We start from the raw sequence: 55744 nt of genomic DNA, 5'->3' as shown, positions 1-55744 counted from the left end.
CGGCCCGACGAACACCCGGGCTTGAGCGAGCTGGGCCTCTGACCGCGCGGGCAATGACCATGAACCAGAACCCCGTCATCGAGACCGACGTCGCCATCATCGGCGCCGGCACCGCCGGCATGTCGGCCTACCGCGCCGCCCTGGCACACACGCCGCGTGTGCTGGTGATCGAGAGTGGCGTCTACGGCACCACCTGTGCGCGTGTCGGCTGCATGCCCAGCAAGCTGCTGATCGCAGCGGCAGAAGCGGCCCATGCGGTGGCCGGCGCCGCGCGCTTCGGCGTCATGGCCGGGCCTGCGGCGATCGATGGCCGCGCCGTGATGGCGCGCGTGCGCAGCGAACGCGACCGATTCGTCGGCTTCGTCGTCGACGCCGTGCAGCACTGGCCTGCCGAGCACCGCTTGACGGGGCACGCCCGTTTCGTCGACGACCACACCCTTCAGGTGGGTGCGGCGCAGGTGCGCGCGCAGCGCATCGTCATCGCCACCGGTTCCCGGCCCAACGTCCCCGCAGCCTGGCGCGCCGCGCTGGGTGACCGGCTGATCGTCAACGACGATGTCTTTGAGTGGACCGACCTGCCGCGTTCGGTCGCGGTGGTCGGGGCGGGTGTCATCGGCCTGGAGCTGGCGCAGGCGATGCACCGGCTGGGCGTGCGGGTGCGCCTGTACGGCCGCACCGCGCGTGTCGGCCCGGCGACCGACCCGGCACTGCAGGCGCTGACGCGCCAGGTGTTCGCCGCGGAGCTGCCGTTGAGCACCGACCTTGCAGCGATCGAGCCGCGCCGCGACGGTGACAGCGTCGTCGTGCGCGCCACCGGCCTCGACGGCAGCGTCCACGAGGAACGCTTCGATTGGCTGCTGGCCGCTACCGGACGCCGCCCGAACGTCGACCAGCTCGGCCTGGAACACACCACGCTGCCGCTGGACCCGGACGGCATTCCGGTGCATGACCGCCGCAGCGCCCAGGTGGCAGATCGCCCGGTGTTCATGGCGGGCGACGTCAACGAGGACCGACCGCTGCTGCACGAAGCGGCTGACGAAGGTCGCATCGCCGGTGACAACGCCGGCCGCTTCCCTGACGTGCGCATCCGGCCCCGCCGCGCGCCACTGGCGGTGGTGTTCAGCGAGCCGCAAATTGCACTGGCCGGCGCCAGCCATGCCGAACTGTGCGCCAGCGGTATCGCCTTCAAGACCGGCAGGGTCTCCTTCGACGACCAGGGCCGCAGCCGCGTGATGGGCCGCAACCAGGGCGCCCTGCACGTCTATGCCGAGACCGGCACCGGCCGTCTTCTTGGCGCCGAGATGCTGGGTCCAGCGGCCGAGCACATCGGCCATCTGCTGGCCTGGTCGGTGCAACGGGGCGACACCGTGCAGCAGATGCTGGACAGCCCGTTCTACCACCCGGTGGTTGAGGAAGGCCTGCGCGCGGCGCTGCGCCAGCTTCAGCGCGCGCTGCGCATGGGGCCGGTGCCGGTGGAGCGCTGTCTGGACTGCGGCCCCGGCGCGTGAACCACAGCTTCTGAAAGCACAACCATGATCGACGTCTACACCGCCAACACGCCCAACGGCGTGAAGGTTCCCATCGCGCTGGAAGAACTCGGCGTGCCCTACCGCGTGCACCGCATCAACCTCGGTGCCAACGAGCAGAAGCGCCCGGACTTCCTGCGCCTGAACCCGAACGGCCGCATCCCGGCCATCGTCGATCCTGACGGCCCGGGCGGCGCGCCTGTGAGCGTGTTCGAGTCAGGGGCCATCCTGTGGTACCTGGCCGAGAAGTTCCCGGGGCTGATGCCTGGCGACCAGGTGGAGCGCATCCGCGCGCTGGAGTACACCTTCTTCCAGGTCGGCGGCATCGGGCCGATGTTCGGGCAGGCGGGCTGGTTCGCGCGCCACAGCGAACAGGTGCCGCTGGCCATCGACCGGTACCAGGCGGAAGCCAATCGCCTGACGGCCGTGCTCGAAGCACGCCTGCAGACGGTGCCATGGCTCGCGGGCCAGAGCTACTCGGTCGCCGACGTCATGAACTTCGGTTGGCTGCGCGCGCCGGAGTACGCCGGTGTGCGCCTCGAGCGGTATCCGTCGGTACAGGGTTGGGTCAAACGCATCGCGACGCGGTCCGCGGTGCTGCGGGGGCTGCAGGCGATTGCCTGAGCATGCCAACTCCGACGCGGGCGGGCTGCCGTGGTGAACAGACTCACCTGCCGTTGGATGTCGACAAGCAATGGCCCGTCCCGCCGACTGATGCACTCATGCGCGCAGCACGGACAGCCACGCCTTCTGATCTGCGCAGAGTGCCTCGTCGGACGTCAGCATGGCACTTGTGAGCGCCTGCCGGCTTTCGGCCTCGGGTTCCGGCGGAGGCATGCGCAACAGTTCGTCAAGGACCCGCCTGGCCATGGACAAGGTCTGACCGTAGCGCTGGAAGATCGCGCCAACGCTGACATGCTGCGCGGGGTCGTCGAGCCAGCTGTCGTAGTCGGTGACAAGGCCCACCGTGGCGTAGGCCATCTGCGCCTCGCGCGCCAGGAATGCTTCCGGCACGTTCGTCATGCCCACCAGGTGGCAGCCCAGTTGCCGCAGCAGGTGGCTCTCGGCCTGGGTACCCAGGCGAGGCCCCTCGACGCAGGCGTAGGTCAGGCCTCTTGTCAGAGAAGTACCCGTACGTTCCGCGGCGCCCTGCACCGCACCGACCATCGCCGCGCTGACGGGTCGCGCCGTTGAGACATGGGCCGCAACCCCGCCGCCGAAGAACGACTGCTCTCGGCGGCCGCGGGTCCAGTCGACATACTGCTCGGGCATGGCCAACGTGCCCGGCGCCACCTCGAGTGCGAGGCTGCCGACGGCCGAAAACCCCAGCAGCATCGTGGCCCCCGCCCGCTTGAGCGCGAACACGTTGGCGCGGTAGTTCACCTCGTGCGGCAGCAACCGGTGGCCAGTGCCATGGCGTGCGAGGAACAGCAGCTCGCGGTCATGCAGGCGACCGCGAAGGACGTCGCCCGACGCCCTGCCGAACGGTGTGTCGCCTGCGATGCGCTCGACGATGTCGAGTCCGGGCAGTTCATAGAGGCCCGTGCCTCCTACGATGGCGAGCATCTGATTCACTCCAAGGGTCGGACCGCATCGGCAACCGCGTACTCGGGCCCTCGCACGATGCGATCGAAGTAGGACGCATGGGCATCGCTGCCCTCGGGCCAGACGGCCTCGAATCCGGACCGCCAACGCGGCAGGTCGATGTCAATGGCGATGGCCTCTGCCACCACCCCACCGCCGAGTTCGACGCCGAACCGCCTGTGCGCCTTGTCAGACGGCGCGACGGCGATGCGGGTCAGCAGTCCAGCGGCGTCGTCGCGGAAGTTGGGCATGCCGGCGGCGCCGTTGTTGAGGATCCAGCGCGCGTGCCGGCCCTGCACCCTTGGCACCGCCTGGAACACCGGCAGGCAGGTGTGGGTGCAGGCGAAGGCGTCCACGCCCGCGCGGTCCAGCCAGCGCGCGACCTCGGCGCGGTGTTCCGCCGCCCGCAGGTGCTCCTGCGCGAAACCCCAGCCCGCCAGCGAGGTGGCGTCGCCATGCACGATGCCCAGCCGCAGCGGCCCGACATCGGCACGCTGGCACATCGGCAGCGCCGCCAACGCCGCACGCTGGCTTGCGTCTGCCGCTGTCCGCAAGCGCGCCAGGATGCGGTTGGAGCGCTCGACCACGCCGTCGCCCACCCAGTCCGGATAAGCGCAGCCGCAGCCGGCGTCGGCGTCCGCGTTCGGGTCCGCCAGTTCGGTCTCGACGTTGCCCCTCAGGGCCTCGTGCGCCAGCACCCCGCGCTGCACCTGCGCGAAGACCTCAGGGTCGGCATCGAACCAGTGAAAGTCGCCGTTGAACACCAACCGCTTGCGGCCCCGTTCGCGGTCGAAAAGCTCCAGCACGCGGTCCAGCGCCAGCGGATTGCCGTACAGGCCGCCCACCACGTACAGCACGTCGAGCGCACGCAGATGCTCGGGTGCGTCGATGGCGAAGTCTTCGGGCCGGTACCGGTAGTGCAGCGGGCAGCTGCGCCCCGGAGCCGACGCGACCGACGGCGCAGGATCGTCAACCTCGATCACTTCGCCACCACGGCGGCGGCGATGCCGGCCAGCGCCTTGCCCACCTGCTCGGCCGGTGCACAGTCGCGCTGGCCGTGGCGGTGCATCAGCCACTGCGGGTCGTTGTAGCCGAGCCAGGTCTGGCCGGCCGAATCGGCCCACACCAGTGCCTTCATCGGCAGGTCGATGCTGGTCAGCTGGGCGCACAGCATCAGCGGCGTGCCGGCCTGCGGGTTGCCGAAGATCAGCAGTTCGGTCGGCCGCAAGGTCTGGCCGATGCGCTGCGCTGCGGCGGCATGGTCGATGCGGGCCACCACCGCGAGGTTGCGCTTCTTCACCTCGGCTTCCAGCCGGTTCATGGTCTCGGCCGGCGTGTAGGGGCTCTGCAGCGCGGTCAGGCCGTGCGTGGCGGTGGCGCGGTTGCCGCCATGCCCCGGGCCGCCAGCGCCGTGGTGGGCACCCATCGCGCCGCAGCCGCCCAGCAGCAAGGCCCCGAGAGCGAGCGCCAGTCCTTTGTAAATCTTCATCGTCTTCTCCTGGTGGTGGTGAATCAAAGGTTTTTCCGTCAAGCCGGCGTTCAGGCGTTGGCCAGCCTGACCATGGCAACTGGCTCGGAAGGCGCGGCTGGAGTCACGTCGGCGGCGTGCCGTCCGTAGAGGGCCTGCAGCAGCGACGGCGTCACATCGCCCAGCGGCCGGTCCCAGCGCACCCGGCCTTCGGCCATGCCGATGACGCGGGTGGCCAGCAGCGGCAGCAGTTCGAGGTCGTGAACCACGGTCAGCAGCGTCCGCCCGGGCGCTGCAGCCACGGCACACAGCGCAAGGCACACCTCCCGGGTCGCTGCCGGATCCAGCGCCGAAGTGGGCTCGTCGGCCAGCAACAGGCGCGGGCGCTGCAGTTGCAGGCGCGCGAGGGCGACCTTCTGCCGCTCACCGCCGGACAGCCGGTCAGCACGTATGTCGCCGCGGTCCCCGAGATCGAGGGCCGCCAGCGCGGCGTCGGCTTCGGCGATCAGTTCCTGCGGATACCAGCGGCACCAGCTGCGCACGGCCTTTGCGCCGCGCAGCCGGGCCAGTGCGCCAATCAGCACGTTCTCACGCGCGCTCAGCCGCGGCACCAGGTGCAGGCCCTGCATCAGCAGGCCGGTGTCACGGCGCAAAGCGCGGCGGTCCGCAGCCCGGTCGCCTGGGCCCAGCGAGCGACCGAGCACCTTGACACGCCCTTGATGGGCCTCGACCAGCGCGCCGATCAGCTTCAGCAAGGTGCTCTTGCCAGCGCCATTGGGCCCGACGATGGCCACCCGCTCGCCCGGCTCGATGACCAGACGCGGCACGTCGAGCAGCACACGGTTGCCGACCACCACCTGCACGTCCTTCAGACAGACGGCCGCACTCACGACAAGGTCCTCACAGCAGCACCTCCCGGATGCGGCGCGACAACGCATCGAAAGCCATCACCAGCGCCACCACCACAATCAGCAAGGTGGCCAGCCGGCTCCACTGGAACAGGCTGACCGCTTCGCTGATCAGCAGCCCCAGCCCGCCGGCGCCGATCAGCCCCAGGATGGTGGAGTCGCGGATGTTGAACTCCCACACGTACAGGTGGTGGCTGACGAACTGCGGCAGCACCGAGGGCCACACGCCGTGGAAGAAGACCTGTGCCTCGCCCGCGCCGGTGGCGCGCACGGCATCGACCGCCGCCATGTCCAGCGACTCGATGCTCTCGGCGAACAGCTTGCCGTAGGTGCCCATCGAGTGCAGCGCGATGGCCAGCACTCCGGCAGTTGGCCCCAGGCCCACGATGCCCACGAGGATCAGGCCGAACACCAGCGTGTGCACTGCTCGAGACAAGTCGAGCACGCCCTTGGCCGCCCAGGCCAACGGCCGCGGCGCGCGAAGGTTGCGCGCCACCAGCATCGCCAGCGGCAGGGCCATCAGCGCGGCCAGCAGCGACCCCAGCGTCGCGATCTGGAAGGTCACCCAGGTGGCCCGCCCCACGGCGGCGAGGAAGGTCGCCTCGACCTCGCGGCGGTTCTCCACGCGCAGCACGGTGCCGTCGTCGCTGCGGTACTCCAGCCGCTCGGGGCCGAACCAGACGTCCAGGAAACTCGGCCGCGCGAAGTCGCCCACGGTCTTGAGCAAGTTGTCCCAGGGGTTGCGGCCGAAGTTGAGATCGCCCGCGGCCACCAGCGTGGCCAGGCACAGCGCTACCAGCACCGCGTAGAACGCGACCAGCGTGGCAAAGCCAGCCCGGCCCGCGGGCAGCGCCCAGCGCACCGGCTGCGATGGCTGACGATGTGCCAGCCCGGTCACCGTGCGCCCAGCTTGCCGGTGGCCAGTCCGGCATCCCGGATGGGCTTGTAGAACGCGTTGTCGCGGGTCACGAAACCGGTGTAATTGGCGGGCAGCAGGTTCGGCTGACCGGCCAGCAGCGGGCCGATCTCCGCCAGCGCCGCCTGCAAGCCCCTCACCAGGGCCACGTCCTTCGCCAGCACGGCGCTGACGGCGAACGCGTCGTTCGGCAGAGGTGCCGACTGCCAGATGACCTTGCTGCGCGCGGCCGCGATCAGGCCCTGCGAAATCATCGCGTCGCGGTTACGGTTGTAGTCGGCGCCGGCATCGAGCTGGCCCGCCGTCACCTGCGTCTGGATGGCCTGGTGCTTGGTGTACAGCACGCGGGCAAAGTGCTTCTCGGGATCGATGCCACGTTTCTGGAACTCATGCACCGGGATCAGGTAGCCGGAGGTCGAGCCCTTGTCGCCAAAGGCGAAGTTGCGCCCCCTGCCCTTGGGCCCCAGCAGGTCGTCGATGCTGTTCAGCCCCGAATCCGGATGGGTCACGATCATCGCGAAGTATTCCGGCTTGCCCTGGTACAGGATGGTCGAGACCACCTGCGCCTCGGCGAAGTGATTGGCCAGCACGTAGCCCCACGGGCCCATCAAGGCGACGTCGGTCTCGCCGTTGGCCAGGCTCTTAGCCAGGCCCTCCCAGCTGTCGACCGTGCGCAGTTCGACCGGCCGCCCCAGGCGCTGTGCCAGGTGTGCGGCCAGCGGGCGGTAGGTGGCGTCGTTCTTCTCCCGGTCGGGCTGGAACATGCCGACGCCGAACTTCAGCGGAGCGCCTTGTGCCAGCGCCAGGCCGGGCAGACTCAGCAGACTTCCCAGGGCCAGGGAGGCCGCATGCCGACGGGTCAAGTTCATGGGGATTCTCCTGAGTGGCGGGCCGACACGTCGGCCAACGGGTTGAGGGTTTTCGCGGGCTGGGAAGCGTTCGGGGGTGTGGCCTGTGTTGCGACGAACTGCTGCAGGAAGCGGCGGTCGATGCAGTCCTTCAAGCGCCACGCCCAGGCGCCTTCGGCACCGAAGGGCCCGCGGGATGCGATGGCGCGTCCATCACCCGTGGCCAGCAAGGCCAGGAAGTGGCGCTGCGGCCGGTGGACACGGAGGTCGCCGGCAGCTGCCGGCACCCTCAGCGCCGCGCGCAGGTTGCCCGCAAGCACCGGCCCCATGCGCACCGCATGCACGCCAGCCTTGGGCAGGGCCTGGCCGGACCAGCTGGCGCAATCGCCGGTGGCAAACACCTGCGGGTGTGACACCGATCGCAGCAGCTCGTCAATGCGCACGAAGCCCTGCTCGTCGACCGCCAACGAGCCACGGCGCGCGGGGTCCCGCTGCCATCCGTGCGCTTCGGCCCCAGTGGCCCAGAGGACGACGTCGCTGCGGTCGACGGACGTGCACCAACCGCTGCCGAACTGCACGGTCACCCCGGCGCGGTCCAGTGCGCGCTGCGCGGCACGCCGTGCGGCCGGCGCCAGCCCGGGCAGCAGGCGCGTGCCCCGGGTCAGCAGGCTGCCATGCACGGGGTGGTCCGGACGCAGGGCCCGCAGCCGGGTCAGCACCGCGAGCAAGGCCTCGAAGCCGGCCGCGCCGCCACCCACCGCGGTGACGACGAAGGGCCGGTCGGCAGGCGCCCGGGCCCAGCGCTCCAGCAAGTTCTCGTAGCGCCGATGCAGCATCGCCAGCGGGCGCAAGGGCAGCATCTGTGCGTGTTCGGCTGGCGGCGGTTGCAGCGTCGAGCCGACGTTCAGGGACAGCACGTCGTAGTCGAGCGTGCTGCCGTCCGCCAGCCGCAGCTGCCGGCGTGCCGGATCCAGTGCATGGATCTCGTCCCGACACCAGCGCGCGCCGGCCGCCGCGGCCAAGGGCGGAAAGTCGATGGCGATCTCGTCGAACCGGTAGTGACCGGACAGCCACCCAGGCACCATGCCCGAGTAGGGCGCCAGCGGCTCCGGCGAGATCACCACGACCTCGACGCCGGGCATCGGCTGCCGTACCAGTGCGCGCAACACCAGTGCGTGGGCATGGCCGGCGCCGGCCAGCACCAGCCGCTTCATGCTTGCTGCTCCCGGATCCGGCTGGCGATCTCCAAGCCATCGAGCCAGCCGGGTGGCACGTGCACCAGTTCCACCGGCTCGCCGATGTCGGCCACCGGAGGCAGCTCCGCCCAGCGGACGCCGACCGCCCGCAGCCGCTCGCGCGTCTGGTCCATCACGCGGTCATGGCTCCAGCGCATGTCGGGATACCAGCGCGGGTCCGCTCGACGCTGACCCACCAGGGCATAGCCGCCGTCCAGGGCCGACACGAACACGGCATCGTGGTCCTGCAGTGCGGGCGCCGCCTGGCGCAGCACGGCGGCGTCCAGCGCCGGCGCATCGGTGCCGATCAGCAGTACGCGGCCGTGGCGCATCAGGCTGCGCGCCAATGCGCGCTGCATGCGCAGGCCGAGATCGCCGGTGCCTTGCTCGGGCAGCAGGGCGCCATGTCTGGCTGCCGCGGCCTGCAGCGCGGGATGCGTGGCATCCGGAGCGGTGCACAGTTCGACGGGTCCGACATCCGCCGCCGTGGCCTGAGCCAGCGCGTGTTGCAGCATGCGCTCGGCAAGCGCCGCAGCGCCGGCTTCCGCCAGTAACGCCAGCGCGGGTGCCACATCAGCACGATGGTGCGCCAGACGCCGCACTGCTCCCAGCGCCGGCCCGAGGTGCAGACCCTTGCGCGCAGGCAGGCGGGAGGACCCAGGCGCTTCAGCCGGCGCGAGATCTCGATGTCTTCCATCAGCGGCTGGACCGGGAAGCCGCCAACCTGCTCGAAGGCCTCCCGTGTGACGAAGATCGCCTGGTCGCCGGTGACGATGCCGCTCAGGCGGGAGCGCAGGTTCATCAGCCATGACACGACGCGCAGCATCCAGGGGCGGCCCGCGATGCGCACATCGAAGCGGCCCCAGCAGGCGCCGCCGCCGGCTCCCTGCCTGACCTGCAGCACCAGCACGTCGGCAAGCGGCGGCAGCCGGGTTTCGGCATGCAGAAACAGCAGCACATCGGCCCGAGCCAGCGCGGCACCCGCGTTCATCTGCAGCGCACGACCGCGCGGCGCGTCCACCATGGCGTCGACCCAGGGCCGGGCCAGCGCCGTCGTGGCGTCGCTGCTGCCGCCATCGGCCAGCATTAGCTCGACGCCTCGCATGCGCAAGGGATGCAAGGGCTGCAGCGTGGCCCCGATGCCCGCATCTTCGTTCAGCGCCGGGATGACGATCGACAAGACAGGCTTCATCGCGCGTCGTTCAGCGCCCAGTCGTAGTCAAAGAAGGCGATGTCGACGCTCGCAGCACGGATGCGCTCGCGGCCAGCCGAGGCATCGGCCAACTGATCGGCGTGGCGCGCGGCGAACGCCGGCAGCGACGCGATGCCGCGGTGCCCCAGCCGGAAGTCCTCGCCGTACCAGTCGAAGATCTTCGACAGCTCCAGCCGCCCGCGCTGCGCGTTGTAGCGGTTGCGCGTGCGGTCGCTCATGAAGCGCAGCGTCTGCTCGTCCAGCTGCGCGATCCACTTCGGCTTCCAGGGGCTGCTGAGCTGGCTGCCCAGATCCTTGATCGACTTCAGGTCCGGGTCCAGCGAGCGGCGCCGGATCGGCGGGAAGTCGGTGGCGGCGAGCAAGGGCAGCGTTGCATGCATGGATGATCGAATCGAAAGGGTGCGCCGCCGGGTATTCGCCGTGGCCGTCCGAATGGTTACAGCCGGGTCTGCACCAGTGAACTCTGCAGGCAGGGGCGGCACCACCCGCTGAATCTTGCTCTTCTGCTGCGACTGAACGCCCGGACGTCCGGCCGATGTCACCAAAGGCCCCCTGGCGACGAAATTCCTGTTGACGACAGCCTCGGCGACTTCGAATCAGCCTCAATCCGCTGTGGTTGCGTTCTCCGTCGGGTGATGACGCGGCCTACAGGCAAGCGCTGGGCTCGCTGGCGTCGCGACTGCGTGCCTTTTTGAAGCGCCGCCTTTCGGACTTGCCCGATGAGGTGGAGGACTTGGTTCAGGGGACACTGTTGGCCCTGCATCTGCAACGTGGCATTTGGGATGCATCGCTGCCTGTTAGCGCGCGGGCCGTCGCCATCGCGCGCCACAAGCTGGTGGATCTGTGGCGGCGGCATGGTCGACGGGACGACCTGCACGACGTACTTGACGAAGTCGACGAGCAACTGCTGGCAGCCAAACCTGACCGGGTTTACCGCTGGCGGTTCTGCCTGGGCGACAGCTTCCAAGCGCATTCGCGAACTTCGGCTGCCGGCCACTACCGGTCGGTCGCCCCACGCGCCCAAGCCTGGCCGCGGCGAGCAACTGAACGACAGGTTTCCGGCGCCGAGTCTGGGGCCGTCTTTGACTTGACCCAGCCACAAGATGACATTCCCCGCCGAGGGTGCGAGCAGTCATTCGAGACCGGGCCCTGTTGCACCTCGAAGCGAAATCTGCCGTGAGGTGAAACGTCTTTGCTCAGGGGATGCCATTGGCAGGCATATGTACAGAAGGGTCAGATGGCTCGCGGCGACCCGCAGTGCTTTTCCACGCTGCGCCTAACTCAACCGTCCCGGCTCGAAGTTCAAGAACGAGAACTCTGCTTGATAGCCTGCAGCCTTCGGGCTACAGGCGTACAGACCGCAATACACCGATTTCATTGCAGGCCGTTCGAGCAGGCGTGCCATTCGAATCTGTTCCCACTTCTGACCGTTGAACGAGGTGTCGACGATGTAGTCACTGTCTTCTGCCCTGATTCGGAACCAAACGGTACGTTGCTCCGCAGCGATTGGCTGTGTCGACCAGTCCGAATACTGGCCGTTTGTGACGACTGCGCCCAAACGACTGGAGCCCACGGGCTCGAACTCGACTGAAGTCTTGAGCCAGCAGGCGGACGACACCCGCACCATGAGGCCAGCTTGGTCGTACTGGTGCAGCGGCTTCGACGTGACCTTGGTCGTCAGCACAAAGTCACCCACAGCCTCAAGGAACAGCAAATGTCCGTTTTCGACCTCGAAACCATAGTGAGTTCGTTGCCAGAAGTCGGTCTTTGAATCCGGGTTGACCTGAAGGCACTTTGCGGAATTGTCTACCCGCCAACTCGCGGGTTCGCGGCGCCAGCTCAGCCTCGGGTTCAAACACGGCTGGGAGAAGTCTTCGAAAAGCGGCAAGTCATTCATGAGGGAAGCTCGGATTGCGTTGAAGGCAGGCCATCTAACCAAGGGTAAGGCTTCACCGCGGGCTACCGACATTGAGCATCACTACGCCGCCAACCACGCAAACTAGGCCAAGCGCTTTGACGGCACCCAACTGCTCTCCAAAGAGCGCGACTCCTACGAGAGCCGTGGCAGCGGTGCCGCTTCCGGCCCAGACTGCATAGGTAATTCCCATGTCGAGATGACGCATGGCGACCGCCATGAGCCAGATTGCAAGTGCATAACAAGTGGCAGCAGCGCCGGACGGGAGAACCTTCGAAAACCCATCGGAGTACTTTAGCGCGACAGTGCCAACGACTTCCGCGACGACGCTCGCTGCGACGAGTAACCAGGCCGAAAAGCTTGGATTCATGAGGCACCTCGGCCGAACTTGCTCGCTTGCCACTTGTACCGAGTGACACGAGCAGTGCGGGGGAGCGGTACCTACAACAACTGAACAGTGTAGCAAGGCACAGTCAGACCAATGTTGAGTCGGAACAGCAGTAGCGTGCACCCGGGACAGAGCAATGCGTTTGACGGTCCGCTCTTTCGCCTTCCATCAGACCGCATTGGGTCGGCCTGCGCCGGTCAGGCGCGCGATCTCACCGCCGGGAAGCTGACCAGCAGCTTGAGCCACTGGATAGCTGACGTCCACGGCCGGCAGTGGTCGACCCGTTGCGGTCATAGCCTCCGCATTAGGCAATGGCCGAAGTGCAGCGTTTGCTGCCGGTGGCCGCTGGCGAGCGTACTCACCCCACATGGCGCCAAGGAGTCTCTCGGCCTGACGACAGCGCTGGTCGCGACGAAGGGTTTACGGGGTACTGCCGTCGTCGGCCTTCCTGATGCCATTCACGCCGCGCCAATGACGGCTTCCATTCCGCTCGAACTCGCGGTCACGACCCTGATGCGACCGTCGCATACCGCCCCATAACGGTCATCTGTTAAAGTAATGAGGGAAATCCAGACTGGATTCTTAACTCTCGCATAAATCTGCGGCATCGACTGTTAACAGGATGCACCTATGAACGACCAAACCTCTACCGTATTGCGCACCGAGCACACTGGGCTGACTGTCGCGTCGATCAATGGCGTACTTGATTTCTGGACTGAGGTCCTCGGCTTTCAACTCGTGTACCGCAAAGAGCTTGGCGGTGGGCACGCGATGGAACAAGTGGTCGGGGTGTCGGGGGCTTATTTAAGAAACGCTCTCCTAGAGGGTCCCGATGGATATAGAGTTGAGCTGATTGAGTACGATTCGCCGGAAGACCGCGTGATTTTGAAACAACGTCCATGCGACGTCGGTTCGGCTCATTTGACGTTTGCCGTGACCGATCTTCGCGCAATGCTGAATCGCATGGCACCTTATGGATGGACGGCAACCGGCGAACCGCAAACTGCGCCTAGCGGAACAATCATGGTCTACACCCGAGGACCTGACGGCCACACCATAGAACTTATGCAACATCCGGAGTGAACTGCCTGTCAGTGAATACTTTATCTTGGTTGCTATCTGGTAGACGTAAGGCGGAGAATAGCTTCGGCATCAGCTGGGCGGTGCATCATCGGTGTGAGGTTTTAATGGGTGATTACTTGAGCGACCGGTTTTGGCCGACTGCTGGAGGCCACGAACGGCCGCTTCGGAGCAGCGAAGCTTGAGATGCCAGCGCCGAGCATCGGGCAGCTTTGGAGAAGGCTGACGGGCAGGTATGGGTCGTCCACTGCCGACCACGGGTGTCGGCTATCCGGTGGCTCACCTTGGGAGTCAGCTTTCCGGCGGTGAGCTCGCGCGGTCGACCGGCGCTGGCCGACCCGTTGCTGCCCGTGGCTGACTTCGTAGCGAGCGACCGGTCAACCCCGGTAACTGACGTTGGTCGACACCGCCCAGCTCCCCCGGAGACGGCGACAGCGGTCATTCGGGGCGGCCCTCATGCGCCAGGCATGAGATCGCGGCTGAAAGTCTGCATCCGAAGATTGCGTACTTACACTGCCGCCCTGCAGGTCGGCTTCGCCGCGGGCCGTTGCCCAGACTTCATCGCCATCGGCAGCGCACTGGCGAACGAACTCCAGCCCAAGGCCGCGGGACGCGCCGATGATGGGAGTCGTTGGCATGCGCGCACTGTGGCACCAGCCCCGCGCGCACGCCAATGAGATTCCCGGTCAGCGCGATAACCGGCGAGGCATGCGCTCCGTCTCTGTCAGGCAGCCCGCCGTGCCCAGGCCAGCCTCATGCCGGCATTTCGAGACCCCGGATCCGGGCCACTCGCGCAGGCAGCCCGGTGAACGCAAAGTCCACCTCCGGCGCCAGCCCGCTGACGATGCGCGCAATGCTCTTGCCCGAGCCGCAGGCGTGGGTCCAGCCCAGCGTGCCGTGACCGGTGTTCAGGTAGAGGTTGCCGATCTTCGAGCGGCCAATGATCGGCACGTTGGATGGCGTGGCCGGCCGCAACCCGGTCCAGAACTGGGCTTGTTCGGTGTCGCCAGCGCCAGGAAACAGTTCCTCGGTCCGGCGCACGATCGCCTCGCAACGCACGCGGTTCAGGTCGCGGTCGTAGCCGTTGAGCTCGGCCGTGCCGGCGATGCGCAGGCGGTCGCCCAGGCGCGAGAAGACGAGCTTGTATTCGTCGTCGGTCAACGACACCTGATGCGCCATCGACGCATCCTTGACCGGCATCGTCACCGAGTAGCCCTTGGCCGGGTAGATCGGCAAACGGATGCCCAGCGGCGCGGCAAGCAGCGGGCTCAGGCTCCCCATGGCCAGCACATAGGCATCGCCGCGCACGCGCTGGAACCGGCCTTCGGCGTCGGTGGCCTCGACATGGTCGATCTGGCCACCGGCCTCGCGCAGCGCCGTCACGGTGTGGCTCATCAGGAACTGCACGCCGTCGGCGCGGCAGCGGGCCACCAGTTCGCGGGCAAAGCGGTTGGCGTCGCCAGATTCGTCCTCGGCGGTGTAGGTGGCACCGGCCAGCTGCGGGCGGATGTGGCGCAGCGCCGGCTCCAGCGCCACGGCCTCGTCAGCCGAGATCACCCGCCGGTCGCAGCCGAGCGCGCGCATCTGCGCAGCCGGCGCTTCGGCGCCGTCGAATTCCTTCTGGCTGGTGTAGAAGTGCAGGATGCCCTGGGTGCGCTGGTCGTAGTCGATGCCGATGTCGCGGCGCAGGGCCTGCAGCATGTCGCGGCTGTAGGTGCCCAGGCGCACGATCTGTTCGATGTTGTGGCGGGTGCGCGCCGGCGTGCATTCACGCAGGAACTGCAAGCCCCACAGCCACTGCCGCATGTCGGCACGGATGCGGAACAGCAGGGGCGCGTCTTCCTGCCCCAGCCACTGCAGCACCTTCAGCGGCGCGCTGGGGTTGGCCCAGGGTTCGGCATGGCTGACGGAGATCTGCCCGCCGTTGGCGAAGCTGGTTTCGGCGGCGGGCGTGGCCTGCCGGTCGATCACGGTGACGTCGTGGCCCTGCTGACGCAGGAAATAGGCCGAGGTGACGCCGAGCAGGCCGGCGCCGAGGACGATGACTTTCATTGAGATCTCCAAAGGGACAGGAATCCTCAAGGCGTGGCCCTGCGGTGTGCCGCTCCCCCTGTCCTTGGTACCTGAGAGATTCAGCCCCGGTCATCAACTGGGGCCTTGCTCCTTCGGTGCGTCACGGTCGTGACGGCTCTCCAGACGGCGATGGTGGTGTGCAGTACGGGACCTGAGCGTTCATGGGAGATTGCGCCTTCGGTGGCTCCGGCCATGGCCGGAGCGCTCTCCTGCGGGGTTCCAGCGTCTATCGTTGTTCGACAGGTTCCTTCGCAGCCAGAAACCGTTCTGCCAACAGCACCCAGTAGGCGCTTCCAGCAGCGATGTTCTCGTCGTTGAAGTCGTAGCCGGGGTTGTGCACCATGCAGCCGCCCGCGCCCGGACTGCCATCAGTGCCATTGCCGATCAGCAGATAGCTGCCTGGCACGCGCTCCAGCATGAACGCGAAGTCCTCGCTGCCGGTGAGCGGCGGTCCCTGCGGTGTCACCCGTTCGGCACCCACCAGTTCCGTGGCCACCTCCCGTGCAAACGCGGTTTCGACGGGCGTGTTGACCAGCACCGCGTAGCCCGGCCGCCAGTCGATCTGTGCCTGCACGTCGAAGCTCTCGGCCTGTGCCGCGACCACCGCTTTCACGCGGCGCTCGACCGTGGCGCGCACGGCGCGGTCGAGCGCACGCACGCTGAGCTCCAGCGTGGCGCTGGCGGGGATCACGTTGTTCGCCTTGCCGCTGTGCAACGCGCCCACGGTCACCACCGCCGCCTGCAGCGGGTCGATGTTGCGCGCCACGATGGTCTGCAGCGCCATGACGATGCTGGCCGCGGCGACGATGGGGTCGGCTGCCTGGTGTGGCATGGCTCCATGCCCGCCTCGGCCGGTGATGGTGACGGTGGCATAGTCCGACGAGGCCATCGCGGCCCCGTCGCGCAGAACGAAGCGGCCCTGTTCAATGCCCGGCATGTTGTGCATGGCAAAGACGGCGTCGCAGGGAAAGCGTTCGAACAGGCCGTCGGCCATCATGCGCAGCGCACCGCCGCCACCTTCTTCAGCCGGCTGAAAGATCAGGTGCAGCGTGCCGTCGAAGGTGGCGTGCTCGGCCAGGTGCCGCGCCGCTGCCAGCAGCATGGCCGTGTGGCCGTCGTGCCCGCAGGCGTGCATCACGCCGGCATGCACGCTGGCCCAGCCGGCGCCGCTGGCTTCGTCGATCGGCAGGGCATCCATGTCGGCACGGATACCGAGCCGCCGGGGGCTGGTGCCGCGCACCAGCGTGCCGACCACGCCGGTGCCGCCGATGCCCCGATGCACCTCGTAGCCCCAGCCGGACAGCTTGTCGGCCACCAGGGCAGCAGTGCGGTGCTCCTCGAAGGCCAGCTCGGGGTGGCGGTGGATGTCCCGGCGCAGGCTGATGAACTCACCCGCTCGGGCGTTCAACGCATCCAGCAAGTAGGTCACGCCGGCCTCACTGCGGCTGCAGCTGGATCTGCTTGGCAATCGCGCGGTAGCGCGCCGTTTCGGCGTCGAAGAACCTGGCCGACTCGGCCAGCGTCATCGGCGCGGCAGCCAGCTGCGTCTGCGCTGCCAACTGCGTGCGCACCGTCGGGTCCTGCAGGGTCTTGCCGATGGCGGCATGCAGGCGCACGACGACATCTTCCGGCGTGCTCTTCGGCACCATGAACCCCGTCCAGATCTTGTACGAGAAGCCCTTCAGTGCCTGGCTCTCGCTGGCCGAAGGCACGTTCTTCAGCAGCTCCGAGCGCTGCGCGCCGAGCTGGCCGATCACCTTCAGCCGCCCCTGGTCAGCGAGCGCACCCATCGCAGCGCTGTAGACCAGCACGGCGAAGTCGACCTGGCCGCCGGCGATGTCCTGCAGCAGCGGCGCGTTGCCCTTGTAGGGCACATGCGACAGCTTGACGCCTGTCTGCGCCTGCACGTTCTCCAGGATCAGGTGGTAGAGCGAGCCGATGCCAACGCTGCCGTAGCTCAGCGGCCTGTCGGCCGACTTCCGGGCCAGCGCGATGAGTTCGTCGACGCTGGCCACGGGCAGGTCCTTGCGGGTCACGAAGACCATCACCGCGTCGGCCACCGGATGGACCAGGCGGAAGTCCTCTGTCTTCAGCTTCACTGCGGCATTGGCCAGCGGCGACAGGATCACCTCATTGGGTGAACCCTGAAAGATGTACTGGCCGTCCGCCGGTGCCGCCAGCACCTTCTGCGCGGCCAGGGCACCGCTGACGCCGCCGAGGTTTTCCACCAGCACCTGTTGCCCCAGCTCCTTGCCGAGCGGATTGAAGAAGATGCGTGCGATCGCGTCGGAAGGGCCGCCCGCCGGGTACGGGACCATCAGGTTGACCGGCTTGGACGGCCCGCCCTGCGCCAGGACTGCAGCGGCGCCAAGCAGCAAGCCGGCGAACAGGGTCATGGAGCGTTGGAACTGTCTCATGGCGAATCCTTTGTGCAGGTAGTGGGTACAGGGTGTAGATGCGCCAATGTAGGAAAGCAAACAAACAACGTCCAATGCATTGTGTGTGGCGATATGATGAGTTCAAAGCATGCTCATGTCTGGTTAACCCGATGACACTGGTCCAGCTTCGACACCTGATCTCCCTTGCGCAGAGCGGCTCGTTCACCAAGTCGGCCGAGTCGTTGTTCCTGACGCAACCTGCACTCAGCCGCAGCATCCGAGCCCTGGAAGACGAACTCGGGCAGCCGTTGTTCGACCGGGTGGGTAAGCGCAGCGTGCTCACGTCCTTCGGTGCCGACGCATTGCAGCGGGCGCGGCAGCTGGTGTTCGATGCCGAAGAGCTGGCCGGCAGCGGCCGGCAGATGTGCGAAGGCCGCTCGGGCACGGTGCGCATTGGCCTGGGCTCCGGGCCTGGCGCGATGCTGATGACGCCACTGCTGAAGACGATGGCGACATCACACCCGACGGTGCACGTCGACATCGCACGCGGTCACACCGACGTGCTGATCCGCCGCTTGCGCGAACGCGAGCTGGACGCGCTGGTCGTCGACGCGCGTTCGCTGGTGCCGGCTGCCGACCTGCGCGTGGCCAGCCTGGTCGAGATGCGCGGCGCCTTCATGGTGCGCGCAGACCACCCGCTCACCCGCTGGAAAGGCCACTTGCGCTTCGACGCGCTTCGCCAGTTTCCGATCGCCTCCACGCCGCTCAGCGACGAGGTGGCGCGCACGCTGGTCGAGCGCTACGGGCCCGGCGCGCACCCGTCCGAGTGCGTCACCCTGCGTTGTGAGGAGATTGCCAGCCTGGTCGAGGTGGTGCGCGACAGCGATGCGGTGCTGATCGCCATCCGTGCCGCGGCGCCAGACCTGGTGGAACTGGCGCTGAAACCCGCGATGGGCGCCACGGCGCGCTTCGGCATCGTCACGCTGGCCCGCCGGGCTGAGCCGCCTGGCCTGCCGATTGTGCGAAAGCTGGTCGCCGACCTGATGCGTGAACAGCCCTGAAGGCAGCGCATCGACCGGATGAGGCTGTGCGCGGTGGCAAGCGTCCCGCCACGCAGGTGGCTCGGGACGAGGCATCAGGTCGTTGCAAGGCAACCCGAGCGTCACCGCCGCTCGCGGTCCGCGGCGTCGGCCACCGCCAGCGCCGTCATGTTGACCACCCGCCGCATGGTGGCCGACGGCGTGAGGATGTGCACCGGCGCGGCGGCCCCCAGCAGGATGGGGCCGATGGTCACGCCCTGGCTGGCGGTGACCTTGAGCACGTTGAACAGGATGTTGGCTGCGTCCAGGTTGGGGCAGACCAGCAGATTGGCCGCACCGCTGAGGCTGCTGTCGGCCAGCGCGCCGGCGCGGATCACCTCCGACAGCGCCGCGTCGCCCTGCAGCTCACCGTCGCACATGATGTCGGGCGCGCGCTGCACGAACAGGTTGCGGGCCGCGCGCATGCGCCGGGCCGACTCACGTTGCGAGCTGCCGTACATCGAATGCGACAGGAATGCCACCTTGGCCGGCATGCCGAAGCGCTGCACCTCGTGTGCAGCCATCAGGCCGATGTCGGCCAGTTCCTCGGCACTGGGCGCCTCGTTGACGAAGGTGTCGGTGATGAACAGCGTGTGCTCGGGCAGCATCACCGCGTTCATCGCGGCCATGGTGCGGGCGTCGGGCCGCTGGCCGATGACGGCGCGCACATGGTCCAGGTGCTGGTCGTAGCGGCCCACCAGGCCGCACAGCATGGCATCGGCCTCGCCGCGCTTGAGCATCAGGCAGGCAATCAATGTGTTGCTGCGCCGCACCGCCGCTTTGGCCGCCTCGGGCGACACGCCGTCGCGCCCCATCAGCGCGTGGTACGCCTCCCAGTAGGCGCGGAAGCGCGGATCGTTCTCGGGGTCGCACACTTCGAAGTGCACGCCGCGCTGCAGGCGCAGACCGGCGCGGGCGATGCGCATGTCGATCACCGCCGGCCGGCCCACCAGGATGGGCTGGGCCAGGCCTTCGTCCAGCACCACCTGCACCGCACGCAGCACACGTTCGTCTTCGCCTTCGGCATACACCACGCGGGCGGCATGGGTGGCGTTGGCCGACTTGGCGGCGGCAAACACCGGCCGCATCACCATGCCGGTCTGGTAGACGAAGCGGGTGAGCTGCTGGCGGTAGGCGTCCAGGTCGGCGATGGGCCGGGTGGCCACGCCGCTCTCGGCAGCGGCCTGGGCCACCGCGGGGGCGATGCGCAGGATCAGCCGCACGTCGAAGGGCTTGGGGATGATGTAGTCGGGGCCGAAGCGCAGCTCTTGCCCGGCATAGGCGGCGGCCACTTCGTCGCTGGTCTCGGCCTTGGCCAGCGCGGCGATCTCGCGCACGCAGGCCAGCTTCATCGCCTCGTTGATGGTGGTGGCGCCACAGTCGAGCGCGCCGCGGAAGATGTACGGGAAGCACAGGACGTTGTTGACCTGGTTCGGGTAGTCGCTGCGGCCGGTGGCCATGATGCAGTCGGGCCGGGCGGCCTTGGCCAGCTCGGGCCGGATCTCGGGCTCGGGGTTGGCCAGCGCCAGGATGATGGGCTGGCTGGCCATGGTGGCCACCATCTCGCCCGTCAACACGCCCGCGGCGCTGCAGCCCAGGAACACATCGGCCCCGCGCACCACCTCGGCCAGGGTCTTCTGGTCGGTCTTCTGACAGTACCGCTGCTTGCTCTCGTCGAGCTTGTCGCCGCGGCCCTCGCGGATGACGCCCTTGCTGTCGACGACGAAGATGTTGGCCGGCTTCACGCCCAGGCCCACCATCAGGTCCAGGCAGGCGATGGCAGCCGCGCCCGCGCCCGAGACCACCATCTTCACTGCGCCGATGGGCTTGCCCACCAGTTCCAGCGCATTGATCAGCGCGGCCGACGAGATGATGGCCGTGCCGTGCTGGTCGTCGTGGAAGACGGGGATCTTCAGCCGCTCACGCAGCTTGCGCTCGATCAGGAAGCACTCGGGCGCCTTGATGTCTTCGAGGTTGATGCCGCCCAGCGTGGGCTCCAGCGCGGCGATGATGTCCACCAGCTTGTCGGGGTCGCGCTCGGCCAGTTCGATGTCGAAGACGTCGATGCCGGCGAACTTCTTGAACAAACAGCCCTTGCCCTCCATCACGGGCTTGGCGGCCAGGGGGCCGATGTCGCCCAGGCCCAGCACGGCCGTGCCGTTGGTGATCACGCCCACCAGGTTGCTGCGGCTGGTGTACTCGGCCGCCAGGCTGGGGTCGGCGGCGATGTCCAGGCAGGGGTAGGCCACGCCGGGTGAATAGGCCAGGCTCAGGTCGCGCTGGTTGGACAGTGGCTTGGTCGGCGTGACCGACACCTTGCCGCGCGTGGGGCCACGGTGGTATTCACGCGCGGCATCGCGCAGGGCTTGTTCGGCAGCAGAGAGGGATTGGGGCATGTGTCTGGTGGCTCCGTCGATCAGGCTGCGGCCAGGCCGAGCAGTCGCCGCGCCTGCGCGGCGGTGGCGACCGGGCGGCCATGCTCGGCGCAAAGCTGCGCCACCTGGCGCACCAGCGCGGCGTTCGACGGTGCCAGCGTGTCGCGATCCAGGCGCACGTTGTCCTCCATGCCGGTTCGGCAGTGGCCGCCCAGTTCCAGCGACCAGCGCGCCAGCGTCAGCTGGTCCCGGCCGATGCCGGCGCCGGTCCAGGTGGCGTCGGGGGCCAGGCGCTGGAGCGTGCGCACGTAGAACTCCAGCACCTCGCGGTCAACCGGCATCGCGTTGCGGATGCCCATCACGAACTGCACATGCAGCGGACCGCGAATGAAACCCCGCTGCTGCAGGCTGGCGGCCTGGAAGATCATCGACAGGTCGAAGGCCTCGACCTCGGGCTTGATGCCGTGTTCACGCATCTCGGTGGCCAGCCACTCGACCAGGTCGGGGCTGTTGTCGTAGACGCGGGTCGGGAAGTTGACCGAGCCGGTGGCCAGCGAGCCCATGTCTGGCTTCAACAGCAGGTGCGCGCCGCGTTCGCGGCCGGCGCCGGAACGGCCGCCGGTCGAGAACTGCACGATCATGCCCGGGCAGTGCTTGCGGATGCCGTCGAACACCTGGGCAAAGCGCTCGGGCGACGAGGTGGCGGTGCCGTCGTCATTGCGCACATGCAGGTGCACCAGCGTCGCGCCGGCCTCGAAGGCCTCGTGCGTGGATTCGATCTGCTCGGCAACGGTGATCGGCACGGCCGGGTTGTCGCGCTTCTGCGGCAGCGAGCCGGTGATGGCGACGGTGATGATGCAGGGTTGGGTCATGGTGGTGGTCTTTCGTGGGCTGCCGCTCCGCGCGGGCGCGGCACCGTAGGCGGGGTTCAGCGCTGCAGCGCGCTCAGCACGGCCAGGCTCATCGCCTTCACCGCGGTCTTGATCGAGGGCTCGGGCACCGGCGCGAAGAAGGGCGAGTGGTTGCCCGGCACCGGCTTGCCGCCCGGCTGGCGCGCCGCCTCGACATCTTTCGGGTCGAGCACACCGACCAGGAAGAACATCGAAGGCACGCCGGCGCTGCCAAACTCGGCGAAGTCCTCGCTGGGCGTGATCGGCGGCATGCGCTTGACCTGGGCGCCGAAGGCGGCCTTCAGCACCGTCTCGGCCCGCTCGACCAGCCGCGCGTCGTTGACCGTGGCGTCACCGCCAGGCGTGATGGTGAGCTTCGGCTCGGGCGCGCCGGCCATCGTGGCGGTGGCCAGCGCGGTGCGCCGCAGGCCGTCACGCAGCTTGGTGCGCACCGCTGGGTCGTAGCTGCGTAGCGTGCCGCGCAGCAACGCGCTGTCAGGAATGATATTGCCGCTGGTGCCGCCCTGGATCGCGCCGACGCTGAGCACGCCGAACTGGAACGGGTCCTTCTCGCGGCTGACCACGCCCTGCACGTCGACGACGAAGCGTGACGCCATCAGCAGCGGGTCGATCGACTTGTCGGGTGCCGATCCGTGGGCGCCGCGACCGTTGAAAGTCAGTTCGAAGGCGTCGGCGTTCGACGTCACCGCGCCGACGTTGAAGCCGATCTCGCCATGTGCCATCGGCCAGGTGTGCAGTGCAAAGGCGAAGTCCGGCTTGCCGAAGCGCTGGAACAGGCCGTCGGCCAGCATCGCCTTGGCACCCCCCAGCAGTTCCTCGGCAGGCTGGGCGATGAACATCAGCGTGCCCTGCCAACGGTCCTTCAGGGCCGCCAGCGTCAGCGCGGTGCCGACCCAGCCGGCCATGTGCAGGTCATGCCCACAGCTGTGCGCGACGAAGGTCTGGCGGCCCAGGTGGTCCACCTGCACGTGGCTGGCGTAGGGCAGCCCGGTCTTCTCCTCCATCGGCAGGGCATCCATGTCGGTGCGCACCAGGATGGTCGGCCCGGGGCCGTTGCGCAGCAGGGCCACGAGGCCGGTGCGGCCGACCTGCTCGGTCACGGTGAAACCAGCGGCGCGCATGGCGGCGGCCAGCTTCGCGGCGGTCTGCACCTCCTGGAAGCCCAGTTCGGGATGGGCATGCAGGTCCTGGTACAGCTGCTCCAGCCCGGGGTAGTGGCGTGCCACCTGAGCATCGATGGCCGGCGCCAGGGCATGAGGCTGGGCCTGCGCGGCGCCGGCCGGAACCCAGGCGGCCTGCAGCGTCATCAAGGTCGGGGCCAGCGCGCGGGCCAGTCGGCCGCTGGGACGGAACAGCATGCGCAAGGTGCGAAGGGCAATCATGGTGCGGACCTGCCAGACTCTCAATCCGCCCCGCCGCCGGCAGCGGCGAGCGGCGCGACGCCGGCCGCATCGGCGTTGCGCACGGCCGTGGCCTGCACCGTCGCCGAGCGGTCGTGCTGGATCATCGCCACCGCCAGCGCAGCGAGCGCGGCAGGGATGGCGATGGCGACGAAGTTCAGCTGCAGCGGCAGGGCCATCGCCACCAGCATGCCGATCACGATCGGCGCCAGGATCGCGCCGCTGCGGCCCACGCCGGAGGCAAAGCCAATGCCTGTGGAGCGGATTGCCATCGGGTAGAACTGGCCGGCGTAGGCATAGGTGACGATCTGCGTGCCAATGGTCGATGCACCCGCCAGGCCGACGACCACGAACAGCGCGTCGGTGGGCATTGGCACGCCCAGCAGCGTGATCGACACCGCCGCCAGCAGGTACATCGAGAACAGCACCCACTTGATGTTGAAGCGGTCGGCCAGCCAGCCGCCGCCGATAGCGCCCAGCATGCCGCCGAAATTCAGCGTCAGCACGAAGGTGAGTGCCGAGCCCAGCGTGTAGCCGGCGCCGGCCATCAGCTTGGTCAGCCACGAGCTGAGCGCGTAGACCATGAACAGGCACATGAAGAACGCGACCCAGAACATCACGGTGCTGAAGCCGCGGCCGTCTTGGAACAGGTGGCGCACGGGTGCGCTGGCGGCCTGCTCGACCGGTGGCAGCACGAAGCGGTCGGCGGCGGTGGGCTGCAGACGCGGGTCCAGCTTGCCGAGGATGGCCTTCAGCTCGTCATGGCGGCCACGCTTCAGCAGGAAGGGCATGGACTCGGGCAGCGACTTCAGGATGAACGGGATCAGCAGCACCGGCAGCGCCGCAGCCAGGAAGACCGACTGCCAGCCGTGGCTCTCGATCAGGCCCTTGCCCAGCACGGCAGCCAGCATGCCACCCACCGCGTAGCCGCTGAACATCAGCGTGACGAGGGTGGCGCGCAGGCGGCGCGGCGAATACTCGGTCATCTGCGCCACGACGTTGGGCATGACGCCGCCGATGCCCAGGCCGGCCAGGAAGCGGGTGACGCTGAACCACACCGGATCGTTGGTGAGGCCCGCTGCGGCCGTGAAGATGCTGAACAGCGCGATGCAGATCGCGATCGCCCAACGGCGGCCGATGCGGTCGGCGATGGTGCCGAGGAAGATGGCACCGAACATCATGCCGAACAGGGCTGAGCTGACCATGAAGCCGGCCTGGGTCGGGTCCACGCCCATCTGCTTCATGATAGACGGCAGGGCGATACCGGCCACCGCCAGGTCATAGCCGTCGAAGATGATGATCAGGGCGCACCAGAACAGCACGAGGCCGTGGTAGCGGGTGAAGGGGGCCTCGTCGGCCACCTTGTGAAGGTCGATCTGTCGCATGGGTCTCTCTCCGGGAACTGTGTGTTGTGTGGTCTGGATGCGGCTGGGCTGGCGCGGGGTCAACCCAGGTCGCCGCCGCCCACCGGCAAGGTGACGCCGGTGATATAGCTGGCCTCGTCCGAGGCGAGGAACAGGATCGCGCCGGCCTGCTCGTCGATCGTTCCGTAGCGCTTCATCAGGCTGGACTGCACCGTCTGGTCGACGATCTGCTGATACCAGGCTTTCTCCTGCGAAGTGGGCTGCTCGGTGTTGCGCGGGATGCGCCGTGGCGGCGCCTCGGTGCCGCCAGGGGCGGTGGCGTTGACGCGGATGCCACGCTCGGCGTTCTCGAAGGCGAGGCAGGCGGTCAGCGCATTGACGCCGCCCTTGGCCGCGCCATAGGGCACGCGGTTGACGCCGCGGGTGGCGATCGACGAGACGTTGACGATCGCACCACCGCCCTGTTGGAGCATGTAGGGCAGCGCCGCATGGCAGCACCACAGCGTGGGGAACAGCGAGCGCCGTACCTCGGCCTCGATCTCGTGTTCACGGTAGTGCTCGAAGGGCTTGGCCCAGATCGTGCCGCCGACGTTGTTGACCAGGATGTCGAGCCGGCCGAAGCGTTCGGCCGTGGCCGCCATCACACGCTCAGCATCGGCGTTGCGCTCGAGGTCGGCGGCCAGCGTCAGCAGGCGCTCGGCGGCGCCGGGCAGCGTGGTCAGTTCATGGACGATCTCGGCGCGGTCCACCGCGGCCACGCGGCCGCCCTCGGCCAGCATGCGCTCGACGACGCGCCGGCCGATGCCCTGCGCCGCGCCGGTGACCACGGCCACCTTGTTGTTGAATCGTGCGGTCATGTTGGCTCCTCAGGCGCTGGCAGCGAACTTCTCGTGGTGGAAGTTCGCCGGTTTGACACCGCAGCCGCGGATGAACTGGCTCACGGCCTCGACCATCGGCGGCGGGCCGCACAGGTAGATGTCGACGTCACCGTCGTTCAGGTGCGCCGGCGTGATGTGCTGGGTGACATAGCCCTTGTTTGGGTAGGCGCTGTCCGGGCTGGCCACGCAGGCGGCGAAACTGAAGTTCGGGATGCGGCGGGCAAAGTCAGCCAGCTTGTCCATGTCGACCAGGTCGGCATCGAGCGTGACGCCGTAGACCAGGTGGATCGGGTGCGGGCTGCCGCCGTCCCGGGCGATCTTCTCCAGCATGGCGGTGAACGGCGCCAGGCCGGTGCCGCCGGCCAGCAGCAGCAGCGGGCGCTGGATGTCACGCAGGTAGAAGGTGCCCAGCGGGCCGGTCAGCGTCATCGCATCGCCGGGCTGGGCGGTGCCTGTCAGCCAGCCGCTCATGCGGCCGCCCGGCACATTGCGGATCAGGAACGACACCATGCCGTCGTTCACCAACGAGCTGAACGAGTAGGCGCGCGTCTCGGTGCTGCCGGGCAACTGCAGGTTGACGTACTGGCCGGGCAGGAAGGCGAGCTTGTCCAGCGCAGGGGCCTGCAGCGTCAGCGCGATGGTGCTGGGCGACAGCTGGCGCACCGACTGCACGTTGGCTTGCACCGCCGCCTGCGGCGTGCGGCACACCGCCGATGAAGCGGGCACGGCCACCACGCAATCGCTCTGGGCGCGCATCTGGCAGGTCAGCACGAAGCCCTGCGCGGCTTCATCTTCGCTCAGCGCGTCCTCGATGTACTCGCCCATCTCGAAGCGGCCCGATTCGGCGCGGCACTTGCAGGTGCCGCAGGCGCCGTCGCGGCAGTCCAGCGGGATGTTGACGCCCTGGCGGTAGGCGGCATCCGCCACGGTCTCGCCGGCGTTGGCGGTGATGAAGCGGGTGACGCCGTCTTCGAAGCGGAAGGCAATCTGGTGGGTCACGGGGTGTCTCCTCCATGCGGCAGCGCGGCCCCGCTGTGCAGGGCCGCGTTCAACCGGGGTTAGATGTGGTACACGTCCAGGACGTGGTGGATGTAGTCGTTCTTCAGCACCACGTGCTTGCGCCGGATGAGCGGCGCACCGCTGCTCAGGTCCAGCGTGTAGTGGCTGGTGCCGAAGTAGCTGTCCACCGTCTGGTAGCGGTAGCTCAAGGTGTGCCAGTTGAAGCGCAGCGCGATCTGCTCGCCGTGCTGCGACACGATCTCGACGTTGTGGATGTTGTGGCCGGTGCGCGGCTCGGGCATGGAGGCTGCCGAACGCTCGGTCTTGATGCGGAAGACCCGGTCTTCCAGCCCGCCCTTGTTGGCGTAGTAGATCAGCGAGATCTCACGCTGCGGGTCGGTGGTGAGCTGGTCGTCGTCGTCCCACGACGGCATCCAGAAATCCACCGCCGGGTGGTACAGGGCCAGCCAGTCGTCCCACTGGCGGTCGTCCAGCAGCCGGGCTTCGCGGTACAGGAAGGCCTGCACTTGTTCGATGGTCATCATGGTGCGCTCCTTCGGTGCGGTCAGTGGTCGCATGCGTGCTGGTGGCCGCACACCGGGTGCTCGACGCCGACCGCTTCGCGGGCTTCCTCGGCGGCGACGGCGCGCTGCATCGTCTCCAGCCAATAGCCGTGCTGCACGGTGTAGAGGCCTTCGTCCTCGGTCTTCACGCCCGACAGCTTCGGGTTCAGGCCGATTTCCTTGGCGGCGGCATCGGGGCCCTGCACCCACTGCGTGGCACCGCGGCACATGTCGTTCCAGGGCAGCGCAATGCCGGCGTAGCCCTGCTGGCAGGCGCGGAACTCCTCCAGGTCGTCGGGCGTGGCCATGCCGGTGGCGTTGAAGAAGTCCTCGTACTGGCGGATGCGGCGGGCGCGCGCCTCGGGCGTCTCGCCCTTGGGCGCGATGCAGTAGATCGTGACCTCGGTCTTGTTCACGCTGATCGGCCGCAGCACGCGGATCTGCGAGCTGAACTGGTCCATCAGGTAGACGTTCGGGTACAGGCACAGGTTGCGCGAGTGGCCGATCATCCAGTCGGCCCGGGCCTGACCGAACTGCGCGGCCAGCTGGTCGCGGATCGGGTAGGCGGGCCGGTCTTCGGGGTTGGCCCACTTGGTCCAGAGCAGCATGTGGCCGTGCTCGAACGAGTAGAAGCCGCCGCCGTTCTTGGCCCAGCTGCCGGCGTCCATCGCTTTGATGGTGTCACCAGCCGCGGCCTGCTTGCGCTGGTTGGTCGTAGCCGCGTAGTTCCAGTGCACCGAGCTGACGTGGTAGCCGTCGGCGCCGTTCTCGGCCTGCAGTTTCCAGTTGCCGTCGAAGGTGTAGGTCGACGAGCCGCGCAGCACCTCCAGGCCCTCGGGCGACTGGTCGACGATCATGTCGATGATCTTGGTCGACTCGCCGAGGAACTCAGTCAGCGGCGGCACGTCGGGGTTGAGACTGCCGAACAGGAAGCCGCGGTAGCTCTCAAAGCGGGCGACCTTCTTCAGGTCGTGGCTGCCGTCCTTGTTGAAGTTGTCGGGGTAGCCGGCGCCGTTGGCGTCCTTCACCTTCAGCAGCTTGCCGCTGTTGTTGAAGGTCCAGCCGTGGAAGGTGCAAGTGAAGCTGGTCTTATTGCCCTTCTTGTGGCGGCACAGCGTGGCGCCGCGGTGCGAGCAGGCGTTGATGATCGCGTTCAGCTCGCCCGCCTTGTTGCGGGTGATCACGATCGGCTGGCGGCCGATCTGGGTGGTGAAGTAGTCGTTGGGGTTGGGGATCTGGCTCTCGTGGGCCAGGTAGATCCAGTTGCCCTCGAAGATGTGCTTCATCTCCAGGTCGAACAGGGCTTCGTCGGTGAAGGCGCTGCGGTGCAGGCGGTAGACGTGCCGGTCGGCGTCCTCCACCAGCATGCCAGCCAGCCGATTCTTGACGGCATCGAGGGATGCGGAAGTGCTCATGCGTGTCTCCATGCCCGCCACGCGGGCCACGTTGGGGCAAGGCTTCGCCCGGCCCGGGCGCGCAGGCGCCCGGACGGGGAGGCTCTTGGGGGGTGTGGGCGCCGCGCGGGGCGGCACGGGTGCCGGGGCATGCGCCCCGGGTGTCGGTCAGGCGGCGGCGCGCGGGCGGGCGAAGTCGGTCGCCGGTGCGCTGGCCTTCTCGGCGTGCAGCGTGAAGTCGAACCTGATCTCGTAGAACGGCTTGTCCACGCCCAGGTCGTTCATCGCCGCGCGGTCGGCATTGGTGTGCACCGGCGGCACCAGGCCGTCACGCGTGCCGAAAGCGAAGTCGTCCCACAGGTGCGGATCGTTCTCGATGTTGATCTGCGTGGTCAGCTTGCGGTGGCCCGGGGCGCTGACGAAGAAGTGGATGTGCGCCGGGCGGTGGCCATGGCGACCCAGTTGCTGCAGCAGGCGCTCGGTGGCGCCGCCCGGGGGGCAGCTGTAGCCCACCGGCATCACGCTGCGGAACTTGTAACGGCCCTGGGCGTCGGCGACGATGGTGCGGCGCAGGTTGAAGGCGCTCTGGGTCGTGTCGAAGTACGAGTAGCCGCCCTTGTCGTTGGCGTGCCAGACCTCGACCTGTGCCCCGGCCACCGGCTTGCCATCCGTGCCGCGCACCACGCCCTGCATCACCACCACCTCGCCGGCGGTCTGGCCGTCGTCGAGGCGGGCTTCACCCTGTGCAACCGGCGCGCCGGCCACGTACAGCGGGCCTTCGATGGTGCGCGGCGTGCCGCCCTGCAGGCCGGCCTTGGTTTCGGCCTCGTCCAGGCGCAGGTCCAGGAAGTGTTCCAGGCCGATGCCCGGGGCGATCAGGCCCAACTCGCCGTTGCGGCCGGCTTCGGCAAAGTAGTTCAGGCCGGACCAGAACTCTTCGGACGTGATGTCCAGGTCTTCGATGGCGATCATCAGGTCGCGCACCAGGCGGCGGGTGATGGCCTTGATGCGGGGGTTGCCCTCGCCGACCACGCCGGTGGTCTCGAAACGGTCCAGCAGCTGGTCGATGGTCTTGGTATCCATGGTTGTCTCCTCGGTAGGATGTGGGTGAAGAAAGGGGTAAGTGGGCAATCAGCGGTCGTCGTCGTGGATCGACGAAGGATGGCGGCACAGCGCCGTCACGGCGATCTGCATGTACGGGAACAGCGGCAGCGTCGACAGGATCTGGTGCAGTTCGTCGACGCTGGCCACGTCGAAGACACTGACATTGGCGTAGCGGCCGGCCACGCGCCACAGGTGGCGCCAGGTGCCGGCGCGCTGCAGGTCCTGGGCGCGCTCGCGCTCGGTCTTCTTCAGCGCGTCGGCGCGCTCGGCGGGCATGTCGTGCGGCAGGCGCACGTCCATCTGGACCTGGAACAGCATGGGTGTCTCCTCTGTGGGTGTGGGAAGGGGGCGCAGGCTCAGCGGTCGCGGCGCAGGCGCGCGACCTTCTCTTCGTCGATGTCGATGCCGAGGCCCGGCTTGACCGGTATCTGCAGCGAGTAGTCGCGGTAGAACAGCGGCTCGCGGAGGATCTCCTCGGTCAGCAGCAGCGGCCCAAACAGCTCGGTGCCCCAGGCCAGGTCGTGGAAGGTGGCAAACAGCTGGGCCGAGGCCATCGTGCCCACCGCGCCCTCGAGCATCGTGCCGCCGTACAGCGCAATGTTGGCGGCCTGGGCGATACCCGCCACCTGCGCCGCGCCGCGCAGCCCGCCCGACTGGTTGATCTTGACCGCGAAGATGTCGGCCGCGCCCAGGCTGGCCACCTCGAAGGCATCGCGCGCGCCGTGCAGCGCCTCGTCGGCCATCACCGGGATGATGTTGGCCTGGGTCAGGCGCTGCAGTCCCAGCTTGTCGCGGGCGACGATGGGCTGCTCGACCATATCGATGCCGGCATCGGCCAGCTGGCGCATGCCGTCCAGCGCCTGGGTCACCGACCAGGCCTGGTTGGCGTCGATGCGCACGCTGGCCACATCGCCCAGGGCGCGCTTGATCGCGGCCACATGGGCCACGTCGTCCTTCACTGAGCGCAGGCCGATCTTCAGCTTGAAGATGTTGTGGCGGCGCAGTTCCAGCACGCGCTGGGCTTCGGCGATGTCGCGCTGGGTGTCGCCGCTGGCCAGGGTCCAGGCCACCGGGATGCTGTCGCGCACCCGGCCGCCGAAGAGTTCGCTCAACGGCACGCCCAGGCGCCGGGCCTGGTTGTCGTACAGCGCCGTCTCCAGCGCGCACTTGGCAAACCGGTTGCCCTGGATGCGGCCGCTCACCGTGGCCATCAGGCGGGCCACGCCGCGTGGGTCCTGGCCCTTCAGCAGTGGCGCGACATAGGTGTCGAGGTTGGTCTTGATGCTCTCGGGGCTTTCCTCGCCATAGGCCAGGCCACCGATGGTGGTGCCTTCGCCCCAGCCGACGATGCCGTCGCTGGTGGCAATGCGCACCAGCACCAGCGTCTGGTGGTTCATCGTGGCGACAGACAGCTTGTGCGGCCGGATGGTGGGCACGTCGACCAGGATGGTCTCGACCGAGAGGATTTCCAGTTTGGAGGTCATGGGCGCAGGGTTTGCAGGCTGGACTGCTCGGGTGGTCGACCGTTGGGCCGGGGGGTTCGGAAAGACCGGGAGCCGGGGATTCCGGAGGTCTGGAATGGAGCGAATCGTAGAAACTCGCTGGCGCCACGTCCAAGACGCTTTTAGACTGATTCGATACTTTGAAGGTATGCAATGGAATTGCGACACCTGCGCTACTTCGTCGCCGTGGCTGATGAGCAGAGCTTCACCCGCGCGGCCGAGCGGCTGCACATCTCGCAGCCGCCGCTGAGCCGGCAGATCCAGGATCTGGAAGAGGAACTGGGGACGCCGCTGTTCGAACGCGGCTCACGCCCGCTGAAGCTGACCGAGCCCGGGCGCTTTTTTTACAGCCACGCCACGCGCTTGCTGGAACAGGCCGCCCAGGCGGCCCGGGCCACGCGCAGGGTGGCCCGCATGGAGCGACGGCTGGTGATCGGCTTCGTCGCGTCGACGATGTACGGCGCGCTGCCGCGCCTGGTGCGGTTGTTCCGCGCCGAGTTGCCGCAGGTGGAGATCGCGCTGGAAGAGATGTCGACGCTGGACCAGACCGAGGCCCTGAAGGCGGGCCGCATCGACGTGGGATTCGGCCGCGTGCGGCTGGACGATCCCAGCATCCAGCGCGAGGTGCTGCGCGAGGAACGCCTGGTGGTGGCGATACCTATTGAGCATAGCCTGGCAATTTCAGGCAAACCTATTATTATCGCGGCACTAGAGAGCTACGATATTCTGGTTTACCCGCGAAAGCCCAGGCCCAGCTATGCCGACCAGGTGTTGTCGCTGTTCCGCGACCAAGGCTTGCAGCCCGCAGCGGTGCACGAGGTGCAGGAAATCCAAACTGCGCTGGGCCTCGTGGCCTCCGGCATGGGCCTGTGCGTGGTGCCCACCGGCGTGAGCCGGTTGCGGCCCGATGAGGTGGTCTACCGCCCGCTGAGCGATCCGCAGGCTGTGTCGCCGATCATCATGAGCACGCGGATGCACGACCGCAACGAGGACATCGTGCTGCTGCGCGGGCTGATCGACCGGATCTACGCCGAGCATGCCGCGGCGCGGCAGCAGGCCGACATCGGCACACCCGCGTCGGTGGGCCTGGGCGGCGGTCCGAACGCGGACCTGTCGTTCTAACGCGCCGCGGCGTCGGCGGCTGCGGCCGTTGCGGCGGTCGGTCGCCGCCAGCCCAGCACCGCATGGGCGCCGCCACCGATCACCACGCCCCAAAACGCCGACCCCAGGCCCCACAGGCCCATGCCGCTGGCGGTGACGAGAAAGGTGACCATCGCCGCGTCGCGGTCGGCCGGGTCGCTGACCGCCGCTTGCACGTTGGCGGTGATCGCACCGACCAGCGCGAGCCCCGCCAGCACCGCAACGAAGGGTGCGGGCAGCACGGTGAACAGACCGATGATGCTGCCGGCCAGGCAACCGCCCAAGAGGAAGAAGGAGCCGCTGGCGATGCCGGCCACGTAGCGGCGCGCCGGGTCGGAGTGCGCATCGCGACCGGTGCAGAGTGCTGCCGTGATCGCGGCCAGCACGGTGGTGATGCCACCGAACGGCGCGGTGCACAGCGACGCCAGGCCGGTGGCCACCAGCACCGGCCGCGCCGGCGTGGTGTAGCCCGCGCCGCGCAGGATGGCCATGCCGGGCAGGAACTGGCCGGCCAGGCTGACCACCGCCAGCGGCAACGCCAGGCTCAGCGTCGAGGCCCAGCTCCACGCGGGTGCGGTGAAGACCGGGCGCGAGAACTCCAGCTGCAACACGCTCCAGTCGACACCTCCGCTGCCGGCGGCCAGTGCCAGGCCCAGCGCCAGCACGATCAGCAGGTGGTCGCGCGGCCAGAAGCGCCGCGCCACCAGCCAGCCGGCCACCATGCACAGCGTGGGCAGCGGCATCGCCTGCACCGCCTTGAAGGCGCCGGCGCCGAACTGGAACAGGATGCCGGCCATCATGCCGGCGCAGATGCCTCGCGGTATGCGTCGCATCAGCCAGTCGAAGCCGCCGCTCAGGCCCACCAGCAAGATGAGCACCGCAGCCGTGATGTACGCCCCCACGGCCTCGGCCAGCGACAGCCCGGGGAACAAGGTGATCAGCAGCGCCGTGCCGGGCGCCGACCAGGCGGTGACCACCGGCACCTTCAGCCACCAGCTCAGCACGATGCCGGAGACCGCTGCACCCATCGAAATGGCCCACACCCATGACGCCATCAGTTCCGGCCCCGCACCAGCGGCGCGACCAGCCTGGAAGAAGATCAGCAACGGACCGGCATACGAGATCAGCACGGCCAGGAAGCCGGCGGTGATGGCGGAGACGGACCAGTCGCGTCGGAGCATGGCGATTGCACTAGGTGGGGATGTGGAAACGCCTGCACGTAGTGGGCGTGGCCAGCGGGCAGCCAGCGCGAGCTCAAGCCGGCAGCGCGCTGCGCAACCAGTCGTCCAGCGCGTCGCGGAAGGCCTGCGGCTGCTCCAGCACGCTCAGGTGCGACGCATCGGGCAACACCACGAGGCGGGCGCCGGGGATGGCGTGCGCGATGGTGCGAGCCATCTCTGGCGGCGTACCCAGGTCCAGCGCGCCGGCGATCACCAGCGTCGGCAAGGTGATGCTTGGCAAGCGCGCGGTGGTGTCGATGCTGGCGATCGCATGGCAGCAGGCGATGTAGCCGGCGGCACTACAGCGCAGCACCCGGGCGCGCCAGTGCGCCAGCTTCTGTGGTTGTTCGGCGTGGAAGCCGGCATGGAACCAGCGCTGCAGCGCACCGTCGACAATGCTCTCCAGCCCGCCTTGCGTGATGCCGGCAATGCGCTGCGCCCAGCCGGCCTGGGCCTCGGCCGGGTAGCCCGAGGTGGTGTTGGCCAGCACCAGCGCGCGCACCTTGCCCGGATGGCGCAGCGCCAGTTCCTGACCGATCATGCCGCCCATCGACAGGCCGATCCACACCACCGGGCCCAGCGCCAGCTCGTCGATCAACCGTGCGGCGTCGTCGGCGAGGTCCGCCATCGTGTACGGGCCGACCGGCGCTTCGCTGCCGCCGTGGCCGCGCTGGTCATAGCGCACGACACGGGCATGCTGCGCCAGGTGGGCGGCCAAGTCATCCCACATCGTCATGTCGCAGCCCAGGGCATGCGACAGCACCAAGGTCAGGCGCGCTGCACCGCCGTCCAGCGGGCCCTGCACATCGTGGCGCAGGCGCGGCGCGCTGGAGGTCAGCCGGGGGTGCGCGGCAGATTGGTGCGCGGTGCCGGCCATCACACCCGCTCCAGCACGATCGCGATGCCCTGCCCTACGCCGACGCACATCGTGCACAGCGCGTAGCGGCCGCCATTGCGGTGCAACTGGTTCACTGCAGTGGTCACCAGCCGCGCACCGCTGGCGCCCAGCGGATGGCCCAGTGCGATGGCGCCGCCCCACGGGTTCACACGCGGATCGTCGTCGGGCAGGCCCAGCTCGCGCATCACCGCCAGGCCCTGGGCAGCAAAGGCCTCATTCAGCTCGATCACATCCATCTGTGCCAGCGACAGGCCGGTGAGTGCCAGCACCTTGCGCGTGGCCGGCACCGGGCCGATGCCCATGATGCGCGGCGCCACGCCGGCCGTGGCCATGCCGACCACACGGGCACGCGGCGTCAGGCCCTGGCGGGCGGCGCCCTGTTCCGACGCCAGCAGCAGCGCACAGGCGCCGTCGTTGACACCGGAGGCATTGCCAGCGGTCACGCTGCCATCAGGGCGCACCACTCCCTTCAGCTTCGCCAATGCGTCGATGCTGGTCTGCCGCGGATGTTCGTCCTTCGACACCACGAGCGCGTCGCCCTTCTTCTGGGCCACGGTCACCGGCGTGATCTCCGCGTCAAACCAGCCCGCCTCCTGTGCCGCCACCGCCTTCATCTGGCTGGCCAGGGCCATGCGGTCCTGGGCAGCGCGCTCGATGCCGAACTGCTGCGCCACGTTCTCGGCCGTTTCGGGCATCGCATCGACGCCGTACTGTTCCTTCATCAACTTGTTGACGAAGCGCCAGCCGATGGTGGTGTCATGGATCGCATTGCTGCGGCTGAAGGCCGATTCGGCCTTGGGTATCACGAACGGCGCACGGCTCATGCTCTCGACACCGCCGGCCACCATCAAGTCGGCTTCGCCGGCCTTGATCGCGCGGGCCGCCGTGCCGACGGCATCCATGCCCGATCCGCACAGCCTGTTGACGGTGCTGCCCGGCAGGCCCAGCGGCAGGCCGGCCAGCAGCAACGCCATGCGGGCAACGTTGCGGTTGTCTTCCCCCGCCTGGTTGGCGCAGCCGTAAATCACGTCGCTGACGGCCTCCCAGTCGAGCGATGCATGGCGCGAGTCCAAGGCACGCAGCGGCACGGCGCCGAGATCGTCGGTACGCACCGACGAGAGGCTGCCGCCATAGCGGCCGAAGGGCGTGCGCAGGGCATCGCAGATGAAAGCGTGTCGGGTCATGGGGTCTCCAGGAAATAGGTGCTGGCTCACGCGGCTTGCAGCGTGATGCCAGGGGTGAGTGACTGCAGCGTGTCCAGGCTCAGTCCCGGAGCCAAGTCGACCACGGTGGCATGGCCGCCGGCCAGGTCGATCACCGCCAAGTCGCTGTAGAGGCGGCTCACGCAGGCCAGGCCAGTCAGCGGATAGGTGCAGGCGGGCACCAGCTTGGCCTCGCCGCCCTTGGTCAGGTAGTCCATCATCACCAGCGTCTTCTTTGCACCGATGGCCAGGTCCATCGCGCCGCCGACCGCCGGGATGGCATCGGGTGCCCCTGTGTGCCAGTTGGCCAGGTCGCCAGCAGCCGACACCTGAAACGCGCCGAGCACGCAGATGTCGAGGTGGCCGCCGCGCATCATCGCGAAGCTGTCGGCGTGGTGGAAGAAGCAACCGCCGGGCAGCAGCGTGACCGGCTGCTTGCCAGCGTTGATGAGGTCATAGTCCTCGTCGCCGGATGCGGGCGCCGGGCCCATGCCGATCACGCCGTTCTCGGAGTGCAACACCACTTCCTTGTCGGCGCCGAGGTGGTTGGCCACCGCGGTGGGCAGGCCGATACCGAGGTTGACGACAGCTCCGTCGGGGATGTCTTGTGCCACGCGGCGGGCGATCTGGTCGCGGGTCCAGCGGGTGACGCCAGCCAAGGTCGAGGGATTCGGTGCGTTCATGGTGTGCTCCTCGGTCAGGCGGCCTGCTTGAAGCCGCCGGCGGTGGTGGCGACCCGATCGACCCGCACGAGGCGCTGCACGAACAGGCCGGGCGTGACCACGCTCTCCGGATCGAGCGCGCCGAGTTCGACGACCTCGTGCACGGTGGCGACAGTGACCTTGGCCGCCATCGCCATCACCGGTCCGAAGTTGCGCGCCGTCATGCGGTAGGTCAGGTTGCCCCAGCGGTCGCCCTTCTCGGCCCGAATCAGCGCGAAGTCACCATGGATGGGCGACTCGAGCACGAAGCCGCGTCCGTCGATCAGGCGGGTCTCCTTGCCCTTGGCCAATGTGGTGCCGTAGCCGGTGGGCGTGAAGAAGCCACCGATGCCGGCGCCTGCGGCGCGGATGCGCTCAGCCAGGTTGCCCTGCGGCACCAGTTCGAGTTCGATCTGCCCGGCGCGGTACAGCGCGTCAAAGTGGTGGCTGTCGGCCTGGCGCGGGAACGAGCAGATCATCTTGCGCACGCGCTTGAGCGCCAGCAACCGGGCCAGCCCGGTGTCGCCGTTACCCGCGTTGTTGTTGACGACTACCAGGTCGCGTGCGCCGGTGTCGATCAGCGCGTCGATCAGTTCGTGGGGTAGCCCGGCGGTGCCGAAGCCACCGATCATCACAGTGGCGCCGTCGCGCACATCGGCCAGCGCAGCCGCGGCGGAGGCAAGGGTCTTGTCGATCATGGAGGAGCCTGCGGACAGTGCGGGGTGGACGGCAGGCGCGCTGTCCCCACGCTACCGCCAAGTTGTAGTTTGTTCTATATACGAACATGTGTTCGTGTATAGAATTCATGAGGTGCGCAGCCTAAGCACCTCACCGCCCGCTGTCAAGGTGGCAGATGTGCAGCAGCGCGCTGCAGACGGAGGCCCGATGCCCAAGTTCGACCACGATCACGACCAAGATCCCGCCCCGCCCGCGACGGACCCACTGAAGCCTGGCGACGGCTACGTCCAGTCCTTCGCCCGGGGGCTGGAGGTGCTGCGCAGCTTCGGCGCGGAGGCGCCGGCGCAGACCCTCAGCGAGACCGCCGAGCGCGTGGGACTGACCCGCGCCGGCGCGCGCCGCATTCTGCTGACCTTGCAGACGCTGGGCTATGTCGAGCAGGACGGCCGCCAATTCCGCCTGACACCCAAGGTGCTGGAACTCGGCTTCGCCTATCTCAGCGCCCAGCCTTGGTGGCACCAGGCGCAGCCACTGATGGAGGAACTGACCCAGCAGACCCGCGAATCCACGTCGGCATCGGTGCTCGACGGCGACCAGATCGTCTACATGGTGCGGGTGCCGGCGCAGAAGATCATGTCGATCAACCTGGGCATCGGCTCGCGGCTGCCAGCGCACTGCACATCGATGGGCCGGGTGCTGCTAGCCAGCCTGGCCGAAGACGAGCGCACCCGCCGAGTGCAAGCCATGGACCTGCAGCCGCTGACGCCGAAGACGACCATCGACGCCGGCAAACTGCTGCGCACCTTGGCGCAGGTGCGCCGCCAGGGCTGGGCGCTGGTCAACGAGGAACTGGAACTGGGCCTGATGTCGCTGGCCGTGCCGCTGCGCGACCACGCCGGCCGGGTGGTGGCGGCCATCAATGTGAGCAGCCGGCCACAGCAGCAGTCGGCGGCCGAGATGCAGCGGCGCTACCTGCCGCTGTTGCAGGCGGTGGCCGAACGTCTGGGCAGTCTGCTGCCACACTGAATGCGTGCGAGCGCGTATCGAAGCCACGCCCACCTCGCGACCTGACAGCGATCGAGAAATCACATGCCGAATGCCTTGCCGTGGGCGCTATCCCAGACACAGTTTGCCGTGGAGGTCGTCGCCACCATTGCGTTCGCCCTGTCGGGTGTGATCGAAGGCGCCCGCAAGCGCCTCGACGCCGTGGGCATCTGCGTCGTGGCGGGACTGGCGGCCTTTGGCGGCGGCACCGTCCGTGACATCCTGCTGGACAGGCGCCCGCTGTTCTGGGTGCAGCACGCGGGATGGGTGTGGGTCCTGCTCGCGCTGTGCGTGGGCGCCATGCTCGTAATGCGCGCCAAGCATCTGGATCCAACGGCGCGGGCCATGCAGTGGCCCGATGCACTCGGACTCGGGTTGTTCACTGCGGTGGGCACACAAATCGCCATCGATGCACAGATGCCGGCCATCATTGCCGTGATCCTGGGCATGGTGACGGCGGTGTTCGGCGGCGTGTTGCGCGACATCGTCTGCAACGAGATTCCCAGAGCGTTCAGCGACCATCGGCCCTACGCCATCTGCTCATTCGCGGGCGGCTGGGTATTGGTTCTGGCACACGCCGCAGGCCTGTCGCAGTGGGGCGCCCTGCTGGCCGCTGCTGGCACAGCGACCGCGCTGCGCGTTGCTGCAGTTCTGCTGGATTGGCGCCTGCCGGCTTGGCAAGCCGGCACGGTTCGACGTGATTCGCCAATCGAACCGCCTGAGCGTTGATGGCGATTGCGGCCGGCAGCCCGCAGCGAATTGCAGCGCATGGCCATGGTGGCGGCAACCTGCGGCAGGCTGCTGCTGGCAAAATGAGTCAATGCATTGCAGATCGTCTGCAGTGTGCGCCATTCCACCGGTCCTATGCCTATGCCCATGCCCAAGCCACCCGCACTGCCAACATCCGGCGGCCAGTCGTCACAAGCAGATCCACAAGACAGCCGCGAAGCAGCCCGGATGGAGTTGGCCAACCGGTTGTTCTTTCGTTTGTACCAGTGCACCAACCTGCTGCACAAAACTGGCTCGCGCGCGGTCGAGAGCGAAGGCCTCACCACCCAGCAGTGGGCCGTTCTGGGCGCGCTCTCGCGGCCAGAGTCCGCGCCGGGCATGGGTGTGAATGAGCTGGCCCGCTATCTGATGGTCAGCCGGCAAAACCTGTCGGGCGTGCTCGGCCGCATGGAACGCGACGGCCACATCTGCGTGGAGCCCGACGAGAAGGATCGGCGGTCTCGCCTGATCCGCATGACCGACCATGGGCGCCACGTCTGGCTGGACCTGGCCAGGCCCAAGATCAATGCCTACTACGCCCAGGCACTCGACGAGTTCTCGCTCGGCGACATCACCCACACCCTGCACTACCTGCTGCGGCTGTTGGAGAACATGCAGCGCCTGGACCAGGGGCCGGACGGCGAGACCGCTGCGCTCTGAAACTCTCAGATCCGGCCGCACTTCGCCGGGCCGGCCTTCGGCACCGGCGCCATGTGCCCATGGCGTGCCTGCCCGTGAGCGCGGGGCCCAGCGCTTCCATCTGAAACATCCTGACGGAGGTGCGCCAATGGATTGGCGCATCACACCCACCTCCGTGAGGCTGCACTCCTAGCGTGGTCGACATAGGGTAAGCCCCAAAGAAAATTAATACGACAACCTATTGTCGTTTCGCATCGGATCTCCGCATAATGAGACAACACATTGACTCAATGCAATGACCGTTGCAGACGCACATGTCCTGCCGGTCCCAACCCAGGAGCTCGACATGCGCAATCTGAACGACAAGACAGTGGTGATCACAGGCGGCGGCGGTGGCATCGGCAGCGCCGCCTGCCGGCGCTTTGCGCACGAAGGCGCCAAGGTCGCCGTCTTCGACCTGAACCTGGAGGCTGCGCAGAAGGTGGCCTCCGGCATCCGCGAGGCAGGTGGCATCGCCCACGCCTTCCGCTGCGACATCACCGACCGCGCCGCGGTGGACCAGGCGGTGGCCGCCGCCGAGGCCGAGCTTGGCCCGATTGCCGTGCTGGTGAACAACGCCGGCTGGGATGTCTTCAAGCCGTTCGTCAAGACCGTGCCGGCCGAGTGGGACAAGCTGATCGCGATCAACCTGACCGGCGCGCTGCACATGCTGCACGCCGTGCTGCCCGGCATGGCCGAGCGTCGCTACGGCCGTATCGTGAATGTCGCGTCCGACGCCGCCCGCGGCGGTTCCTCCGGCGAAGCGGTTTATTCGGCCTGCAAGGGCGGCCTGGTGGCGCTGTCGAAGACCCTGGCGCGTGAACACGCCCGCCAGGGCATCACTGTCAACGTCGTCTGCCCCGGCCCGACCGAAACCGCGCTGCTTGCCGGTGTGGTCGAAGGCGCGCGGGACCCGGCCAAGCTGCTGGAAGCCTTCCGCAGCGCCATCCCGCTGGGCCGACTTGGCCAGCCGGACGACCTGGCCAGCGCACTGGCCTTCTTCGGCAGCGATGACGCGGGCTTCATCACCGGGCAGGTGATCTCGGTGTCGGGCGGTCTGACGATGCACGGTTGACCTCTCGGCGCTTCCCATCCCACACATCCCTGGAGACACCATGAAATTCGAAGACATCCTGTACGAAGTCCGCAACGGCGTGGCCTGGATCACGATCAACCGCCCGGACAAGATGAACGCGTTCCGCGGCACCACCTGCGACGAACTGATCAAGGCCTTGAACAAGGCAGGCTACGACCGCGAAGTGGGCTGCATCGTGCTGGCCGGCGCCGGCGAGAAGGCCTTCTGCACCGGCGGCGACCAATCGGCGCACGACGGCAACTACGACGGCCGCGGCACCATCGGCTTGCCGATGGAAGAGCTGCACACCGCCATCCGCGACGTGCCCAAGCCGGTGATCGCCCGGGTGCAGGGCTTTGCCATCGGCGGCGGCAACGTGCTCTGCACGATCTGCGACCTGACGATCTGCTCCGAGAAGGCCGTCTTCGGCCAGGTCGGCCCGAAGATGGGCTCGGTCGACCCAGGCTATGGCACCGCCTTCCTGGCCCGCGTGGTGGGTGAGAAGAAGGCGCGGGAGATCTGGTACCTGAACAAGCGCTACTCAGGCGCCGAGGCTGTGGCGATGGGTCTGGCAAACGTCTGCGTGCCGCACGAGCAGCTCGACGCCACGGTGCAGGAATGGGCCGAGACGATCTGCGAGCGCAGCCCCACCGCCATCGCGATTGCCAAACGCAGCTTCAACTGCGACACCGCGCACCAGAGCGGCATCGCCGGCATGGGCATGTACGCGCTGAAGCTGTACTACGACACCGAGGAGTCGCGCGAGGGGGTGAACGCGCTGAAGGACAAGCGCAAGCCTGACTTCAAGAAGTACGCCAAGTAAGCGTCCAGCCGGAGCGCCGCGATGAATCCGAACCCCTACATCGACAGCGACCTGCAGGCTCTTGCCGACAGTGTGCGCCGCTTCGCCACCGAGCGCGTGGCGCCTGGCTTCCTGGCCCGCGACAAGAGCCGCGACCTGGACCGTCAGCTGCTGGCCGAGATGGGCGAGCTCGGCTTCATCTGCCCGGAACTGCCCGAGCAGTTCGGCGGATTGGGCATGGGCTGCCTGGCCGCCGGCGTGATCCACGAGGAGATCGCCCGCGCCGACCTGAGCTTCTCATACCTGAACCTGCTGGCATCGCTGAACGCGCAGATCCTGTCCAAGTACGGCAACCCGGATGTCGTCGGCCCGTGGCTGAAGAAGCTGGTCGCCGGCAAGGCGATCTGCGCGATCGCGCTGACCGAGCCCCGCGGCGGGTCGGATGCGGCGAACCTGCGGCTGCGCATCGAACGCGATGGCGACCACTACGTGATCAACGGCGAAAAGACCTCGATCTCGGCCGCCGACCAGGCCGACATTTCGGTGGTCTTCGGACGCACCAGCACGCCGGAGTCTGGCGCCCACGGCGTGACTGCGCTGCTGGTGCCGATGGGCACGCCGGGCATCACGACCAACCGCTTTGACTGCCACGGCCAGCGCGCCATCGGCCGCGGCTCGATCTTCTTCGAGAACGTGCGCGTGCCTGCCACCCACCGCCTCGGCGACGAGAACAAGGGCTTCGTGCAGGTGATGCACGGCTTCGACTTCTCACGCTCGCTGATCGGCCTGCAGTGCCTGGCCGTCGCCCGGGTGGCGCTGGAGGAGACCTGGGCCTGGATCACGCAGCGGCAGGCGTTTGGTCAGCCACTGTCGGCCTTCCAGGGCGTGACGCATCCGCTGGCGCAGTTCGACACCGAGGTCGAGGGCGCACGCCTGCTGTGCCTGCAGGGCCTGTGGCTGAAAGACCGCGGCCTGCCGCACACCGCCGAAGCCGGCATGGCCAAGTGGTGGGGCCCGAAGCTGGCCTACGACGTGATCCACCAGTGCCTGCTCTGCTTCGGCCACGGCGGCTACGACCGCGGGCCGATGGAGCAGCGGCTGCGCGACGTGCTGGGCTTCCAGATCGGCGACGGCACGGCCCAGATCATGAAAACCATCATCGCCCGCACCCGCGCCGGGCGGCAGTTCGTGCCGGCCTGAAAACCGCGGCGTGCCCAGAGACCCGACCAGAACACACCAGGAGACAAACCATGGAATTCGACGCCGTTCTGCTGCCCCCGCGCCGTGCTGCCGCCGTCGCGCAGGGCCACTGGCTTGACCGCACGATCAACGACGAGTTGGACGGCTGCGTCGCCACCTGCCCCGACAAGCGCGCGCTGACTGCGCTGCAACTCGATGGCGACCAGGTCGCCCGCCTGACCTACCGCGAACTGGCCCGCCTGGCCGACCGCGTGGCCGTGGGCCTGGCCCGGCTGGGCGTGGGCCGCAATGACGTGGTGGCGATGCAGTTGCCGAACTGGTGGCAATTCACCGTCACCTACCTGGCCTGCTCGCGCATCGGTGCGGTGGTGAACCCGTTGATGCACATCTTCCGCGAGCGCGAGCTGTCGTTCATGCTGAAGCACGGTGCAGCCAAGGTGCTGATCGTGCCCAAGGTGTTTCGCAATTTCGACCATGAGGCGATGGCCAACGGCCTGCGCGCCAGCCTGCCCGAGCTGGAGCATGTCGTGGTGGTCGGCGGCACCGGCGCCAACAGCTACGAGGCTCTGCTGAGCGAACCGGCCTGGGAGAACGCGCCCGATGCGGCGCAGATCCTCCATGCCCACCGACCCGGCCCCGACGACATCACTCAGCTGATCTACACCTCGGGCACGACCGGCGAGCCCAAGGGCGTGATGCACACCGCCAACACGGTGATGGCCAACATTCGTCCCTATGCGGAGCGACTGCGCCTGGGCGCCGACGACGTGGTGCTGATGGCCTCGCCGATGGCCCACCAGACCGGCTTCATGTACGGCCTGATGATGCCGATCCTGCTGCGCGCCAGCGCGGTGCTGCAGGACACCTGGGAACCAGCACGCGCGGCCGCGCTGATCCGCTCCGAAGGCTGCAGCTTCACCATGGCGTCGACGCCCTTCCTGGCCGACCTGTCGCGGGTGGTGGCCGAGAGTGGCCAGGGCGTGCCCAGCCTGAAGACCTTCCTGTGTGCCGGCGCACCGATTCCCGGCCCGCTGGTGGAACAGGCGCGCCAGGTACTCGGCACGAAGATCGTTTCGGCCTGGGGCATGACAGAGAACGGCGCCGTCACGCTGATCAAGCTGGACGACGACGACGCGCTGGCGGCCACCACCGACGGCTGCCCGCTGCCCGGCGTCGAACTGTTGGTGGTCGACTTCGACGGCAACCCGGTGCCCGACGGCCAGCCCGGCAAGCTGCTGGTGCGCTCACCGTCGAACTTCGGCGGGTACCTGAAGCGTCCGCAACTCAACGGCGTGGATGGCGAAGGCTGGATGGACACCGGCGACGAGGCATACCTGACAGACGCGGGCTATGTGCGCATCAGCGGCCGCAGCAAGGACGTGATCATCCGTGGCGGCGAGAACGTGCCGGTCTTTGAGATCGAGGCCCTGCTCTACAAACATCCGGCGATCGCCCAGGTGGCAGTGGTGGCCGTGCCCGATGAGCGCCTGGGCGAACGCGGCTGCGCGGTGGTGGTGCCACGCCCCGGCCAGACCGTGACGTTGCCCGAACTGGTGCAGTTCCTCAAGGACCAGAAGGTGGCGCTGCAGTACATCCCCGAGCGCCTGCACCTGTGCGAGTCCATGCCCAGCACCCCATCGGGCAAGGTCCAGAAGTTCAAGTTGCGTGAGCAGGTGCGTGCGCTGGCTGCATCCGGCCAGCTCTGACCCCGGCGACGACCCACCACCCCAAGGAGACAACGATGACCCACATGACCCACCTCGCCCGCCGCTCGCTGATGGGCGCGGTTGCAGTCCTGGCGTTCGCCGCTTTGCCCGTTGCTGCGCAGACCCCCGCTTGGCCATCCAAGCCGGTGCGCATCGTTGTGGGCTTCGCGCCCGGCGGCACCACCGACGTGATGGCACGCACCCTGGCACAGGCCGCCACCGAGGCGCTGGGGCAGACCGTGCTCGTCGAGAACAAGCCGGGCGCCAGCGGCAACATCGCCGCGGGAGAAGTCGCCAAGGCAGCACCCGACGGCTACACCTTCCTGGTGGCGCCCACCTCGGTGGAAACCGCCAACCCCTCGTTGTTCAAGTCGCCCTTGCTGCCGTCGCGTGACCTGACGCCGGTGATGGGCATCGGCCGCACCCAGATGTACCTGATCGCCCGCCCGGGGCTGGAGGTCAAGGACGGCAAGCAGCTGGTGGCCATGGCCAAGGCGCAACCGGGCAAGCTGGCTTATGCGTCAGCAGGCACCGGTACCCCGCCCCATCTGGCGGGTGAGTTGTTCAAGCAGAGCGCCGGCGTGTTCATCACCCATGTGCCTTACCGCGGTGCAGCCCCGGCGCTGCAGGACGTGATGGCCAGCCAGGCCGACATCGCTTTCGACCCGGGCATCGCTTTCCCGCACATCAAGAGCGGGCGGGTCAAGCTGTTGGCTGTGGCCAGTGACAAGAAGTCGCCGTTCTTCCCCGATGTCCCGACCTATGCCGACCTGGGCATCAAGAACGCCGGCCTGGACATCTGGTTCGGCGTCTGGGCGCCGAACAACACACCGCCGGAGATCGTTGCCCGCCTGACCAGCGAGCTCAACAAGGCACTGGCCGCACCCGCGCTGAAGCAGCGCTTCGGTGATCTGGGCGCCGAGCCGACGCCGCTGGACAACGCCGCCTTCCGCAAGCTGTTGGCCGACGAGGGCAAGACGCTGGCCGCACTGATCAAGGATCGCAAGATCGTGGTCGAGTGACCGACACCGAACGCAGGTCACGCCGATGTCCAACGAGATCCTCACCGAAACCCACGGCCGCGTGGCGCTGGTCACGCTGAACCGCCCGGCTCAGCTGAACGCACTGAACGACGCGCTGATGGACGCCCTCGGCGCCGCCCTGCTGCGCTTCGATGCCGACGACGGCATCGGCGCCATCGTGATCACCGGCGGGCCGAAGGCCTTTGCGGCCGGAGCCGACATCGGCGCGATGGCGGACTGGTCTTGCATGGATGTGCACCGTGATCGCTTCATCACCCGCAACTGGGAGACGATCCGCCAAGTGCGCAAGCCGGTGCTGGCGGCCGTGGCGGGCTATGCGATGGGCGGCGGCTGCGAACTGGCGCTGGCCTGCGACATCGTGGTGGCGGCCGACTCTGCCCGCTTCGCACTGCCCGAGATCAAGCTGGCGATGCTGCCTGGCGCAGGCGGCACGCAGCGGCTTCCGCATGCGATCGGCAAGGCCAAGGCGATGGACATGTGCCTGTCGGCGCGCATGCTCGACGCACAGGAAGCCGACCGCTACGGGCTGGTCTCGCGCGTGGTGCCCGATGACCGGCTGCTCGACGACACGCTGGCGCTCGCGGCGCGCATTGCCGGCTACTCGCTGCCGGCACTGGTGGCCATCAAGGAGTCGGTCAACCGGGCCTGGGAGGGCACCCTCACCGAAGGCATCCTGTTCGAGCGCCGCGCCTTGTACACCCGCTTTGCCAGCGCCGATGCGCACGAGGGCATGCATGCCTTCCTGGCCAAGCGCACACCTGACTTCCAACACCGCTGAACCTTCCCATGGCGCTTGATCCCGAGTCCTTCGACATCCTGATCGCCACGGTTGAACGCTTCGTGCGCGACCGGCTGGTGCCCGCCGAGAACCACCTCGAGGAGTTCGACGAGGTGCCGGCCGACCTGGTCGCCGAGATGAAGGCCATGGGCCTGTTCGGCCTGACCGTGCCGGAGGAATACGGCGGCATCGGCCTGAGCGTGGCGCAGGAGGTGCAGGTCAACTTTCTGCTGGGCCAGACCGCGCCAGCCTTCCGCTCGGTGTTCGGTACCAACATCGGCATCGGCTCGCAGGGCATCCTGATCGACGGCACGCCAGCGCAAAAGGACGCCTGGCTGACACGGGTGGCCAGCGGCGAACTGGTGATGTCGTTCGCGCTGACCGAACCCGATGCCGGCACCGACGCCGCAGCGCTGAAGACCCGCGCCGTGCTGGACAGCGACCACTACATCCTCAACGGCAGCAAGCGATACATCACGAATGCGCCCCGCGCTGGCGCCTTCACGCTGATGGCACGCACCGGCGGGCCGGGAGCGGCCGGTGTCTCTGCCTTCATCGTGCCGGCCGACCTGCCCGGCATCACGCTGGGCAAGAAGGACCGCAAGATGGGCCAGCGGGGCACGATGACCTGCGACGTGGTGCTCACCGACGTGCGCGTGCCGGCGGCCAACATCATCGGCGGCGTGCCCGGCCAGGGCTTCAAGACGGCGATGAAGGTGCTGGACCGCGGCCGGCTCAATATCTCGGCCGTGGCCTGCGGCATGGCGCGGCGGGTGCTCGACGACTCGGCGCGCTATGCCCGCGAGCGCCGACAGTTCGGCAAGCCCATCGGCGAGTTCCAGCTGGTGCAAGGCATGTTGGCCGACAGCCAGGCCGAGCTGCTGGCCGGCTGGGCGCTGGTGCGCGAGGTGGCAACCCTGTACGACGCCAAGCCTGCAGGCCTGTCCGACCCCGACGTGTCGATGCGCGTGTCCTGCGCCAAGCTGTTCTGCACCGAGATGGCCGGCCGCGTGGCCGACCGCGGCGTGCAGGTGCACGGCGGCGCAGGCTACATCAACGAATACCCGGTCGAACGCTTCTACCGCGACGTGCGCCTGCTGCGTCTCTACGAAGGCACCAGCCAGGTCCAGCAACTGATCGTCGGGCGCGAGTTGCTGCGCCAGGCGTGATTCCTTCTCTCACCACCTTCGAGCACACCCATGGCCACTCTCCAAGCCGCCCGCTTCTCCTGGGAAGACCCGTTTCAGTTGGCCGACCAGCTGAGCGCCGATGAGCGCCAGATCCAGGACGCCGCCGCCACCTACTGCCGCGATCGCCTGCTGCCGCGTGTGCAGCAGTCGTTCCGCCACGAGCAGACCGATGCCTCGATCTTCCGCGAAATGGGTGAACTCGGCCTGCTGGGGCCGACGATTGCCGAAGCCTATGGCGGCGCAGGCCTGAACTACGTCTGCTACGGCTTGGTGGCGCGCGAGGTCGAGCGCATCGACTCAGGCTACCGCAGCATGATGAGTGTGCAGAGCAGCCTGGTGATGGTGCCGATCCAGGAGTTCGCCAACGAAGCGACGAAGCAGAAGTACCTGCCCAAGCTGGCCAGCGGCCAGTGGATTGGCTGCTTCGGTCTGACCGAGCCCAACCACGGCAGCGACCCGGGCAGCATGATCACCCGCGCGAAGACGGTGCCGGGTGGCTACAGCCTGTCAGGTGCCAAGATGTGGATCACCAACAGCCCGATCGCCGACGTGTTCGTCGTCTGGGCCAAGGACGACGCCGGTGCAATCCGGGGTTTCGTGCTGGAAAAGGGCTGGAAGGGCCTCACCGCACCGAAGATCGAGGGCAAGGTGGGGCTGCGCACTTCCATCACCGGAGAGATCGTGATGGACGGAGTGTTCTGTCCCGAGGAGAACGCTTTCCCCGAGGTGCGCGGCCTGAAGGGCCCGTTCACCTGCCTGAACAGTGCGCGCTACGGCATCGCCTGGGGCGCGCTGGGAGCGGCGGAGGACTGCTACCAGCGCGCCCGCCACTATGTGCTGGAACGCCAGCAGTTCGGCCGGCCGCTGGCAGCCAACCAGCTGATCCAGAAGAAGCTGGCCGACATGCTGACCGACATCAGCCTGGGCCTGCAGGGCTGCCTGAGGCTGGGCCGGATGAAGGATGCGGGCACGGCAGCGGTGGAAATCACCTCGATCCTCAAGCGCAACAGCTGCGGCAAGGCGCTGGACATTGCCCGCACCGCCCGCGACATGATGGGCGGCAACGGCATCAGCGACGAATACGGCGTGGCGCGCCACCTGGTGAACCTGGAGGTGGTCAACACCTACGAGGGCACACACGATGTGCACGCGCTGATCCTGGGCCGCGCCATCACCGGCATTGCGGCCTTCGCGAACTGAACGGAGGCGCATCATGAAGGTTATCGTCGCCATCAAGCGGGTGCTGGACTACAACGTTAAGGCCCGGGTGAAAGCGGACGGGTCGGGCGTCGACCTGGCCAACGTCAAGATGAGCATGAACCCCTTTGACGAGATCGCCGTCGAAGAGGCCGTGCGCCTGAAGGAGAAGGGGGTGATCACTGAGGTGATCGCCGTCTCTTGCGGCGTCACCCAGTGCCAGGAGACGCTGCGCAACGCCATGGCCATTGGCGCCGACCGCGGTATCCTGGTCGAGTGTGTCGACGAGTTGCAGCCCCTGGCCGTGGCCAAGCTGCTCAAGGCCCTGGTCGACAAGGAACAGCCCGGCCTGATCATCCTGGGCAAGCAGGCCATCGACGATGACTGCAACCAGACCGGCCAGATGCTGGCGGCGCTGGCTGGCCTGCCGCAAGCCACCTTCGCCAGCAAGGTTGAGATCGCCGACGGCAAGCTGACCTGCACCCGCGAGATCGACGGCGGCCTGGAGACGCTGAGCCTGACGTTGCCGGCGGTGATCACCACCGACCTGCGCCTGAACGAGCCGCGCTACGTGACGCTGCCCAACATCATGAAGGCGAAGAAGAAGACGCTGGACGTGGTGAAGCCTGCCGACCTGGGTGTGGACGTGACCCCGCGCATCAAGACTCTGAACGTGAGCGAGCCGCCCAAGCGCGGCGCCGGCATCAAAGTGCCCGACGTGGCGACGCTGGTGGCGAAGCTGAAGAACGAAGCAAAGGTGATCTGACCATGGCCGCACTTGTCATTGCCGAACACGACAACGCGTCGATCAAGGGATCGACCCTGAACACCGTGACCGCGGCCCTGGCCTGCGGTGGTGAGGTGCATGTGCTGGTGGCCGGCGAGAACGCCGGTGCCGCCGCCGCAGCCGCCGCGCAGATTGCCGGTGTGGTCAAGGTGCTGCATGCCGACGGCGCCGGCCTGGGCCATGGCCTGGCCGAGAACCTGGCAGCGCAAGTGGTGGCCGTCGCTGGTGCCTACAGCCACCTGCTGTTCCCGGCGACCGCCGCGGGCAAGAACGTGGCTCCGCGCGTCGCCGCGCTGCTGGACGTGACGCAGATCAGCGACGCGACCAAGGTGGTCAGCGCCGACACCTTCGAGCGGCCGATCTATGCTGGCAACGCGATCGCCACGGTGCAGAGCACCGATGCGACCAAGGTGATCACCGTGCGCACCACCGGCTTCGACGCCGCGGCTGCGACCGGTGGCAGCGCCGCGGTCGAGACCATTGCAGCGGTGGCCGCCTCGGCCAGCAGCACTTGGCTCGCCAGCGAGATCGCCAAGAACGACCGGCCGGAACTGACCGCCGCGAAGATCATCGTATCCGGTGGCCGTGCGCTGGGCAGCAGCGAGAAGTTCAACGAGGTGCTGACGCCGCTGGCCGACAAGCTGGGCGCCGCACTCGGTGCCAGCCGCGCTGCGGTGGACGCGGGCTATGCACCCAACGACTGGCAGGTCGGCCAGACCGGCAAGATCGTTGCGCCCACGCTGTACATCGCCGCGGGCATCTCGGGCGCGATCCAGCACCTGGCCGGCATGAAGGACAGCAAGGTGATCGTCGCGATCAACAAGGACGCCGAGGCGCCGATCTTCAGCGTGGCCGACTACGGCCTGGAGGCCGATCTGTTCGCAGCGATTCCTGAGGTGGCCGCTGCGATTTGAGCCAGCAGGGGTGGGATTCCGCTTAGCAGCGTTTGCTGACCTTCATCGCTGGATGGCGAACTCACGCTGACCGGCGGCAATCGGTCATTTGTCCGCGGAGATCAGCGCCGGCCTAAAAGGCTAATGTTCATTGCGGTGCGGCTGTAGACCGCCATTGATCCGGAGGCCCGTGCGCCTCTGAACTGTTCAGCGCCGAGCTGCGGACTGGAAAGTATGGGACCACTGTTAGGCCCCTCCAGTCAGCTGAACCACTGCAGCCCGACTATTGGCTCCGATTCACGGCCACCGGCAGCCACGGTATTCCCTTCACCGACGACTACAGAGTCCACTGGCGAGTGGCGAACACGGACAAGGCTGCATCTAGGGCGGGGGCGCTTCGCGGTGACTTCTATGCCTCCGACGACGGTGCCAGTCGGTCGGAGAGGCTGCAGTACCGCGGCGTGCACTTCGTGGAGGCGTTCTTGATTCGCAAGCGGGACAACCGTCTGGTTGGACAATCCGACCCCTTCTACGTCGTCATTGAATAACGGCCAAGCCCGGTGGATTCACGCAAGTCAACAATACTGTGAGCAGGGCATGGTCGGCTTTCTAGGAGAGAAGCGTTCGATGAGGCCTGCCGCTGGTCTGGGCGACGACCAGGACACCTTCGGCCTCTTCGTGATGACATGCTTGTGTTGGCCTCAGACATTGAAACTCGAGAAGGCGGCCATTGGAAAGCCTTGATGCCGCCGGACTACGGCATTTCCATTGGCTGTACTTGGCCGGAATGTCTCCTCCGGGTCGATGCGGTCATTGGTGACAGCGGCTCGGGCTGACTGCAATCAGTCTGAAGCGGCGCTTGCGCATGCCGCAGGGCAGCCATCGCTCGAGTCAGGCAGCCGGGTGGGTACGGCATGCGCAGCAGAATCGAGGCAGGCCTTGGATACTGGATCACCAGTGCCGTTGCCCAGATGGCGACGTCCGGTTGCCGCGCTGCTGCCAGGTCAACTGTGTGCGGCGAACTCACTCAACCCATGATCACTCTGCGGAGACTTTCCCATGTCCTTCGACTTCAAGCACCGACGCGTCCTCGTGGCCGGAGGCAGCCGCGGCATTGGCCGCGCCATCGCGATGCACTTCGCTGCCGCCGGCGCTGACGTGGCCATCTGCGCGCGGGGTGCAGGGGCTCTGGAAGACGCACGCGCCGACCTGGCAGCGCATGGCAGGCGCGTGCATGCCATGGAGTGCGACCTGGCGGTCGAGAAGGACATCGCAGCCTGGGTGCCTGCGGCCGCCGAGGCCCTGGGCGGCATCGACGTGCTTGTCAACAATGCGTCGGGCTTTGGCATGAGCGACGACGAAGAGGGTTGGGCATCCAGCCTGGCAGTGGACGTGATGGCCATGGTGCGCTGCTCCAGGGCTGCCTTGCCGTGGTTGTTGAAGTCGGCCGAGTCTGGCGCGCCGGAAGGTGCCAGCATCATCCACCTGTCTTCGATCTCGGCCGTCAGGCCATCCACGCGGTCGGCGCCCTATGCCGCCGTGAAGGCCGCCATGAACAGCTACACCGGCAGCCAGGCCGCGCAATGGTGCAGACAGGGTGTGCGCGTGAACGCCATTGCACCCGGCTCGGTGGAGTTTGCGGGCGGTGTATGGGAACAGCGCAAGACGGACAACCCGGCGCTCTACGAACGCACGCGCCAGAGTATTCCGGCCGGCCGCATGGGCACGCCGGACGAGATCGCCGAGGTGGCCCTGTTCCTCGCCTCACCCCACGCTCGGTGGATCAACGGTCAGGTGTTGACGGTGGACGGGGGGCAGCTGCTGGGCGTTTGAGCGCTGCTGTCGCCGGAACGCGCAGTCGGTTGACTCAGAGTTGCCATCCAGACGATTCGGAACTGTGCGCGGAGTCGACACAGCGCGGCGAAAGTCGAGACAAAGTTGCAAAACAACAGCGGCCCACAGCAACGCATAAGCAGGGTGACAGGCGTCGACCTAGGCTGTCCTGATTGCGTTCCTGGGCCCACCAACTCGAAATCGTCATGACACCGACCTCCGGTACCCGCCCCCAGGAAAGCGAAGCCCAGCGAAGAGGTCATCTTGCCGGCAGCTGATGGCTGCTTGGTTCCCCACCTGACCCGGTTGGGCTCGCCTCCATGCGGAGAGGCCCGTCACCCGCGATCCTAGCTAATAGGACGGACGGCCGCCGATTCGCGAGGGTCCGGCCCATGGCGCTGCTTGATACCCTGGCCTTGGACCATCGAATCGGATGCGGCCGGGCACCGGCGTGACGAAGTCGAGGCCAACAGGGGGAACGAGCATGAACCTGGCTCGATTGACATTCGCCGCTCTGCTGTGCGCGTTTTTGGGGTTGTTGCCCGCGCGGGCGGTCACACTGGTCGATTTCGAAGGCATCTCAGACGGTTCGGCGCTGACAACGCAAATCGCGGGCCTGACGTTCTCGCGAACGATCGTTCTGGTCGCCGGCATCGGCATCAACGAGTTCGATTTTCCGCCGCGCTCGGGCAGCGGCGTCGCGTCCGACGACGGCGGGGCGCTCGAGATCACGTTCGCGGCGCCGGTGCTGAGCTTCTCCGGCCACTTCACGTACACGGTGCCGCTGCTGCTGCAAGCCTTCGACGCCCGCGCGGCGCTGGTCGCCAGCGCGTCGTCGGCGTTCGCCAGCAACCTCGGCGGCGGCGTCAACCCGCCCAATGAGCGGATCGAGCTGAGCTTCGCGTCGGGGTTCACGCTGCTGCGCATCACCGGTGATGCGGGCGGCGCTTCATTCACGCTCGACGATCTGGCCGTGACGGCGGTGCCCGAGCCCGGGACCGGCGTTCTGTTCGGGGCCGGTGCCCTGTGGCTGCTGGCGTGGCGGCGGCGTCGTGTGCGCCGACCGATCGTCGCTGCGGCGGCCTTGCTCGCGGCACACACGGTCGCGCAGGCCCAAGGGGTCGCGCAGCCGATCGTGTCGCCGGCGGTCGTATCCGTCGGCACGCCGACGATCCTCCTCGTGACGGCACGCATCACGCAACCGAACGTGATACCGGGCAGTGTCAACGTCGTCCGGGTGGGGCCGGGCGGCGCCACGACGGTGGCGGGGACCCTCAACGATAACGGCACCGCCGGCGATGCGGTCGCCGGCGACGGGTTGCACTCGGGACAGGTGGTGCTGACCGAGAGCGTCGAAGGCAACGTGGGCCTGCGCGTGTCGGCAGCGGTGCGCGGGCAGTTGCGGCGCTTGCAGTCGACGGCAGCGCTGCTCGGTGTGGTGCCGGCTGGGGCGCCGGTGCGTCTCAAGCTTCCCGATATTGCCGTGCAGGCGGCCGATCCCGCGACGGGCGCGCCAATCGTCGGCAACCTCGTCAACGCCTGCTTCTCGGCCTCGACGTCCTACGCATCGGTCCAGGCCGCCGCAGCGGCGGCCGGTGCCGTGCCTGCAGGGCGCTTTCCGGCGATCGGCAACTGCTGGCAATTGGAACTGGCTTCGACCGATGGCGCGGGCATCGCCGCGGCGGTCGCGCTCCTCGCCACACGCCCGGAGGTCACGAGCGCCGAGCCAGAGCCGATCGTCCAAGGCGCGCAAGCGGCGGACCCGTGTGCCGGTCCGATCTGCGCCGATCCCAACTACTCGACCGTGCTCAACCTCGGGGATGCGCACCGGCGCGCGCAGGCGCTTGGCACCGGCATCAACATCGGCATCCTTGACACCGGCCTCGACGCCAGCATCATCCCTGGGCTCAGCCTGCCGACCGCGGTGCTCGGCAGCAACTTCAGCAGCAGCGGACCGGCCGGTATCCCGCGGGACGACAACGGGCACGGCACGCTCGTCGCGGCGATTGCCCAGGCGACCGCACCGGGCGCGACGCTGTTCATCTCGAAGGTGCTGAACTCGGCAAACCGCGGCACCGAGACCGCTGCGATGCTCGGGCTCCACGAGGCGGTCACCGTCGGCCTGACGCCGATCGTCAACATGAGCCTGAGCAGCCGCCTCCAGACCTTCGTGGCCCGCCAATTCATCTCGGAGGTGCAGGCCGCTGGCGTCATCATCGTCGCCGCCGCCGGCAACAGCGCCAGCACGATCCGCGAATACCCGGCGGCGCACATCGGCGTCGTCGCGGTCGGCAATGTCAACGAGCGCAACCAGCGCGCAGCCGACTCGAACCGAGGCAACTGGGTCAACCTCGCGGCGCCCGGCGTGAACATCGGCGGCTTCGGCGCGGCGGGCAGCGGCACCTCGTTCTCGGCGCCCTTCGTGGCCGGAACGCTCGCCATGATGGCGACGAAGTACCCGACGCTCGGACGCCAGGTGTTGATCGACCACCTGTACGCGACGACGTTGCCAATACCGGCCGTCGCCGGCCTGGACACCTGCCCTGCCCAGCCCTGCAACCAGGATCTCGGCGCCGGTCGCCTCGACCCGCTGGCGTCGCTCGGCTCCATCCGCATCCGGCGCAACACCGCTGTCGGAGCTTCGGGCGCCGCGGTCAACCGGATCATCGAGATCGGTCTCCGCAACGCGGCGGGCGTCGAGTTCTGGTCCGAATCGCGCGGCTTCTTCGGGCAGTCCACCGGCTGCGAGGTTGCGACGGTGCGGAACCCGCCCTGCATCGCCAACGCCGCGTTCGACGTGGCCGCGCTTGCGCCGGGGACTTATCAGCTCCGGCTGACGTTCCGCGACCCGACCGCGTCGTTCTTCGGCTCGACGCAGCTGACAGTGCCCGGTGCCCGCTTCACGCGCGTCATCACGGGGACCGGGTCGGTCAATGCCGCCGATCCGACGCGCGCGGACTTCTCGCTCTTCGGCGCCAACGTGAACCTGCGCTCGACCTTCATTGAGTTCGTGCGGTAGGCGTCCGGCGACACGCGCCGAGGCGCCAGCTCGCGGCGCGGGGTCGATCGGCCGCTCAGGCGCGTCCGTGCACGTCGTCGCGGCGGAAGGGACAGAAGCTCTGCGCGCCGCGCATCGGACCTGCGACTCTCAAGTCAATCTTCAGGGGCTGACCGATTCTGGACAGGACGACGTCGCAGCCGTCCGGTCCAAGTCGTCCAGGCCAGCATCGCCCGGCCACCGACGCGTGATTCGACTGTTCCGGGCGTTCGGGAGGCCGTTTGAAGTGCCCGTGCGCAACCTCTCCATTCGTCCCGACCGACGCGCGTTTTTCGCTGAGCAGGCGCAGCGATGGCGGCAGGCAGCCAGCGCCTGTGCCGAGGCATCGCGCGAGGCCCGCGGCGCCTCCCGTCTGCGGGAGGCGCATCAGTACCTCGAGCAGGCTGCCCGCTGCTTGGAGCGTCTCGACGACAAGGCTGGAGCCTTCCGTTCCCTGTACCACGCCGCCATGAGCGAATGGCTGTTGCACGGATCCGCGGGTTTGCGGCACACCACCGACGGTCTGCGCAGAGTCGTTCGTCAGCATTGCTTCCGGCGACGACTTGGGGCATAGCGACCTCGATGCCTGTGTCAACGGTCGTTTCTAGTCACTTGACGCGTCGCAGGCTGCCCGCTTGTTGGTGAGCGCGACATCGCCCGAGTCGGAGCCTGACCTGCTGGCGGCCCAGCCGGCCCACTGCGCCGGTCAGACCGGCAGATAACCTTGTGTCTGCATGGCCTGCAGGTGCTGCAGGATGCACTCTTCGGTGTCG

At 67.8% G+C, this 55744-nt stretch carries 55 protein-coding genes, 2 pseudogenes and 1 riboswitch (2 of these 58 only partly in view); of the genes and pseudogenes, 23 read left to right on the top strand and 34 right to left on the bottom strand.

The features are described from left to right. The 3 genes in view from FFT10_RS09520 to FFT10_RS09510 are tightly spaced (at most 24 nt apart) and all read left to right on the top strand, a layout consistent with a single transcriptional unit that may run on beyond the window. Nucleotides 1-42 carry the 3' portion of a nuclear transport factor 2 family protein gene (locus FFT10_RS09520; RefSeq protein ID WP_137732548.1) on the top strand. 438 nt of this gene lie to the left of the window's left edge, so only the last 42 of its 480 coding nucleotides appear in the window; its start codon lies beyond the left edge, outside the window; its stop codon occupies nt 40-42. Nucleotides 43-59: 17 nt separating this feature from the next. Continuing rightward, nucleotides 60-1508 (top strand): dihydrolipoyl dehydrogenase, encoded by a 1449-nt coding sequence (locus tag FFT10_RS09515; RefSeq protein WP_137732547.1) that lies wholly within the window; start codon nt 60-62, stop codon nt 1506-1508. Nucleotides 1509-1532: 24 nt separating this feature from the next. Beyond that, a complete protein-coding gene (locus tag FFT10_RS09510; protein ID WP_137732546.1) occupies nt 1533-2150 on the top strand; it encodes a glutathione S-transferase family protein in 618 nt (205 codons plus the stop codon). A gap of 96 nt (nt 2151-2246) precedes the next feature. Here the strand turns inward: FFT10_RS09510 and FFT10_RS09505 are convergent, their stop codons facing one another. From FFT10_RS09505 to FFT10_RS09460, 10 genes and pseudogenes are all read right to left on the bottom strand, one after another. Next, the gene (locus FFT10_RS09505) at nt 2247-3092 is read right to left on the bottom strand and encodes an MTAP family purine nucleoside phosphorylase (RefSeq protein ID WP_137732545.1); all 846 of its coding nucleotides are present in this window, start codon (nt 3090-3092) and stop codon (nt 2247-2249) included. Nucleotides 3093-3097: 5 nt separating this feature from the next. Continuing rightward, nucleotides 3098-4093, bottom strand: coding sequence for a metallophosphoesterase family protein (locus tag FFT10_RS09500; RefSeq protein WP_228027026.1), 996 nt, complete (start codon nt 4091-4093; stop codon nt 3098-3100). After that, nucleotides 4090-4599, bottom strand: coding sequence for a DUF302 domain-containing protein (locus tag FFT10_RS09495; protein WP_228027025.1), 510 nt, complete (start codon nt 4597-4599; stop codon nt 4090-4092). Before FFT10_RS09495 ends, FFT10_RS09500 begins: the two co-directional genes overlap by 4 nt. A gap of 50 nt (nt 4600-4649) precedes the next feature. Continuing rightward, on the bottom strand, nt 4650-5468 hold the full coding sequence (locus FFT10_RS09490) for an ATP-binding cassette domain-containing protein (RefSeq protein WP_162520730.1): 819 nt from the start codon (nt 5466-5468) through the stop codon (nt 4650-4652). Between the two features lie 10 nt (nt 5469-5478). Further along, entirely contained in the window at nt 5479-6384 is a 906-nt protein-coding gene (gene phnE / locus FFT10_RS09485) for a phosphonate ABC transporter, permease protein PhnE (protein WP_228027024.1), read from the bottom strand. Beyond that, nucleotides 6381-7271: a phosphate/phosphite/phosphonate ABC transporter substrate-binding protein gene (locus tag FFT10_RS09480; protein WP_137732543.1), complete on the bottom strand. Its 891-nt coding sequence runs from the start codon at nt 7269-7271 to the stop codon at nt 6381-6383. The genes phnE and FFT10_RS09480 overlap by 4 nt, the downstream gene beginning before the upstream one ends. Next, nucleotides 7268-8452 (bottom strand): FAD-dependent oxidoreductase, encoded by a 1185-nt coding sequence (locus FFT10_RS09475; RefSeq protein ID WP_162520729.1) that lies wholly within the window; start codon nt 8450-8452, stop codon nt 7268-7270. Before FFT10_RS09475 ends, FFT10_RS09480 begins: the two co-directional genes overlap by 4 nt. A gap of 8 nt (nt 8453-8460) precedes the next feature. Further along, nucleotides 8461-9000, bottom strand: a complete 540-nt coding sequence (locus tag FFT10_RS28160; protein WP_137732541.1) for a TIGR04282 family arsenosugar biosynthesis glycosyltransferase — start codon at nt 8998-9000, stop codon at nt 8461-8463. A 77-nt stretch (nt 9001-9077) separates the two neighbouring features. After that, nucleotides 9078-9677: pseudogene (locus FFT10_RS09465) on the bottom strand (TIGR04283 family arsenosugar biosynthesis glycosyltransferase); the annotation flags it as partial. Continuing rightward, nucleotides 9674-10078: a hypothetical protein gene (locus FFT10_RS09460; protein WP_137732539.1), complete on the bottom strand. Its 405-nt coding sequence runs from the start codon at nt 10076-10078 to the stop codon at nt 9674-9676. The pseudogene FFT10_RS09465 and the gene FFT10_RS09460, both read right to left, overlap by 4 nt. Nucleotides 10079-10293: 215 nt before the next feature. Between FFT10_RS09460 and FFT10_RS09455 the strand changes: the two genes are divergently transcribed. Continuing rightward, a complete protein-coding gene (locus FFT10_RS09455; protein ID WP_137732538.1) occupies nt 10294-10878 on the top strand; it encodes a sigma factor in 585 nt (194 codons plus the stop codon). 96 nt (nt 10879-10974) lie between these two features. Here FFT10_RS09455 and FFT10_RS09450 read toward each other — a convergent pair whose 3' ends face one another. Then, nucleotides 10975-11595, bottom strand: a complete 621-nt coding sequence (locus tag FFT10_RS09450; RefSeq protein WP_137732537.1) for a DUF1349 domain-containing protein — start codon at nt 11593-11595, stop codon at nt 10975-10977. A gap of 52 nt (nt 11596-11647) precedes the next feature. Continuing rightward, entirely contained in the window at nt 11648-11983 is a 336-nt protein-coding gene (locus FFT10_RS09445; protein ID WP_137732536.1) for a DMT family transporter, read from the bottom strand. 648 nt (nt 11984-12631) lie between these two features. Here FFT10_RS09445 and FFT10_RS09440 point away from each other — a divergent pair. Continuing rightward, the gene (locus tag FFT10_RS09440) at nt 12632-13084 is read left to right on the top strand and encodes a VOC family protein (protein ID WP_137732535.1); all 453 of its coding nucleotides are present in this window, start codon (nt 12632-12634) and stop codon (nt 13082-13084) included. 536 nt (nt 13085-13620) lie between these two features. Here FFT10_RS09440 and FFT10_RS28155 read toward each other — a convergent pair. From FFT10_RS28155 to FFT10_RS09420, 4 genes and pseudogenes are all read right to left on the bottom strand, one after another. Further along, nucleotides 13621-13719 (bottom strand): annotated as a pseudogene (locus FFT10_RS28155) (SDR family oxidoreductase); the annotation flags it as partial. A 115-nt stretch (nt 13720-13834) separates the two neighbouring features. Continuing rightward, complete coding sequence (locus FFT10_RS09430) at nt 13835-15133, bottom strand: D-amino acid dehydrogenase (RefSeq protein ID WP_137732534.1); 1299 nt, start codon at nt 15131-15133, stop codon at nt 13835-13837. A gap of 48 nt (nt 15134-15181) precedes the next feature. Then, nucleotides 15182-15287: riboswitch (glycine riboswitch) on the bottom strand. Nucleotides 15288-15380: 93 nt separating this feature from the next. Next, nucleotides 15381-16583: a M20 aminoacylase family protein gene (locus tag FFT10_RS09425; RefSeq protein WP_137732533.1), complete on the bottom strand. Its 1203-nt coding sequence runs from the start codon at nt 16581-16583 to the stop codon at nt 15381-15383. 7 nt (nt 16584-16590) lie between these two features. Next, complete coding sequence (locus FFT10_RS09420) at nt 16591-17571, bottom strand: tripartite tricarboxylate transporter substrate binding protein (protein WP_137732596.1); 981 nt, start codon at nt 17569-17571, stop codon at nt 16591-16593. A gap of 131 nt (nt 17572-17702) precedes the next feature. Here FFT10_RS09420 and FFT10_RS09415 point away from each other — a divergent pair, with 131 nt between their 5' ends. Next, nucleotides 17703-18593: a LysR family transcriptional regulator gene (locus FFT10_RS09415; RefSeq protein ID WP_137732532.1), complete on the top strand. Its 891-nt coding sequence runs from the start codon at nt 17703-17705 to the stop codon at nt 18591-18593. 101 nt (nt 18594-18694) lie between these two features. Here FFT10_RS09415 and FFT10_RS09410 read toward each other — a convergent pair whose 3' ends face one another. From FFT10_RS09410 to FFT10_RS09360, 11 genes are all read right to left on the bottom strand, one after another. Further along, entirely contained in the window at nt 18695-21007 is a 2313-nt protein-coding gene (locus FFT10_RS09410; RefSeq protein WP_137732531.1) for an NADP-dependent malic enzyme, read from the bottom strand. Between the two features lie 20 nt (nt 21008-21027). Then, nucleotides 21028-21858 carry a 3-oxoadipate:acetyl-CoA acetyltransferase gene (locus FFT10_RS09405; protein ID WP_137732530.1) on the bottom strand — a complete coding sequence of 277 codons (831 nt, stop codon included), beginning with the start codon at nt 21856-21858 and terminating at the stop codon, nt 21028-21030. 56 nt (nt 21859-21914) lie between these two features. Next, nucleotides 21915-23279, bottom strand: coding sequence for an amidohydrolase (locus FFT10_RS09400; protein ID WP_373282489.1), 1365 nt, complete (start codon nt 23277-23279; stop codon nt 21915-21917). A gap of 20 nt (nt 23280-23299) precedes the next feature. Further along, the gene (locus FFT10_RS09395) at nt 23300-24682 is read right to left on the bottom strand and encodes an MFS transporter (protein ID WP_137732529.1); all 1383 of its coding nucleotides are present in this window, start codon (nt 24680-24682) and stop codon (nt 23300-23302) included. 59 nt (nt 24683-24741) lie between these two features. Beyond that, nucleotides 24742-25518, bottom strand: coding sequence for a 1,6-dihydroxycyclohexa-2,4-diene-1-carboxylate dehydrogenase (locus FFT10_RS09390; protein ID WP_137732528.1), 777 nt, complete (start codon nt 25516-25518; stop codon nt 24742-24744). Between the two features lie 9 nt (nt 25519-25527). After that, on the bottom strand, nt 25528-26538 hold the full coding sequence (gene benC / locus FFT10_RS09385; RefSeq protein WP_137732527.1) for a benzoate 1,2-dioxygenase electron transfer component BenC: 1011 nt from the start codon (nt 26536-26538) through the stop codon (nt 25528-25530). 59 nt (nt 26539-26597) lie between these two features. Continuing rightward, a complete protein-coding gene (gene benB / locus FFT10_RS09380) occupies nt 26598-27083 on the bottom strand; it encodes a benzoate 1,2-dioxygenase small subunit (RefSeq protein WP_228027021.1) in 486 nt (161 codons plus the stop codon). A 20-nt stretch (nt 27084-27103) separates the two neighbouring features. Then, nucleotides 27104-28516: a benzoate 1,2-dioxygenase large subunit gene (gene benA / locus FFT10_RS09375; protein WP_137732525.1), complete on the bottom strand. Its 1413-nt coding sequence runs from the start codon at nt 28514-28516 to the stop codon at nt 27104-27106. A 147-nt stretch (nt 28517-28663) separates the two neighbouring features. Next, entirely contained in the window at nt 28664-29578 is a 915-nt protein-coding gene (gene catA, locus FFT10_RS09370) for a catechol 1,2-dioxygenase (protein WP_137732524.1), read from the bottom strand. 48 nt (nt 29579-29626) lie between these two features. After that, nucleotides 29627-29917, bottom strand: a complete 291-nt coding sequence (catC, locus tag FFT10_RS09365; protein ID WP_137732523.1) for a muconolactone Delta-isomerase — start codon at nt 29915-29917, stop codon at nt 29627-29629. A 38-nt stretch (nt 29918-29955) separates the two neighbouring features. Further along, entirely contained in the window at nt 29956-31083 is a 1128-nt protein-coding gene (locus FFT10_RS09360; RefSeq protein WP_137732522.1) for a muconate/chloromuconate family cycloisomerase, read from the bottom strand. Between the two features lie 171 nt (nt 31084-31254). Here FFT10_RS09360 and FFT10_RS09355 point away from each other — a divergent pair, with 171 nt between their 5' ends. Then, nucleotides 31255-32223 (top strand): LysR family transcriptional regulator, encoded by a 969-nt coding sequence (locus FFT10_RS09355; RefSeq protein ID WP_137732521.1) that lies wholly within the window; start codon nt 31255-31257, stop codon nt 32221-32223. Here the strand turns inward: FFT10_RS09355 and FFT10_RS09350 are convergent. The 5 genes from FFT10_RS09350 to FFT10_RS09330 all read right to left on the bottom strand — a co-directional run bounded on the left by FFT10_RS09350 (nt 32220) and on the right by FFT10_RS09330 (nt 36960). Continuing rightward, entirely contained in the window at nt 32220-33422 is a 1203-nt protein-coding gene (locus tag FFT10_RS09350) for a benzoate/H(+) symporter BenE family transporter (RefSeq protein WP_137732520.1), read from the bottom strand. The genes FFT10_RS09355 and FFT10_RS09350 overlap by 4 nt on opposite strands. Before the next feature lie 73 nt (nt 33423-33495). Then, complete coding sequence (gene pcaD / locus FFT10_RS09345) at nt 33496-34338, bottom strand: 3-oxoadipate enol-lactonase (RefSeq protein WP_137732519.1); 843 nt, start codon at nt 34336-34338, stop codon at nt 33496-33498. Beyond that, the gene (pcaF, locus tag FFT10_RS09340) at nt 34338-35543 is read right to left on the bottom strand and encodes a 3-oxoadipyl-CoA thiolase (protein ID WP_137732518.1); all 1206 of its coding nucleotides are present in this window, start codon (nt 35541-35543) and stop codon (nt 34338-34340) included. Before pcaF ends, pcaD begins: the two co-directional genes overlap by 1 nt. 26 nt (nt 35544-35569) lie before the next feature. Beyond that, nucleotides 35570-36244 carry a 3-oxoacid CoA-transferase subunit B gene (locus FFT10_RS09335; RefSeq protein ID WP_137732517.1) on the bottom strand — a complete coding sequence of 225 codons (675 nt, stop codon included), beginning with the start codon at nt 36242-36244 and terminating at the stop codon, nt 35570-35572. A gap of 14 nt (nt 36245-36258) precedes the next feature. Continuing rightward, the gene (locus tag FFT10_RS09330; protein ID WP_137732516.1) at nt 36259-36960 is read right to left on the bottom strand and encodes a 3-oxoacid CoA-transferase subunit A; all 702 of its coding nucleotides are present in this window, start codon (nt 36958-36960) and stop codon (nt 36259-36261) included. Between the two features lie 187 nt (nt 36961-37147). Between FFT10_RS09330 and FFT10_RS09325 the strand changes: the two genes are divergently transcribed. From FFT10_RS09325 to FFT10_RS09255, 16 genes are all read left to right on the top strand, one after another. Then, nucleotides 37148-37966 carry an IclR family transcriptional regulator domain-containing protein gene (locus FFT10_RS09325; protein WP_137732515.1) on the top strand — a complete coding sequence of 273 codons (819 nt, stop codon included), beginning with the start codon at nt 37148-37150 and terminating at the stop codon, nt 37964-37966. Between the two features lie 63 nt (nt 37967-38029). Further along, a complete protein-coding gene (locus FFT10_RS09320) occupies nt 38030-38713 on the top strand; it encodes a trimeric intracellular cation channel family protein (RefSeq protein ID WP_137732514.1) in 684 nt (227 codons plus the stop codon). Nucleotides 38714-38941: 228 nt separating this feature from the next. Then, on the top strand, nt 38942-39412 hold the full coding sequence (locus FFT10_RS09315) for a MarR family winged helix-turn-helix transcriptional regulator (protein ID WP_137732594.1): 471 nt from the start codon (nt 38942-38944) through the stop codon (nt 39410-39412). A 325-nt stretch (nt 39413-39737) separates the two neighbouring features. Then, nucleotides 39738-40505: a 2-hydroxycyclohexanecarboxyl-CoA dehydrogenase gene (gene badH, locus FFT10_RS09310; RefSeq protein WP_137732513.1), complete on the top strand. Its 768-nt coding sequence runs from the start codon at nt 39738-39740 to the stop codon at nt 40503-40505. Nucleotides 40506-40545: 40 nt separating this feature from the next. Beyond that, nucleotides 40546-41328, top strand: coding sequence for a 2-ketocyclohexanecarboxyl-CoA hydrolase (gene badI / locus FFT10_RS09305; protein ID WP_137732512.1), 783 nt, complete (start codon nt 40546-40548; stop codon nt 41326-41328). Nucleotides 41329-41349: 21 nt separating this feature from the next. Continuing rightward, a complete protein-coding gene (gene aliB / locus FFT10_RS09300) occupies nt 41350-42507 on the top strand; it encodes a cyclohexanecarboxyl-CoA dehydrogenase (RefSeq protein WP_137732511.1) in 1158 nt (385 codons plus the stop codon). A gap of 50 nt (nt 42508-42557) precedes the next feature. Beyond that, a complete protein-coding gene (aliA, locus tag FFT10_RS09295) occupies nt 42558-44213 on the top strand; it encodes a cyclohexanecarboxylate-CoA ligase (protein WP_137732510.1) in 1656 nt (551 codons plus the stop codon). 35 nt (nt 44214-44248) lie between these two features. After that, nucleotides 44249-45235 carry a Bug family tripartite tricarboxylate transporter substrate binding protein gene (locus FFT10_RS09290; RefSeq protein ID WP_228027020.1) on the top strand — a complete coding sequence of 329 codons (987 nt, stop codon included), beginning with the start codon at nt 44249-44251 and terminating at the stop codon, nt 45233-45235. Between the two features lie 25 nt (nt 45236-45260). After that, complete coding sequence (locus FFT10_RS09285) at nt 45261-46034, top strand: enoyl-CoA hydratase-related protein (protein WP_137732509.1); 774 nt, start codon at nt 45261-45263, stop codon at nt 46032-46034. A gap of 8 nt (nt 46035-46042) precedes the next feature. Further along, nucleotides 46043-47203, top strand: a complete 1161-nt coding sequence (locus FFT10_RS09280; RefSeq protein WP_137732508.1) for an acyl-CoA dehydrogenase family protein — start codon at nt 46043-46045, stop codon at nt 47201-47203. A 30-nt stretch (nt 47204-47233) separates the two neighbouring features. Next, nucleotides 47234-48424, top strand: a complete 1191-nt coding sequence (locus FFT10_RS09275; RefSeq protein WP_137732507.1) for an acyl-CoA dehydrogenase — start codon at nt 47234-47236, stop codon at nt 48422-48424. 13 nt (nt 48425-48437) lie between these two features. Next, complete coding sequence (locus FFT10_RS09270; protein ID WP_137732506.1) at nt 48438-49187, top strand: electron transfer flavoprotein subunit beta/FixA family protein; 750 nt, start codon at nt 48438-48440, stop codon at nt 49185-49187. A 2-nt stretch (nt 49188-49189) separates the two neighbouring features. After that, nucleotides 49190-50122 (top strand): electron transfer flavoprotein subunit alpha/FixB family protein, encoded by a 933-nt coding sequence (locus FFT10_RS09265; protein WP_137732505.1) that lies wholly within the window; start codon nt 49190-49192, stop codon nt 50120-50122. A 182-nt stretch (nt 50123-50304) separates the two neighbouring features. Further along, on the top strand, nt 50305-50649 hold the full coding sequence (locus tag FFT10_RS28845) for a nucleotide-binding domain-containing protein (protein ID WP_162520733.1): 345 nt from the start codon (nt 50305-50307) through the stop codon (nt 50647-50649). 511 nt (nt 50650-51160) lie between these two features. Next, on the top strand, nt 51161-51934 hold the full coding sequence (locus FFT10_RS09260; protein ID WP_137732504.1) for an SDR family NAD(P)-dependent oxidoreductase: 774 nt from the start codon (nt 51161-51163) through the stop codon (nt 51932-51934). Between the two features lie 484 nt (nt 51935-52418). Then, entirely contained in the window at nt 52419-54953 is a 2535-nt protein-coding gene (locus FFT10_RS09255; RefSeq protein ID WP_162520728.1) for a S8 family serine peptidase, read from the top strand. Between the two features lie 55 nt (nt 54954-55008). Here the strand turns inward: FFT10_RS09255 and FFT10_RS09250 are convergent, their stop codons facing one another. After that, the gene (locus FFT10_RS09250; RefSeq protein WP_137732502.1) at nt 55009-55518 is read right to left on the bottom strand and encodes a hypothetical protein; all 510 of its coding nucleotides are present in this window, start codon (nt 55516-55518) and stop codon (nt 55009-55011) included. Nucleotides 55519-55677: 159 nt separating this feature from the next. Next, a protein-coding gene (locus tag FFT10_RS09245; protein ID WP_228027019.1) for an SDR family oxidoreductase crosses the window boundary here: on the bottom strand, nt 55678-55744 show its 3' portion. Its footprint extends 1028 nt past the window's final position; the window shows 67 of its 1095 coding nt (coding positions 1029-1095); the start codon falls outside the window, past its right edge; the stop codon is at nt 55678-55680.

The organism is Pseudaquabacterium pictum (assembly GCF_005403045.1).
In the GTDB taxonomy this organism is placed as follows: domain Bacteria; phylum Pseudomonadota; class Gammaproteobacteria; order Burkholderiales; family Burkholderiaceae_C; genus Pseudaquabacterium; species Pseudaquabacterium pictum.
Note: the sequence above shows the minus strand (reverse complement) of the source record. Positions and strands in the feature narration are given on the sequence as shown.

What these genes read in the sequence shown, in the direction of transcription:
- FFT10_RS09515 (WP_137732547.1), top strand. Translation starts at nt 60, where the DNA reads ATGAACCAGAACCCCGTCATCGAGACCGACGTCGCCATCATCGGCGCC.
- FFT10_RS09510 (WP_137732546.1), top strand. Translation starts at nt 1,533, where the DNA reads ATGATCGACGTCTACACCGCCAACACGCCCAACGGCGTGAAGGTTCCC.
- FFT10_RS09505 (WP_137732545.1), bottom strand. Translation starts at nt 3,092, where the DNA reads ATGCTCGCCATCGTAGGAGGCACGGGCCTCTATGAACTGCCCGGACTC.
- FFT10_RS09495 (WP_228027025.1), bottom strand. Translation starts at nt 4,599, where the DNA reads ATGAAGATTTACAAAGGACTGGCGCTCGCTCTCGGGGCCTTGCTGCTG.
- FFT10_RS09480 (WP_137732543.1), bottom strand. Translation starts at nt 7,271, where the DNA reads ATGAACTTGACCCGTCGGCATGCGGCCTCCCTGGCCCTGGGAAGTCTG.
- FFT10_RS28160 (WP_137732541.1), bottom strand. Translation starts at nt 9,000, where the DNA reads ATGCTGCAACACGCGCTGGCTCAGGCCACGGCGGCGGATGTCGGACCC.
- FFT10_RS09460 (WP_137732539.1), bottom strand. Translation starts at nt 10,078, where the DNA reads ATGCATGCAACGCTGCCCTTGCTCGCCGCCACCGACTTCCCGCCGATC.
- FFT10_RS09450 (WP_137732537.1), bottom strand. Translation starts at nt 11,595, where the DNA reads ATGAATGACTTGCCGCTTTTCGAAGACTTCTCCCAGCCGTGTTTGAAC.
- FFT10_RS09445 (WP_137732536.1), bottom strand. Translation starts at nt 11,983, where the DNA reads ATGAATCCAAGCTTTTCGGCCTGGTTACTCGTCGCAGCGAGCGTCGTC.
- FFT10_RS09440 (WP_137732535.1), top strand. Translation starts at nt 12,632, where the DNA reads ATGAACGACCAAACCTCTACCGTATTGCGCACCGAGCACACTGGGCTG.
- FFT10_RS09430 (WP_137732534.1), bottom strand. Translation starts at nt 15,133, where the DNA reads ATGAAAGTCATCGTCCTCGGCGCCGGCCTGCTCGGCGTCACCTCGGCC.
- FFT10_RS09420 (WP_137732596.1), bottom strand. Translation starts at nt 17,571, where the DNA reads ATGAGACAGTTCCAACGCTCCATGACCCTGTTCGCCGGCTTGCTGCTT.
- FFT10_RS09415 (WP_137732532.1), top strand. Translation starts at nt 17,703, where the DNA reads ATGACACTGGTCCAGCTTCGACACCTGATCTCCCTTGCGCAGAGCGGC.
- FFT10_RS09410 (WP_137732531.1), bottom strand. Translation starts at nt 21,007, where the DNA reads ATGCCCCAATCCCTCTCTGCTGCCGAACAAGCCCTGCGCGATGCCGCG.
- FFT10_RS09405 (WP_137732530.1), bottom strand. Translation starts at nt 21,858, where the DNA reads ATGACCCAACCCTGCATCATCACCGTCGCCATCACCGGCTCGCTGCCG.
- FFT10_RS09400 (WP_373282489.1), bottom strand. Translation starts at nt 23,279, where the DNA reads ATGATTGCCCTTCGCACCTTGCGCATGCTGTTCCGTCCCAGCGGCCGA.
- FFT10_RS09395 (WP_137732529.1), bottom strand. Translation starts at nt 24,682, where the DNA reads ATGCGACAGATCGACCTTCACAAGGTGGCCGACGAGGCCCCCTTCACC.
- FFT10_RS09390 (WP_137732528.1), bottom strand. Translation starts at nt 25,518, where the DNA reads ATGACCGCACGATTCAACAACAAGGTGGCCGTGGTCACCGGCGCGGCG.
- benB (WP_228027021.1), bottom strand. Translation starts at nt 27,083, where the DNA reads ATGATGACCATCGAACAAGTGCAGGCCTTCCTGTACCGCGAAGCCCGG.
- benA (WP_137732525.1), bottom strand. Translation starts at nt 28,516, where the DNA reads ATGAGCACTTCCGCATCCCTCGATGCCGTCAAGAATCGGCTGGCTGGC.
- catA (WP_137732524.1), bottom strand. Translation starts at nt 29,578, where the DNA reads ATGGATACCAAGACCATCGACCAGCTGCTGGACCGTTTCGAGACCACC.
- catC (WP_137732523.1), bottom strand. Translation starts at nt 29,917, where the DNA reads ATGCTGTTCCAGGTCCAGATGGACGTGCGCCTGCCGCACGACATGCCC.
- FFT10_RS09360 (WP_137732522.1), bottom strand. Translation starts at nt 31,083, where the DNA reads ATGACCTCCAAACTGGAAATCCTCTCGGTCGAGACCATCCTGGTCGAC.
- FFT10_RS09355 (WP_137732521.1), top strand. Translation starts at nt 31,255, where the DNA reads ATGGAATTGCGACACCTGCGCTACTTCGTCGCCGTGGCTGATGAGCAG.
- FFT10_RS09350 (WP_137732520.1), bottom strand. Translation starts at nt 33,422, where the DNA reads ATGCTCCGACGCGACTGGTCCGTCTCCGCCATCACCGCCGGCTTCCTG.
- pcaD (WP_137732519.1), bottom strand. Translation starts at nt 34,338, where the DNA reads ATGGCCGGCACCGCGCACCAATCTGCCGCGCACCCCCGGCTGACCTCC.
- pcaF (WP_137732518.1), bottom strand. Translation starts at nt 35,543, where the DNA reads ATGACCCGACACGCTTTCATCTGCGATGCCCTGCGCACGCCCTTCGGC.
- FFT10_RS09335 (WP_137732517.1), bottom strand. Translation starts at nt 36,244, where the DNA reads ATGAACGCACCGAATCCCTCGACCTTGGCTGGCGTCACCCGCTGGACC.
- FFT10_RS09330 (WP_137732516.1), bottom strand. Translation starts at nt 36,960, where the DNA reads ATGATCGACAAGACCCTTGCCTCCGCCGCGGCTGCGCTGGCCGATGTG.
- FFT10_RS09325 (WP_137732515.1), top strand. Translation starts at nt 37,148, where the DNA reads ATGCCCAAGTTCGACCACGATCACGACCAAGATCCCGCCCCGCCCGCG.
- FFT10_RS09320 (WP_137732514.1), top strand. Translation starts at nt 38,030, where the DNA reads ATGCCGAATGCCTTGCCGTGGGCGCTATCCCAGACACAGTTTGCCGTG.
- FFT10_RS09315 (WP_137732594.1), top strand. Translation starts at nt 38,942, where the DNA reads ATGGAGTTGGCCAACCGGTTGTTCTTTCGTTTGTACCAGTGCACCAAC.
- badH (WP_137732513.1), top strand. Translation starts at nt 39,738, where the DNA reads ATGCGCAATCTGAACGACAAGACAGTGGTGATCACAGGCGGCGGCGGT.
- badI (WP_137732512.1), top strand. Translation starts at nt 40,546, where the DNA reads ATGAAATTCGAAGACATCCTGTACGAAGTCCGCAACGGCGTGGCCTGG.
- aliB (WP_137732511.1), top strand. Translation starts at nt 41,350, where the DNA reads ATGAATCCGAACCCCTACATCGACAGCGACCTGCAGGCTCTTGCCGAC.
- aliA (WP_137732510.1), top strand. Translation starts at nt 42,558, where the DNA reads ATGGAATTCGACGCCGTTCTGCTGCCCCCGCGCCGTGCTGCCGCCGTC.
- FFT10_RS09290 (WP_228027020.1), top strand. Translation starts at nt 44,249, where the DNA reads ATGACCCACATGACCCACCTCGCCCGCCGCTCGCTGATGGGCGCGGTT.
- FFT10_RS09285 (WP_137732509.1), top strand. Translation starts at nt 45,261, where the DNA reads ATGTCCAACGAGATCCTCACCGAAACCCACGGCCGCGTGGCGCTGGTC.
- FFT10_RS09280 (WP_137732508.1), top strand. Translation starts at nt 46,043, where the DNA reads ATGGCGCTTGATCCCGAGTCCTTCGACATCCTGATCGCCACGGTTGAA.
- FFT10_RS09275 (WP_137732507.1), top strand. Translation starts at nt 47,234, where the DNA reads ATGGCCACTCTCCAAGCCGCCCGCTTCTCCTGGGAAGACCCGTTTCAG.
- FFT10_RS09270 (WP_137732506.1), top strand. Translation starts at nt 48,438, where the DNA reads ATGAAGGTTATCGTCGCCATCAAGCGGGTGCTGGACTACAACGTTAAG.
- FFT10_RS09265 (WP_137732505.1), top strand. Translation starts at nt 49,190, where the DNA reads ATGGCCGCACTTGTCATTGCCGAACACGACAACGCGTCGATCAAGGGA.
- FFT10_RS09260 (WP_137732504.1), top strand. Translation starts at nt 51,161, where the DNA reads ATGTCCTTCGACTTCAAGCACCGACGCGTCCTCGTGGCCGGAGGCAGC.
- FFT10_RS09255 (WP_162520728.1), top strand. Translation starts at nt 52,419, where the DNA reads ATGAACCTGGCTCGATTGACATTCGCCGCTCTGCTGTGCGCGTTTTTG.
- FFT10_RS09250 (WP_137732502.1), bottom strand. Translation starts at nt 55,518, where the DNA reads ATGCTGACGAACGACTCTGCGCAGACCGTCGGTGGTGTGCCGCAAACC.